Source organism: Spirillospora sp. NPDC048823 (assembly GCF_043198445.1).
Taxonomy (GTDB): domain Bacteria; phylum Actinomycetota; class Actinomycetes; order Streptosporangiales; family Streptosporangiaceae; genus Spirillospora.
The window spans coordinates 55,097-112,767 of record NZ_JBICUT010000014.1; the positions used below are offsets into that span (position 1 = coordinate 55,097).

47 protein-coding genes (2 of these 47 running past the window's edge) are annotated in these 57,671 nt (G+C 68.8%); 29 read left to right on the forward strand and 18 right to left on the reverse strand.

All coding sequences use genetic code 11. From position 1 onward, the window contains the following. Together ACGFK0_RS27800 and ACGFK0_RS27805 are read left to right on the forward strand one after the other, a co-directional pair. Nucleotides 1-489, forward strand: partial view of a class I SAM-dependent methyltransferase gene (locus ACGFK0_RS27800; RefSeq protein ID WP_392909917.1) — the 3' portion only. 294 nt of this gene lie to the left of the window's left edge; only the last 489 of its 783 coding nucleotides appear in the window; its start codon lies beyond the left edge, outside the window; its stop codon occupies nt 487-489. Between the two features lie 158 nt (nt 490-647). After that, nucleotides 648-1,952 (forward strand): alpha/beta fold hydrolase, encoded by a 1,305-nt coding sequence (locus ACGFK0_RS27805; protein ID WP_392909920.1) that lies wholly within the window; start codon nt 648-650, stop codon nt 1,950-1,952. 72 nt (nt 1,953-2,024) lie between these two features. Here ACGFK0_RS27805 and ACGFK0_RS27810 read toward each other — a convergent pair whose 3' ends face one another. From ACGFK0_RS27810 to ACGFK0_RS27820, 3 genes are all read right to left on the reverse strand, one after another. Further along, complete coding sequence (locus tag ACGFK0_RS27810; protein WP_392909922.1) at nt 2,025-2,852, reverse strand: hypothetical protein; 828 nt, start codon at nt 2,850-2,852, stop codon at nt 2,025-2,027. Next, complete coding sequence (locus ACGFK0_RS27815) at nt 2,849-3,775, reverse strand: ABC transporter ATP-binding protein (RefSeq protein ID WP_392909924.1); 927 nt, start codon at nt 3,773-3,775, stop codon at nt 2,849-2,851. Before ACGFK0_RS27815 ends, ACGFK0_RS27810 begins: the two co-directional genes overlap by 4 nt. Nucleotides 3,776-3,892: 117 nt before the next feature. Beyond that, entirely contained in the window at nt 3,893-4,249 is a 357-nt protein-coding gene (locus ACGFK0_RS27820; RefSeq protein ID WP_392910224.1) for a tetratricopeptide repeat protein, read from the reverse strand. A 219-nt stretch (nt 4,250-4,468) separates the two neighbouring features. On the opposite strand from ACGFK0_RS27820, the gene ACGFK0_RS27825 reads away from it, so the two are divergent. Both ACGFK0_RS27825 and ACGFK0_RS27830 read left to right on the forward strand, forming a co-directional pair. Then, nucleotides 4,469-7,060 carry an MFS transporter gene (locus ACGFK0_RS27825; RefSeq protein ID WP_392909926.1) on the forward strand — a complete coding sequence of 864 codons (2,592 nt, stop codon included), beginning with the start codon at nt 4,469-4,471 and terminating at the stop codon, nt 7,058-7,060. A gap of 3 nt (nt 7,061-7,063) precedes the next feature. Continuing rightward, nucleotides 7,064-7,309, forward strand: coding sequence for a hypothetical protein (locus ACGFK0_RS27830; protein WP_392909928.1), 246 nt, complete (start codon nt 7,064-7,066; stop codon nt 7,307-7,309). A gap of 30 nt (nt 7,310-7,339) precedes the next feature. Here ACGFK0_RS27830 and ACGFK0_RS27835 read toward each other — a convergent pair whose 3' ends face one another. Beyond that, entirely contained in the window at nt 7,340-8,017 is a 678-nt protein-coding gene (locus tag ACGFK0_RS27835; protein WP_392909930.1) for a TetR/AcrR family transcriptional regulator, read from the reverse strand. Between the two features lie 186 nt (nt 8,018-8,203). On the opposite strand from ACGFK0_RS27835, the gene ACGFK0_RS27840 reads away from it, so the two are divergent. The 4 genes from ACGFK0_RS27840 (at nt 8,204) to ACGFK0_RS27855 (ending at nt 14,282) form a co-directional block, all read left to right on the forward strand. Further along, complete coding sequence (locus ACGFK0_RS27840; protein WP_392909932.1) at nt 8,204-9,973, forward strand: ABC transporter ATP-binding protein; 1,770 nt, start codon at nt 8,204-8,206, stop codon at nt 9,971-9,973. Next, nucleotides 9,970-11,700 carry an ABC transporter ATP-binding protein gene (locus ACGFK0_RS27845; RefSeq protein ID WP_392909934.1) on the forward strand — a complete coding sequence of 577 codons (1,731 nt, stop codon included), beginning with the start codon at nt 9,970-9,972 and terminating at the stop codon, nt 11,698-11,700. The genes ACGFK0_RS27840 and ACGFK0_RS27845 overlap by 4 nt, the downstream gene beginning before the upstream one ends. Before the next feature lie 75 nt (nt 11,701-11,775). Then, entirely contained in the window at nt 11,776-13,092 is a 1,317-nt protein-coding gene (locus ACGFK0_RS27850; RefSeq protein WP_392909936.1) for a hypothetical protein, read from the forward strand. Further along, nucleotides 13,089-14,282 (forward strand): hypothetical protein, encoded by a 1,194-nt coding sequence (locus ACGFK0_RS27855; RefSeq protein ID WP_392909938.1) that lies wholly within the window; start codon nt 13,089-13,091, stop codon nt 14,280-14,282. Before ACGFK0_RS27850 ends, ACGFK0_RS27855 begins: the two co-directional genes overlap by 4 nt. Before the next feature lie 278 nt (nt 14,283-14,560). On the opposite strand, the gene ACGFK0_RS27860 is transcribed toward ACGFK0_RS27855, so the two are convergent. Next, nucleotides 14,561-15,406, reverse strand: coding sequence for an alpha/beta fold hydrolase (locus ACGFK0_RS27860; protein WP_392909940.1), 846 nt, complete (start codon nt 15,404-15,406; stop codon nt 14,561-14,563). Nucleotides 15,407-15,911: 505 nt separating this feature from the next. On the opposite strand from ACGFK0_RS27860, the gene ACGFK0_RS27865 reads away from it, so the two are divergent. The 4 genes from ACGFK0_RS27865 to ACGFK0_RS27880 all read left to right on the forward strand — a co-directional run bounded on the left by ACGFK0_RS27865 (nt 15,912) and on the right by ACGFK0_RS27880 (nt 21,455). Continuing rightward, complete coding sequence (locus ACGFK0_RS27865) at nt 15,912-17,990, forward strand: serine/threonine-protein kinase (RefSeq protein WP_392909942.1); 2,079 nt, start codon at nt 15,912-15,914, stop codon at nt 17,988-17,990. After that, nucleotides 17,987-20,131: a PQQ-binding-like beta-propeller repeat protein gene (locus ACGFK0_RS27870; protein ID WP_392909944.1), complete on the forward strand. Its 2,145-nt coding sequence runs from the start codon at nt 17,987-17,989 to the stop codon at nt 20,129-20,131. Before ACGFK0_RS27865 ends, ACGFK0_RS27870 begins: the two co-directional genes overlap by 4 nt. 52 nt (nt 20,132-20,183) lie before the next feature. After that, complete coding sequence (locus ACGFK0_RS27875; protein WP_392909946.1) at nt 20,184-20,831, forward strand: hypothetical protein; 648 nt, start codon at nt 20,184-20,186, stop codon at nt 20,829-20,831. 117 nt (nt 20,832-20,948) lie between these two features. Continuing rightward, nucleotides 20,949-21,455, forward strand: coding sequence for a pyridoxamine 5'-phosphate oxidase family protein (locus tag ACGFK0_RS27880; RefSeq protein ID WP_392909948.1), 507 nt, complete (start codon nt 20,949-20,951; stop codon nt 21,453-21,455). A gap of 137 nt (nt 21,456-21,592) precedes the next feature. Here the strand turns inward: ACGFK0_RS27880 and ACGFK0_RS27885 are convergent, their stop codons facing one another. Genes ACGFK0_RS27885 through ACGFK0_RS27900 form a run of 4 tightly spaced genes read right to left on the reverse strand, consistent with a single transcriptional unit; the run spans nt 21,593 to nt 27,123 of the window. Beyond that, entirely contained in the window at nt 21,593-23,476 is a 1,884-nt protein-coding gene (locus tag ACGFK0_RS27885) for an acyl-CoA synthetase (RefSeq protein ID WP_392909950.1), read from the reverse strand. Between the two features lie 31 nt (nt 23,477-23,507). Beyond that, nucleotides 23,508-25,073, reverse strand: coding sequence for a bifunctional 3-(3-hydroxy-phenyl)propionate/3-hydroxycinnamic acid hydroxylase (locus tag ACGFK0_RS27890; protein ID WP_392909952.1), 1,566 nt, complete (start codon nt 25,071-25,073; stop codon nt 23,508-23,510). Further along, nucleotides 25,070-26,002, reverse strand: a complete 933-nt coding sequence (locus ACGFK0_RS27895; protein ID WP_392909954.1) for a fumarylacetoacetate hydrolase family protein — start codon at nt 26,000-26,002, stop codon at nt 25,070-25,072. Before ACGFK0_RS27895 ends, ACGFK0_RS27890 begins: the two co-directional genes overlap by 4 nt. Then, entirely contained in the window at nt 25,999-27,123 is a 1,125-nt protein-coding gene (locus ACGFK0_RS27900; protein WP_392909956.1) for a VOC family protein, read from the reverse strand. The genes ACGFK0_RS27895 and ACGFK0_RS27900 overlap by 4 nt, the downstream gene beginning before the upstream one ends. A 128-nt stretch (nt 27,124-27,251) precedes the next feature. Here ACGFK0_RS27900 and ACGFK0_RS27905 point away from each other — a divergent pair, with 128 nt between their 5' ends. Continuing rightward, nucleotides 27,252-27,917, forward strand: a complete 666-nt coding sequence (locus ACGFK0_RS27905; RefSeq protein ID WP_392909958.1) for a TetR/AcrR family transcriptional regulator — start codon at nt 27,252-27,254, stop codon at nt 27,915-27,917. 94 nt (nt 27,918-28,011) lie between these two features. On the opposite strand, the gene ACGFK0_RS27910 is transcribed toward ACGFK0_RS27905, so the two are convergent. The 6 genes from ACGFK0_RS27910 to ACGFK0_RS27935 form a co-directional block, all read right to left on the reverse strand. Continuing rightward, the gene (locus ACGFK0_RS27910; RefSeq protein WP_392909960.1) at nt 28,012-28,992 is read right to left on the reverse strand and encodes an NAD(P)H-quinone oxidoreductase; all 981 of its coding nucleotides are present in this window, start codon (nt 28,990-28,992) and stop codon (nt 28,012-28,014) included. Between the two features lie 111 nt (nt 28,993-29,103). Then, a complete protein-coding gene (locus ACGFK0_RS27915) occupies nt 29,104-30,228 on the reverse strand; it encodes an acyl-CoA dehydrogenase family protein (RefSeq protein ID WP_392910226.1) in 1,125 nt (374 codons plus the stop codon). A 170-nt stretch (nt 30,229-30,398) separates the two neighbouring features. Beyond that, entirely contained in the window at nt 30,399-31,283 is an 885-nt protein-coding gene (locus ACGFK0_RS27920) for a VOC family protein (RefSeq protein WP_392909962.1), read from the reverse strand. A gap of 94 nt (nt 31,284-31,377) precedes the next feature. After that, nucleotides 31,378-31,767, reverse strand: a complete 390-nt coding sequence (locus ACGFK0_RS27925) for a cupin domain-containing protein (RefSeq protein ID WP_392909965.1) — start codon at nt 31,765-31,767, stop codon at nt 31,378-31,380. Then, complete coding sequence (locus ACGFK0_RS27930; protein WP_392909967.1) at nt 31,764-32,231, reverse strand: nuclear transport factor 2 family protein; 468 nt, start codon at nt 32,229-32,231, stop codon at nt 31,764-31,766. The genes ACGFK0_RS27925 and ACGFK0_RS27930 overlap by 4 nt, the downstream gene beginning before the upstream one ends. Nucleotides 32,232-32,237: 6 nt before the next feature. Then, nucleotides 32,238-33,863 carry a bifunctional 3-(3-hydroxy-phenyl)propionate/3-hydroxycinnamic acid hydroxylase gene (locus ACGFK0_RS27935; protein WP_392910228.1) on the reverse strand — a complete coding sequence of 542 codons (1,626 nt, stop codon included), beginning with the start codon at nt 33,861-33,863 and terminating at the stop codon, nt 32,238-32,240. A 180-nt stretch (nt 33,864-34,043) separates the two neighbouring features. Here ACGFK0_RS27935 and ACGFK0_RS27940 point away from each other — a divergent pair, with 180 nt between their 5' ends. The 6 genes from ACGFK0_RS27940 (at nt 34,044) to ACGFK0_RS27965 (ending at nt 39,963) form a co-directional block, all read left to right on the forward strand. Continuing rightward, on the forward strand, nt 34,044-34,892 hold the full coding sequence (locus tag ACGFK0_RS27940) for a fumarylacetoacetate hydrolase family protein (RefSeq protein ID WP_392909969.1): 849 nt from the start codon (nt 34,044-34,046) through the stop codon (nt 34,890-34,892). Between the two features lie 2 nt (nt 34,893-34,894). Beyond that, nucleotides 34,895-35,788, forward strand: coding sequence for a branched-chain amino acid ABC transporter permease (locus tag ACGFK0_RS27945; RefSeq protein WP_392909971.1), 894 nt, complete (start codon nt 34,895-34,897; stop codon nt 35,786-35,788). Next, entirely contained in the window at nt 35,785-36,963 is a 1,179-nt protein-coding gene (locus tag ACGFK0_RS27950) for a branched-chain amino acid ABC transporter permease (protein ID WP_392909973.1), read from the forward strand. Before ACGFK0_RS27945 ends, ACGFK0_RS27950 begins: the two co-directional genes overlap by 4 nt. Further along, on the forward strand, nt 36,960-38,240 hold the full coding sequence (locus ACGFK0_RS27955) for an ABC transporter substrate-binding protein (RefSeq protein WP_392909975.1): 1,281 nt from the start codon (nt 36,960-36,962) through the stop codon (nt 38,238-38,240). Before ACGFK0_RS27950 ends, ACGFK0_RS27955 begins: the two co-directional genes overlap by 4 nt. Before the next feature lie 101 nt (nt 38,241-38,341). Beyond that, nucleotides 38,342-39,163, forward strand: coding sequence for an ABC transporter ATP-binding protein (locus tag ACGFK0_RS27960; protein ID WP_392909977.1), 822 nt, complete (start codon nt 38,342-38,344; stop codon nt 39,161-39,163). Further along, complete coding sequence (locus ACGFK0_RS27965; RefSeq protein ID WP_392909979.1) at nt 39,151-39,963, forward strand: ABC transporter ATP-binding protein; 813 nt, start codon at nt 39,151-39,153, stop codon at nt 39,961-39,963. Before ACGFK0_RS27960 ends, ACGFK0_RS27965 begins: the two co-directional genes overlap by 13 nt. Nucleotides 39,964-40,040: 77 nt before the next feature. On the opposite strand, the gene ACGFK0_RS27970 is transcribed toward ACGFK0_RS27965, so the two are convergent. Beyond that, entirely contained in the window at nt 40,041-40,727 is a 687-nt protein-coding gene (locus ACGFK0_RS27970; protein ID WP_392909981.1) for a 3-oxoacid CoA-transferase subunit B, read from the reverse strand. Continuing rightward, nucleotides 40,714-41,472 carry a CoA transferase subunit A gene (locus ACGFK0_RS27975; RefSeq protein WP_392909983.1) on the reverse strand — a complete coding sequence of 253 codons (759 nt, stop codon included), beginning with the start codon at nt 41,470-41,472 and terminating at the stop codon, nt 40,714-40,716. Before ACGFK0_RS27975 ends, ACGFK0_RS27970 begins: the two co-directional genes overlap by 14 nt. 119 nt (nt 41,473-41,591) lie before the next feature. Between ACGFK0_RS27975 and ACGFK0_RS27980 the strand changes: the two genes are divergently transcribed. From ACGFK0_RS27980 to ACGFK0_RS27995, 4 genes are all read left to right on the forward strand, one after another. Then, on the forward strand, nt 41,592-42,269 hold the full coding sequence (locus tag ACGFK0_RS27980) for a GntR family transcriptional regulator (RefSeq protein ID WP_392909985.1): 678 nt from the start codon (nt 41,592-41,594) through the stop codon (nt 42,267-42,269). Nucleotides 42,270-43,943: 1,674 nt separating this feature from the next. Then, nucleotides 43,944-45,137: an RNA polymerase sigma factor RpoD/SigA gene (locus tag ACGFK0_RS27985; RefSeq protein ID WP_392909987.1), complete on the forward strand. Its 1,194-nt coding sequence runs from the start codon at nt 43,944-43,946 to the stop codon at nt 45,135-45,137. Beyond that, nucleotides 45,124-48,162, forward strand: coding sequence for a helicase C-terminal domain-containing protein (locus ACGFK0_RS27990; RefSeq protein ID WP_392909989.1), 3,039 nt, complete (start codon nt 45,124-45,126; stop codon nt 48,160-48,162). Before ACGFK0_RS27985 ends, ACGFK0_RS27990 begins: the two co-directional genes overlap by 14 nt. 14 nt (nt 48,163-48,176) lie before the next feature. After that, nucleotides 48,177-49,925 (forward strand): hypothetical protein, encoded by a 1,749-nt coding sequence (locus tag ACGFK0_RS27995; RefSeq protein ID WP_392909991.1) that lies wholly within the window; start codon nt 48,177-48,179, stop codon nt 49,923-49,925. 474 nt (nt 49,926-50,399) lie between these two features. Here ACGFK0_RS27995 and ACGFK0_RS28000 read toward each other — a convergent pair whose 3' ends face one another. Beyond that, entirely contained in the window at nt 50,400-51,275 is an 876-nt protein-coding gene (locus ACGFK0_RS28000) for a hypothetical protein (RefSeq protein WP_392909993.1), read from the reverse strand. Nucleotides 51,276-51,537: 262 nt separating this feature from the next. Here ACGFK0_RS28000 and ACGFK0_RS28005 point away from each other — a divergent pair, with 262 nt between their 5' ends. The 6 genes from ACGFK0_RS28005 to ACGFK0_RS28030 form a co-directional block, all read left to right on the forward strand. Next, on the forward strand, nt 51,538-52,818 hold the full coding sequence (locus ACGFK0_RS28005) for a DNA cytosine methyltransferase (protein ID WP_392909995.1): 1,281 nt from the start codon (nt 51,538-51,540) through the stop codon (nt 52,816-52,818). Between the two features lie 395 nt (nt 52,819-53,213). Further along, nucleotides 53,214-53,591 carry a very short patch repair endonuclease gene (locus ACGFK0_RS28010; RefSeq protein ID WP_392909998.1) on the forward strand — a complete coding sequence of 126 codons (378 nt, stop codon included), beginning with the start codon at nt 53,214-53,216 and terminating at the stop codon, nt 53,589-53,591. Between the two features lie 702 nt (nt 53,592-54,293). Then, nucleotides 54,294-54,674, forward strand: coding sequence for a hypothetical protein (locus ACGFK0_RS28015; RefSeq protein ID WP_392910000.1), 381 nt, complete (start codon nt 54,294-54,296; stop codon nt 54,672-54,674). A gap of 887 nt (nt 54,675-55,561) precedes the next feature. Continuing rightward, complete coding sequence (locus tag ACGFK0_RS28020) at nt 55,562-56,155, forward strand: SAF domain-containing protein (RefSeq protein WP_392910002.1); 594 nt, start codon at nt 55,562-55,564, stop codon at nt 56,153-56,155. After that, a complete protein-coding gene (locus tag ACGFK0_RS28025; RefSeq protein ID WP_392910005.1) occupies nt 56,152-56,961 on the forward strand; it encodes a hypothetical protein in 810 nt (269 codons plus the stop codon). The genes ACGFK0_RS28020 and ACGFK0_RS28025 overlap by 4 nt, the downstream gene beginning before the upstream one ends. Continuing rightward, on the forward strand, nt 56,958-57,671 hold the 5' portion of the coding sequence (locus ACGFK0_RS28030) for a CpaF family protein (RefSeq protein WP_392910007.1). 663 nt of this gene lie beyond the right edge of the window; the window shows 714 of its 1,377 coding nt (coding positions 1-714); the start codon lies at nt 56,958-56,960; its stop codon lies beyond the right edge, outside the window. Before ACGFK0_RS28025 ends, ACGFK0_RS28030 begins: the two co-directional genes overlap by 4 nt.

Sequence of the window (57,671 nt, forward strand, 5' to 3'; positions counted from 1 at the left end):
ATGCTGGAGATCGGCTGCGGCAACCTGCGGGCCGGGTGGCGCTTCATCGACTACCTCGACTCCGGCAACTACTACGGCATCGACATCTCGCCCGACATCCTGCTCGCCGCGCAGAACACGCTCGTCCGGCAGGATCTGCGCGACAAGCTTCCGCATCTGACACTCGTCAACGACCTGAAACTGCAGTTCCTGCCGTCCGAGCACTTCTCGGTCATCCACGCGCACAGCGTGTTCAGCCATTCGCCCCTCGACGTCATCGAGGAATGCCTCGCCAACGTCGGCCGCGTCATGGCACCGGGCGGCTTCTTCGACTTCACCTTCGACCGCACCGAAGGCAGCGAGCACCACGTCCTCCGCGAGGACTTCTACTACCGCACCGAAACGCTGACCGCGCTCGCCGAGAAGCACGGTTTCACCGCCCGCTTCATGGACGACTGGGAAGAGCTCCCGCACGGCCAATCCAAAATCCGCGTCACCCGCCCCGGCTGACGGCCGCCGAGCCGCCCGGCGGGTGAGGAGCGGGCGTGGAGTACTGCCTCGGGTGCCGCTGATTGGGTGCGGTCACAGTGTGCGGGCGGAAGCCTTGACCGTGGCCCCCCATGATCAGACCCTTTGGGCCCGGATGGTCACTAGAGGGGTCCGTTCCGATGCTCCGAAGACTTATCGCCCTGTTCTGCGTCCTGCTGATGTCCGTGTCGGTCATGTCGCCCGCCCACGCGGACAGACGCCTGGACGGCCCGCGTCCCGTCGTGTTCGTGCACGGGTTCAGCGGCTCCGCCGGCCAGTTCGAGACCCAGGCCCGGCGCCTGGCCTCGAACGGGTACCCGGCCCACTACATCGAAGGCCACGAATACGACTCGACGTTCAGTACGAACACCGTGGCGCAGGTCTTCGCGTCGCTGGACCAGCGCATCGGGCGGCTCCTCGACGAGACCGGCGCCGACAAGGTCGACCTGGTCGCCCACTCGCTCGGCACCGCCCTGATGCAGAGCTACCTGCGAAGCTCACCCGCGCGGGCGGCGACCGTCGCGCACTACGTCAACCTCGACGGCGCGACTGCGGAGAGCCCGCCGGGCGGCGTCCCCACCCTCGCCGTGTGGGGTGAGGGGCCCACCGAACGCAGCATCGGCGGCGCCGCCAACGTGTACTTCTCCGGGCAGTCCCACACCCAGGTCGTGACGTCGCCCGAGACGTTCGCGCGGTTCTACGAGTTCGTCAACGGCCGGGCGCCGCACACGACGTGGATCGTCCCGCAGGGGCGCATCTCCCTGTCGGGACGCGCCGTCCTGTTCCCGTCCAACGCGGGCGCGGACGGCGCGCGGCTGGAGATCTACCGGGTGAACCCGGGCACCGGCGAACGCCTGGGGCACACCCCGCTCGCCGCCTACCCGCTCACCGGCGACGGATCGTGGGGCCCGTTCGAGGGGTGGGGCGACGCGTCCTACGAGTTCGCGGTCGTGTGGAGCGAGACGTCCGTCCACCACCTGTACTTCCAGCCGTTCCTTCGCACCGACCGGCTCGTCCGGCTGCTGACCAGCCGCCCCGGTGAGGGCCTGTCGGGGCTCGTGGAGACCGGCGACCACCACTCCGCGCTCAGCATCAGCCGGCAGAAGGAGTGGTGGGGCGACCAGGGACAGGCGGGCGACTCCCTGTACATCAACGGACGCCAGGTGCTGAACGCGGCGAACGCCCCGCGCACCAAGCGCGTCATCGGGATGTTCGCCTACGACGCCGGGCGCGACCGCGTCACCGACCTGGCCGAACCCATCCCGGAGTTCTTCGCGACGCCGTTCATCACCGGCATGGACGTCTACCTCCCCGCCGGCGGGCATTCGACGTCGATCGTCTCCCGCCCCCGCGGCGGCCACGGCCGCATCGACGCCGTGGTCGTCCCGAGCTGGCCCTCCTCCGAGCACCGCATCTCCGTCCAGCTCAACGACCACCCGAACTAGAAGCCCGCTCCCCGCCGCACAAGCCGCCGGTCCAGGTAGGCGCACCTGGCCCGGCGGCCCGGCGGCGCGGCGTCAGGCGTCGCGGCGGTTCAGGGCGATGTGGGCGGCGGCGAGCGCCGCCGCGGCCCAGCCCGCGAGGATCAGCAGGCCGAACGCCGGCGCGTACACGTCGGACTCGCCGCGCATGAACGCGGCCCCGGCGACGGCGGGCATGAAGTCCGCGACGCGTTCCATCGCGGTGATGTCGCTCGCCTGCAGGCTGGCGGGCACCACCAGGACGACCAGGAAGATCACGATCAGCGTGCCGACCGCGCTGCGCAGCAGAGCGCCGACACCCAGGGAGAACACGCTGATCAAGGCCATGTAGGCGCCGACGGCGAGGACGTCGCCGAGCCAGGCGGTGAACGCGAACTCTCCCCACCGGCCGAGCAGCGGCAGGGCGGCCAGCGACCCGCCCGCCGCGAGGACGGTACCGGCCAGGCCGCCGATGACGGCCGCGACCAGGGTCTTGGCCGCCAGCATCTCGCCCCGCCGGGGGATCCACTGGAGCGTCGCGCGGATCGTCCCGGTGGAGTACTCGCTGGTGATCAGCAGCATGGCCAGCCCGATCAGCACGAACTGGACGAGGTCCACCGCGCCGATCGCGATCGTCCCGATCCCGACGACGCCCTTGTCGTCCGCGGGGTCGTCGTTGTCGTTGGCGTTGACGGTGAAGATGGCGAGCTGGAGGCAGGCCAGGCCCATCAGGACGGCCGCGCCGAACAGGTTCCACCACGTGCTGCGGACCGTCCACGCCTTCGTCCACTCGGCGGCCACGGCACCCGGCAGGCGCCCCCCGGCCGCGGCGTTCGGTTCTCCCGTGGCAGCGCCCGGCGGGCGGTCGCCGGTCGTCGCGGTCATCGGGCGCCCTCCTGGGACGCGGCGAACTCGACGCTTCCCGCGGTCAGTTCCATGTACGCCTGTTCGAGGGTGGCGTCCTGCGGGCTCAGCTCGTGCAGGAGGAGGCCGAGGCGGTGGGCGAGCTCACCGACGGGTTCGACGGTGGTACCCGAGAGCAGCAGCTCCCCGGGCGAGACCGTTTCGGCGGTGACACCCTCCCGGGCCAGGTGGGCGGCCAGCTGCCGCAGACCCTCCGGGTGCGGCCCGCGGACCCTGACGCGGTGCCGGGAGCTGCCCGCGAGGATCTCCGCGATCGGCGCGTCCGCGATGAGCCTGCCCTTCCCGATCACCACGAGGCGGTCGGCGGTCAGTTCCATCTCGCTCATCAGGTGGCTGGACACGAAGACCGTGCGTCCACCTGCGGCGAGGGAGCGCATCAGCTCGCGCACCCAGCGGACGCCGTCGGGGTCCAGCCCGTTCACCGGCTCGTCGAACATCAGGACCGGCGGGTCGCCGAGCAGCGCCCCGGCGATGCCGAGCCGCTGGCTCATTCCCAGCGAGTACGCGCCGGCGCGCTTGTCCGCGACGTCCGTCAGCCCCACCCTGGCCAGCACCTCGTCGACGCGCCGGCGGGGAATCCCGTTGCTGCGCGCCATCGCCAGGAGATGGTTGCGGGCGCCGCGGCCGGGATGCACGGACTTGGCCTCCAGCAGCGCCCCGACCTGGCGCAGCGGGTGCCGGAACTCCGCATACCGGCGGCCGGACACCAGCGCCGTTCCCGACGTCGGCTCGTCCAAGCCCACGATCATCCGCATCGTGGTGGATTTCCCGGCGCCGTTGGGGCCGAGGAAACCGGTCACCAGCCCCGGCTCGATCTTCAAGGACAGATCCGCCACGGCGGCCGTCCCGCCGTAGTGTTTGGTCAACCCGGAAAGGGTGATCATGCGCTCTCCCGCTCGTCGTCTACCGGAACGGTAGGAAGCGGCGGGCGGCGCCCGCAGTGCCCGATCGTCGCCGGGCGCACCCGACTTTCGTCAGGTACGCCCGGCACGCGGGAACGATCAGGCGAGGTCGGCGGCCGTGACCGAGACGTCCACCTTCGCCGCCGGGTCGACGCCCATGGCGGCGGCCAGCTTGCGGAAGCCGCGCGCCTCGTCCGGGCGGCTGCGCCGCTCCAGGGTGCGGGCCAGCGCCTCGTAGGCCCAGCCGTTGGACGGGTCCAGCTCGACGAGCCGGCGGAACGTCTCCTCGGCCCGCCCGAGCTGGGCGCTGTGGAAGTACGCCCGGCCCAGCAGCTCGACGGCCGCCCGGTTCTCCCCGTGCTCCGCCACGATCGGGGTCAGGATGCGGGCGGCCCCGGCGTAGTCCTTGGCGTCGAAGAACAGCGTCGCCCGCTGGAACTCCTCGTACACGGTCATCATGGCCCCCTCTCCACGGATCCACCCCCAGGAACCGGGACAGTGTCCCCGTTGTTCCCACGCGCAGGCGGCCGCGCCCGGCCGCGCCGGGATGGTCTGATCTTGTCCGCGCGGGGAGGTGTGAGTTCCGGGAGGGGGGTAGCCACATATCGGTGAACCACCGGGGCGCACGACCACTGCCTGCATTGGGGGCTGACCGGCATGACGGATGATGCGCGCTTGGGCACGCTGACCACGCGGATTCCCGCGCGCATGGACCGGCTGCCGTGGTCGCGGTTCCACTGGATGGTCGTGATCGGGCTCGGGACGGTCTGGATCCTCGACGGGCTCGAGGTCACGATCGTCGGGTCCGTCGCCGCGCGGCTCACCGAAGAGGGCAGCGGCATCGAGCTGTCCGCGGCCCACATCGGCTACGCGGCGGCGATCTACGTGGCGGGCGCGTGCACCGGCGCCCTGCTCTTCGGGCAGCTCACCGACCGGTTCGGCCGGAAGAAACTGTTCATCCTCACGCTGGTCGTGTACGTCATCGCGACGGTGGCCACCGCGTTCGCGTTCGCGCCCTGGTACTTCTTCGTGTGCCGGTTCGTCACCGGGATGGGCATCGGCGGAGAGTACGCGGCGATCAACTCCGCGATCGACGAGCTGATCCCCGCCCGCGCCCGCGGCAGGGTGGACATCATCATCAACGGCAGCTACTGGGTGGGGGCGGCGCTCGGTGCCCTGGCCGCGGTGGTCTTCCTGAACACGGCGATCTTCCCGATCGACCTCGGGTGGCGGGTGGCGTTCGGGATCGGCGGCGTCCTCGGCCTCGTGATCATGTTCGTCCGGCGGCATGTCCCGGAGAGTCCGCGCTGGCTGTTCATCCACGGACGCGAGGACGAGGCCGAGCGGATCGTCGACCGGATCGAACGCGGGGTCCGCGAGGAGACCCACCAGGACCTGGACGAGCCGGACCAGAGCATCACGGTGCGGCAGCGCAAGGCCATCCCGTTCCGGGAGATCGCCAAGGTGGCGTTCAAGGTCTACCCGCGGCGGGCGATACTCGGGTTCGCCTTGTTCGTGGGCCAGGCGTTCCTCTACAACGCGGTGACGTTCGACCTCGGCACCATCCTGAGCGGGTTCTTCGACGTGGCGTCCGGGACGGTGCCGTACTTCTTCGCCATCTTCGCGATCGGCAACTTCCTGGGACCGCTGCTGCTCGGGCGGTTGTTCGACACGGTGGGCCGAAAACCGATGATCTCCGGGACGTACTTCGTCTCGTCGGCCCTCACTGTCCTGCTCGCCGTTTTCCTGATCACCGGGGGGCTGACGAAGTGGACGTTCATCGCGCTGGTGGGCGTGACGTTCTTCTTCGCCTCGGCGGGCGCCAGCTCCGCCTACCTGACGGTCAGCGAGATCTTCCCCATGGAGACCCGGGCGCTGGCCATCGCGTTCTTCTACGCGATCGGCACGGCCGCCGGCGGCATCACCGGTCCGCTCATCTTCGGCCGGCTGATCGACACCGGGGACGTGAGCCTGGTCGCGATCGGGTTCCTCGTCGGCGCCGTGATCATGGCGCTGGGCGGCCTCGCCGAGCTGTTCTTCGGCGTCAAGGCCGAACGGGCTTCGCTGGAGAACATCGCCAAGCCGCTCACGGTCGAGGAGGCCGGCGAGGAGGAGGCGCCGGCGGCCAAGCCTTCGGCGGAGGAGGCGCCGGACGTGCGGCCGGAGCGCCGCGCCGCGCTGGAGGCCCGCCGGCACGCCGAGGAGCAGCGGGCGCGTGCGGCCGAGCACCGCGCCGCCATCCACGAGGTGAGATCGCGCGCGGACGAGGGCGACCGCGCTGCCGCCGACCGGCTGCGGGTGGAGGAGACCCTCGCGCAGACGGCCGAATGGGAGGCCGAGCGGCTGACGGAGCAGGCGACCGCCCATGACGAGCGGGTCGCCGCCGAGGACGCCGGCACCGCCACCGAACGCGACAGCGCACTGGAACGCGCCGCCGCCGCGGAGGAGCGTGCGCGTGCACTGCACCAGCGGGTCGAGGCGTTGGCGGCCGCGAACCGGCGGGACGCGGAGACCCACGCGGCGTTCGCGGAGGCCGCGGCGGAGCGGGCGCGGGCCCGTGAACAGCATGCGATGGCCGTGGAGGCCCACGCCAGGGCGGCGGATCTGGAGGGGATCGAGGCGGAGATCGCCCGCGGCCACGCCGAGACCTTCGACGAGTGGGAGCGGATGCACGCCGAGCTGGCGCTCGCGCACGTGGCCCGTGCCGAGCGGGACGAGGACGGGGCCGCCCGGCATGACCGGCAGGCCGACGTCCACCGGCTGCGCGCCGAGTCCGCCGCCGACCGGATGGAGGCGGCGCAGCACCGTTCCGCCGCCGCGTCGCTGGCGGCCGAGTCGGGCACGGCGGAGCAGGCGCGGCGGGAGCGCGAGGCGGCGGCGGAGCGGCAGCGCGCGGCCCGCGAACGCGACGAGCGGATCCGTCAGCGCGTCCTCCGCCGTGAGCGCCAGCGCCGCACGGGGCTGCGCCGGCTGCTCCCGGGGCCCGGCGAGACGTTCTACTCGCCGAGGATGCTCGGGACGTCGAGCTGGTCGTCCGACGCGGACATCGCCCTGGACCGCGAGGTCAGCGCCATCGCGCAGGCCCTCAGCGAACACGGGCCGACCAGCCGCCACCGGCTCGCCGAACTGGTCGGCGCACGCTACTGGGGTCCCGGCCGGTTCCGCGCCGCACTGCGCGAGGCCGTCCACGAGGGCCTGGCCCAGCCCCAGGCGCGCAACAGGTACGCGCCGCCGCCGAGGCCCGGCGACACGAACACGGACGGGTGACCCATGATGCGCTGCCGGCTCCTCGGACATGACTACCGCTTCTCCGCCGAGGGCGAGACGATGCGCTGGAGCTGCGTGCGGGAGTGCGGAGCCGGGGGTGCGAAGGAGTACCCCACCGCGTCCGAGGCGCGGCGTTACGCCCGCGCCTTCGACCGCAAGGACCGTGAGGACCTGGGAGAGCGCGCCCCGCTCATCGGCCTGTTCCCGTTGCGCCTGATCCGCGCCATGCGCAGGCAGCGGGATGTGTAGGCGCGGACCGGGCCGAGAGGCGACGCCGGACTAGGGGGCCGCCGGAGTGGCCTGTGCGAGCAGGCCGTCGACCAGTGCGCGGAGTCCCTGCGGGTAGGTGTCGCCCTGGGCCACCGCGGCCCATTGGCCGCTGATGGCGGCCAGGTGCGGCAGCCGGGACGCGTCCAGATCGCTCAACGTCACGTGGCGCAGGTCGCCGGCCCGGCGGCGGGCGGTGTTGGCGCGGACGAGGATCTCCCCGGCGGTGTAGTACCAGATGCTCCGGAAGACGACGATGGCGTGTGCGGGTGTGCATCCGTAGTCGCCGGCCGCGGCCACGATGTCCTCGACCATCCACAGGGCCGACTCGTCGAGGAGCCCGAGGAAACCGTCGGTGGTGACGATCTCCACGGCCCATGGCCAGGCCGCGGCCGCGTCGTGCATCGCGCCGGCGGCCGCGATGATGCGCTCCCGCGGGTCGTTGGGCAGCGCGGGACGTTCGACCTGGCCGAGGTAGTGATTGAGCACCAGGACCAGCAGGTCCTCTTTGCTCCGCACGTGGTGGTACAGGGTCGTGGCCCCGACGCCGATCTCGGCGGCAAGCCGGCGGACGGTCAGCTTCTCCCAGCCGTCCCGCTCGATGATCTGGCGGGCCGCCGCCACGATCTGCGCGCGTGAGGTCAGCGGCGGCCGGCCGGTGCGGCCGTGCGGTGCGGTCGGTGAAGCCATCGTTCCATCATGCCCCCGGCGTGGAGGCGGCGCGGGTCCTGCCCTTCGCGCTCGACAGCGCCCGGTCTCGATGTTACTTTCGGAACACGTTCGAAAAGTCGGCGAAGGGCAGGGGGCGGGGGCACGATGAAGCCGGAACAGGCAGAACCTTCGGATGCCGCATCGGATGCCATAGGTCTCGCGGAGTTGCTGCGGCCGGTCCGGCCGCGGCTCGGCGCGGCGGTGGGCCTGCAGGCCGTCGCGGCGGCGGCCGCCGTGGTGCCGTTCCTCGCGGTGGCCGAACTGGCCAGGGTGCTGCTGGTCGCCGGTCCGGTCGACCGGGACCGGGCCTGGACGGTCGCCGCGGTCGCGGCGGGCGCGCTCGTGGCGTGGCTGCTGCTGACCGGCGCGGCGGCGGCGCTGGCCCATCAGGCGGATCTGGCCTTCCAGTTGTCGGTGCGGCGGCGCCTGGTCGACCGGCTGGGCCGCGTCCCGCTCGGATGGTTCACCGACCGGGGCGCGGGCGGCATCGGGAAGGCGGTCCAGCACGATGTGGACGCGATGCACCACCTGGTGGCGCATTCACTGCTGAACTTCACCGCCGTCGCGGTCACGTCGCTGGTGTCCCTGGTCTACCTGTTCTGGGTGGACTGGCGGATGGCGCTGATCCTGCTGGTCCCGATCGTGATCGGGATCGCGCTGTTCGCCCGCCGGATCGTGAGCATGACCTCGGGGATGGCGGCCTACGAGGAGGCCCTGCAGCGCATCGTCGGCAGCGTCGTCGAGTTCGTCGAGGGCATCGCCGTCGTGAAGATGTTCGGGCAGGCCAGGCGTGCGCACCGGCAGTACGCGCGGGCCGCCGACGATTTCGCGGAGTTCCTCGACGCCTGGCTTTCGCAGAACAACCGGTCGGCCGCCGCCTCCGCGCTGGCGTTGAGCCCCGTCACCATTCTGCTGACGGCACTGGCCGCAGGCACGGCGCTGGTCTCCGCCGGGCACCTCGGCCCGGTCGATCTGCTGCCGTTCGTGATCGTCGGGCTGGGGCTCGCCGCGCCCCTGCAGGCCATGGATTTCCATGGCGAGGACATCGAGATGGCGAGTGCGGCGGCCAAGCGGGTGGGCGCCCTGCTCGCGGCGCCCGAGCTGGCGGTGCCCGCGGAACCGCGAACGCCGGAGGACGACGGGGGCCTCCGGGTGGAGCTGTCCGGGGTGGAGTTCGCCTACGACGCGGACCGGCCGGTGCTGAGCGGCATCGACCTGGCCTTCGAGCCGGGCACCGTGACCGCCCTGGTCGGGACGTCGGGTTCGGGCAAGACGACCCTGGCGAAGCTGCTGCCGCGGTTCTTCGACCCGACCGCCGGCACCGTCGCGATCGGCGGCGTCGACCTGCGCGACATCGCACCGGATCGGCTGTACCGGCTGGTGTCGTTCGTCCTCCAGGACGTCCAGCTCCTGGACGCCACCGTGCGCGACAACATCCGCCTCGCCCGTCCCGACGCGGACGACGAAACGGTACGGCGTGCGGCGCGGGCGGCTGCCATCGACGAGCGCCTGTGCGCGCTGCCGCGCGGATACGACTCGGTGGTCGGCCGGGACGTCCGCCTCTCCGGGGGTGAGGCGCAGCGGCTGTCCATCGCCCGGGCGATCCTCGCCGACACCCCGATCGTCGTGCTCGACGAGGCGACCGCACATGCCGATCCGGAATCGGAGGCGCTGATCCAGGACGCGCTGTCGGAGCTGGCGGCCGGGCGGACCGTCCTCGTCGTCGCGCACCGGCTGGCCTCGGTGGCCGGAGCCGACCGGATCGTGGTCCTCGAACAGGGGCGGATGGCCGAACAGGGCACGCACGAGGAACTGCTCGCCGCCGATGGCCGGTATGCGCGGATGTGGCGGCTGCAGGAGCAGGCCGGGCCCGGGGACGCCGACGATCGCGACGCCTACGCCGGGACCGGCGCGGCGAAGGGGGAATGGCGATGATCCGCCGACTGTTCACGGCGCTCGGCCCCGAGCACGCGGGCGCCCTGCGCAGGCTGCTGACCCTGCTGACCGGCGCGGCGCTGCTCCAAGGGGCCGCGTTCGTCCTGCTGGTCCCCGTCCTGCGCGAACTGCTCGGCAGTGAACCGGAACGGGCCTGGCCGTGGGTGATCGCGCTCGCCGTGCTGTGGATCGGGTACGCGACGGTGAACTACCCCGCGACGCTGGCCGGTCATCGCAGCGGTACGGCCCTGAGCCGCGACCTGCACCACCGGATCGGTGACAAGGTCGCGCAGCTGCCGCCGGCCTGGTTCACCACCGACCGCGTCGGCGAACTCGGGCGCCTGGCCGCGCAGCGCGTCGTCGACATCATGAGTGTGCCCGCGCATCTGCTGCGGCCACTGGTCGACACCGTCGTCACACCGCTGGTCGTGGTGCTGGCCATGTTCCTGTTCGACTGGCGGCTGGCCGTCTCGATGGCCGTCGCCGCGGTCGCGGTGGCGGTGGCGTACCGGCTGGCGGGCCGCGGCATGCAGGTCGCCGACCGCCACGCGGACCGCATCCACGCCGAAGCCGCCGGGCGGATCGTGGAGTTCGCCCGCGCACAGCCGGTCCTGCGGGCCTTCGGCCGCACGGTGGAAGGGCACGCCGCCCTCGATGACGCGCTCGCCGCCCAGCACGCGGCCGGCCGCCGGATGCTGCGCGCCGGTACCCCCGGCATCGTCGGGCTCGGCTTCGTCGCGCAGGCGTCGTTCATCGCGCTGCTGGCCCTGGGCATCTACCTGGCGCTCGACGGCTCGCTGGGGACGGCGGAGCTGATCGCGCTGCTGGTGCTGGCGGCCCGGTTCGTCGAACCGGTCATGTTCATCGCGGAGATCGGCGGCGCGATCCGCGTCGCCGAGAACGCGATCACCGAGATCAACGCGCTGCTCGCCACCGAGACGCTGCCCGAACCGGAGGTGACGCGCCGGGCGGACGGCGCCGGCGTCGAACTCGACGGCGTGCGCTTCGGCTACGACGGCACCCCGGTGCTGGACGGACTGTCGATGCGCGTGCCGCAGGGCCGGATGACCGCACTGGTCGGCCCGTCCGGCGCGGGCAAGACGACCGTGATCAAGCTGATCGCGCGGTTCTTCGACCCCGGCGCCGGAACGGTGCGCGTGGGCGGCGTGGACGTTCGCGAGATGCGGACCGAGGACCTGACGTCGCTCATCTCGGTCGTCTTCCAGGACGTCTACCTCTTCGACGGAACCATTCTCGACAATGTCCGCATCGGCAGGCCCGACGCGACCGACGCGGAGGTCTACGCCGCCGCCCGCACCGCGCGGGTCGACGACATCGCCGAACGCCTCCCGGGCGGCTGGGACGCGCCGGTCGGGGAAGGCGGCGGCCGCCTGTCCGGCGGCGAGCGGCAACGCATCTCGATCGCGCGCGCCCTGCTGAAGAACACCCCGATCGTGCTGTTCGACGAGGCGACCGCCGCGCTGGACGCCGAGAACGAGCACGCCCTGCACGAGGCGATGGCGGCTCTGTCGCACGACCGCACCGTCCTGGTGATCGCGCACCGGCTGCACACGTTGCGGGGCGCCGACCGGATCGTCGTCCTCGACGGGGGACGTGCCGTGGAAGAGGGCGGCCATGACGAACTGCTCGCCCGCGACGGCCGGTACGCCCACTTCTGGCGCGAACGCCGCCGCGCCCACGGCTGGAGCCTGACCGGCGCGCGCTGAGGACGCGCGGAACCCTCGTCCGGCCGGCGGAGTCCAAGGGGATCAATGGCGCCCCCCCGACCCGCTGGAGTCCGAGTGTCCGATCCCGAACCCGCCGGTTTGGCGCACCGCCTCCGGACCGACCGCAGATGGCGGATCGCGGCCGTGGCAGGGGCGCTCGCCCTCGCCCTGGGCGTCACGGTCGCGGTGGCCGTCGCCCGCGGGGCGGCGCCCAGCGGCGGGATCGCCGACGGGCCCCTGCTGCCGGCGCCCGCGGGCGCCGACCGCGTTCCCGCCGGCCGGATCATCGAGAAGCTTCCCCGCAACTGCGGAGTGTCGGACGCCACCGCCGCCAGGCTCGCGCCCGGGTCCGACCCCGACGCCGAGAAGGGCGGCGTCTTCCGGCGCGGCGGCCCCGGAAGCTGCATGTGGTACTCGCTGGACGACGGGAAGGCCAAGTGCGACTGGTGCGTCGGCGACTTCGCGAACGAGCGCGTCCTCGACGTCACCATCACCCTCGCGTCCGGCCGCAGTCAGTCACCGATCAGCGAGGCGATGGAGATGGTGGGCGGGGCCGGGCCGGGCCGCGTGGGGGCCGACCCGGCCAAGATCGTGGAGGGCCTCGGCGCGGAGGCCGCCGCTCGCTATTCGGCGGACACCGAGACCGAAGGCGCCATCGTGACCTTCCGCGAGGGCAACGCCGTCGCGACGATCCGCTACCGCGGATGGGACGCCGACGGAGACCGGCGCAGGACGATCCCGGAGAAGACCGCGATGGACGGGGCCCTGGCCGCCGCGGCGGAAACGGCGAAGGCCCTGGGAACGGCGGCGAGTCCCGTGCTCAGCACCGTGAAGCGCCCGGTCACGCCGCCGCTGAACAGGGTCCCCAAACCCTGTGACGCGGTCCCCGGCCGCACGGTCGACATGGTCGCCCGCGACGCGTACCGGCGGCGGGGAAGAGCGAACCTGCTCCCCGCGATCCACGAGACCGGAATGTCCGTCGAATCCTGCACGTGGAAGGCCCGCACGTCCGAGTTCACGGACGAGGGCCGGTCGCGCACGCTCACGGTGTCGCTCGCGGTCGGGGAAGACCGGGTACCGGGCATGGCGGTCCACACCGCCACGCGCCACTACCTGGGCCTCCACCGGAACCTGCGCAGCGGCAGGCTCCCCGGCATCACGGCGTTCACCGGCTTCACGCCGCTGGCCGGGCCCGGCGACCGGGCGTTCGCGGTCACCAAGACCGGGATCGGGTCTATGGGCGACGTGGGCGTGGTGGTCTTCCAGAAACGCAACGTCCTGATCGAGGTGGCCTATGAGGGCGCCGACCAGGAGACGGAACTGCGCGGACGCATGTTGATCGACAGCGCCTACACGGTCGCCGTCGCGGTGGAAAGGTCGTTGCGATCATGACCGAGGCGGCATCGCGACCGCGTTCCGGCGCCGGCGAGACGGGCGCCATCGTGTTCGCGTTCATCATCGTGTCCGTGCTCGCCGTCGTCCTGGTGGCGACGTCGCCGGCGCCCGGAAGCCTCGACCGGCTGCCCGATCCGCCCGCCGGGCCCGACCGGATCCCGGCGGGGCCGGTCATCACGGCGATCCCGGTGGGCTGCGGGATCTCGCCCGCCACCGTCGGCCGCCTGGTGACCGAACCGCGGATGATGAAGGACGGCCACCGGGACGGGGAATGCATGTGGTCGTCGGGGAGCGACGACGGATCGCGCCACCACCTGTCCATCGCCCTCACCTTGACCCACGGCACCGCCGCCCTCTCGCCGTCCGGTCCGGCGACCGGGCGGTCACCCCTCGCCGCCGCCATGAAGTCGTTCGGTCCGAGATGGTCCGACGCGACCACCCGGGCGGTGACGGGACTCGGCGATGAGGCACTCGTGCAGTTCGCACCGTCCGCCGGCGTGTCGGTCGTGGCACGCGTCGGGAACGCGACGGTCTCCGTCCAGTACCGCGACGCCCGCGGGTCGATCCCGGAGCGGACCGCACGGGACGGCGCGTTCGCCGCCGCGGCCGAGGTCGTGGACCGCCTGGGCGCACGCACCCCGTCCCGTCCCGCGATCGCCCCCGCCCCGGACCCGTCGCCGGCACGCAAGATCCCCGACCTGTGCGGCTCGATATCCGAACGGACCTTGAACCGCCTGCTAGGAGGCGAGCAGACTCCCGGCCCGTCGGGAACGAGCGGCAGCGGCGGCCTCGCCATCAAGGACGCCGACCACCGCGGCTGCTCACGGACGTCGGCGGACCGCGAACTCACCGTCACGGCGGCGGTCGTGCCGGGCACCGACCTGTTCGACGGGCCCCGGCTCGCCACCCGCGAGTACACGATGCGGCACGACGACGCCCGCGCCGAGGAAACGCTCAGCGTCCACGACCGGAAGTACTTCCACGCCGTCACCGGTCTCGGTGACCAGGCGTTCGCCGCGCACGTCCCGGGAGTCGTGCCCGGCGTGGTCGTCTTCCGGGACGGCGCCCTGCTGGTCCAGGTGAACTACGAGGAGGCGGACGAACGCCGTCCCCTCAGCGGCGAGCACGCGGTCCGCGGCGCGTACGCGGCGGCACAGGAGGTCGCGCAGGCCCTGGCCGTGCACTGACACGTCAACGGAGCCTGCCGCTCGCCGTCCAGGAGCGGAGCTTCTCGGGGTTCCGCATCGCCCAGATGTGCCGGATCCGGTCGCCGACCACGTCGAACGCCAGCACCACGACGAGCTCACCGTCCTGCTCGCCCGCCAGGCCGGGCTGTCACGACCTGATCACGCCGCGCATGGACGCCGCGCGCTGTGCCCGGTTTATCCGGGCGACGACCTGCGGGTCGAGTTCGCGCCCGGGTGGGCTTCGATACTCGGCCGCGTGGGTGAGGTCCGGCGTCGTGTCAGCCGAGGGAGGTGATGATGCCGGCCACCTCGTCGGGCATCGAGAGGAATGGCGAGTGGGAGGCGTCGAGTGCGACGACGGACGTCGGGTTGTCCGGGAAGGCCGCGTCCGCCTCGGCGATGAACCTCGCTTGCAGGGCCGGACGGATCGCCATGTCCCTTGCGCAGGTGAGGTACGTGCGCGGCACCGACCCCCAGCCGTCTCGGGTCAGGGCAGTGGTGCCGAGCATGATGCCGATCGGGCCATCGGGCGTCAGCAGGCCGGTGGCGGCGTCGGCGAGGACCGGATCTACGTCGCCGTAGAACGCCTCGTGAAGCCGCCGCCGGTAGGCCGCGTCGTCCGTGCGGAAGTCCAGCCGCAGCGCGCCGATCTGGGCCGGGTCCCCCCGCAGCAGTGGCGCGACCTGGTCATCGGCGGCCTCGGGCATCCGCGTGTATGCCGCAGCCGGCACATTGGATGCCGGCATGTACGCGGAAAGGTACACCGCGTGCGCGACCAGGCCGGGTGTCTGCTGGGCCACTCGCGTCAGCACGGGGCCGGCCGCGCTATGGGCGGCCACCGTGACCGGCTCGCCACCGCCGATCCGCTTGATCTGCGAGGTCAGCAGATCGGCCGCATCGTCGAGGCTCACGTCCGCGACCGGTGAAACCTCCGTGCGGACTGCCTCAGGGTTGTACGGCTTTTCGGTGAACCACCGAGGGCGGCGCGCGTACAGCCCGTGCCCCGCCATGTCCACCGCGACGGCTCGGCGACCGGCGGCGACCACGTGGGGAATGACTTCGCTCCAACACCAGGAGCCGTGCCAAAAGCCGTGAACGTGAACCAGCGTGGAAGTGGTGGACATCGATTTCCCTCCGCCATCTACGTCAAGGCCCGGAGGGCGGAACCCCTCCGGCGCGGACATGGCCGAGTCGACCGGGGCATCGCCACGCCCGCGTCGCCAGTGTCGGTCTGCCGCACCGGCTCAGCCAGGGAAAGGTAGTGCCTGGCTGAGCCCGGCACTTTGACGTATGCGCCCGGTCGGCGTCCGTGCCAGGCCCCCGCAAAGTTGGCGCCTGCGTGTGGCACGACGTACCAGGAGACGACCGACCGCGCTCTCCCGGTCATCCGGCTGACCTCGCGGTCATGAGGAGGCACCGCCGGTTCCAGATCGGCATTCGGCCGAGGTCGGAATCGGCGAGCCGGGTCTGAGGGAACTGCGTAGCGGCGGGTGCACCGTCGATGGCTTGGGCGTCCCCCGGCTCCACCAGGGCCGGGAAACCGAGTGAGGCGGGCGAGTGAGCTGCGGCGGGTTGTGTGCGTCCTCATGAACGTATAGATACATATGTTCATTTGAATTGGGGGTGGGCGTGCGGTCGCTGCAACCGGGGGACCCTGTGTGGGTCGGGCCGTACCGGATCCTCGCCCGGCTCGGCGCCGGCGGGATGGGGATCGTCTTTCTCGCCCGATCGCCGGGCGCTCGGCTGGCTGCGCTGAAGCTCATCCGGCGGGAGTTCGCCGACGAGGCGGCCTTCCGGGAGCGATTTCGTCGCGAGGTCGCCGCCGCGAGCAAGGTGAGCGGGCTTTACACGGCCCCGGTGCTGGACTCCGACGCCGACGCGCCACAGCCCTGGTTCGCCGCCGGCTACGTCCCTGCGCCCACGCTGAGCGAGGCCCTCGCGAGCGTCGGAACGTTGCCCGAGTCCGCCGTCCGGGCTCTGGGCGCGGGACTGGCGGAAGCGCTTCGAGCGATCCACGGGGCCGGCCTGGTGCACCGCGATGTGAAGCCCGGCAACATCCTGCTGGCCGAGGACGGCCCCAAGATCATCGACTTCGGGATCGCCAAGGTCACCGACGCCACGCGGCTCACCCGCACCGACGCCATGATCGGCACGCTGGCCTACATGGCTCCCGAGCAGATCGCCGGAAGCAGGGACGCCGGGCCCGCGGCGGACGTGTTCTCGATGGCGGGTGTGCTGGTCTACGCGGCCTCGGGGGTCAAGCCGTTCGGCGAGCGGGACCCGGCCAGAGTGCTCTATGAGGTCATGTACGAAGAGCCGTGCCTCGACGGCGTTCCCGCGTCACTGCGTGAACTGCTGGCAGCCTGCCTGGCCAAGGAGCCGGCCGAACGTCCCGCCCTGGAGTCGGTGCTCGCCGCACTGACCCCCGCCGATCCTCAGGCACTGAACTCACCCGCGCTGCGCCAGGAGGTGGCGGCCAGGGAGGCCGAGGCGACCAGGGCGGCGTCGGAGCCGGTCACGCCCCCGCCGGCGCCGCGGGTCGATGACACGGAGGCGGGCAGGGTCGGGCGACGCCGGATCCTGGGACTGGCCGGTGCGGTCGCCGTGGCCGGCATCGGCGCGGGGACGACGGGCTGGGTGATGACCCGCGGGGGATCCAAGCCCGCCAGGCCCGTGCCCCGCGCCACCGCCCTCGCCGCGGCGGCCCCGCCTGCGTGGACGTTCACCCCGCCTCAGCCTGTCACCGGGGCGTCGATGGTGCTGGTGGCGGACGGCGTCGTGCTCTGGGGCGGCGGACAGGAGATGTACGGGGTGGATGCCGGCTCCGGGCGGCAACTGTGGGCGAAGGACAAAGCCAACGCCGCGTATTCGGGCAACCCCGCCCGCGGATCGACGTTCGTCGTCCTCGGCGGCGTGGTCGGCGACTTCGAGGACCAGAAGATCACGTTGGTCGACGCCCCGACCGGACGGACCACGGAATTTCCCACGCCGCGCGACGTCAACCCCTCGTCCGTCCTCGGTGTGGTCGGCGACACGGTCATCGTGCGTTCGAGTGAGGACGTCTGGGCGCTGGATCTGACCAGCGGCGAGATTCGGTGGCACCTCCCCGGCCGGGGGTTCGCCTCCGGAGCGGTCGACCAGTCCAGCCTCTACCTCAGCACCGAGCCTTCCCTCGCCGCACTCGACCCCGTCACGGGCCGCAAGCGCTGGGTCCGCACCTGGTCCGAGAGCGGCGGCGACCGGGACAGCGCGAGCCTGGACATCTCGGTCGCCGGCGGGCGGGTCTTCGGCAACTTCGGCGACACCCTCCAGGCGGTCGACACCGCCTCCGGGAGGCCCGTGTGGTCGCGAGACACCGACAAGCACTTCGACACCGTCATTCCCGCAGGCGGCAACGTGATCTTCAAGGAAGAGGTTCTCCAGGCCTACGACCAGGCGACCGGCGCCGCCCGGTGGACGCTGGCCGGTCCAGAACCGTTCGCCGGCGACCGGGGACACATCGCGGCGGCCGGCGGCCTCGTCGCGGCCGCCTTCAACGACCCGACAGGCCCGTCCCAGGGCATTCTCGTCGCCGGGACCGATGGCCGGGCACTGTGGGCGCACCGGGGGCCGGCGGACTCGCAGCGCGGTTGGGAAGTCGCGGTGTCCGGTTCGTCGGTCTTCGCGACCGACCACAAGCGGCTCTACCGTTTCCAGGCGGGGCGATGACGGCGGCGGCGCTGGAGCCCGGCGATCCCGATCGCATCGGGCGGTACCGTCTGCTGCGGCGCCTGGGCGAGGGCGGCATGGGCGTGGTCTACTTGGGCGCGTCCCCGGCGGGACGAGCGGTGGCCATCAAGGTCCTGCGGCCCGAGCTCGCCGGAGACCCCGATTTCCGCGCCAGGTTCAGGGGCGAGGTCGAGGCCGCCCAGAAGGTCAGCGGCGCGTTCACCAGCCCGGTCGTCGAGGCCGAACCCGACGGCACCGTCCCGTGGCTGGCGATCGCGTACGTCAACGGCCTCAGCCTGAAGGAGACGATCGAGCGGTACGGGCCCATGCCCGAGCCGCTGCTGCGCACCCTCGGCGCCGGACTGGGCGAGGCCCTGATCGCCATCCACGAGGCGGGCCTGCTGCACCGCGACCTCAAACCGGCCAACATCCTGCTCGCCAAGGACGGCCCCAAGGTCATCGACTTCGGCATCAGCAAGGCCGCCGACACCGCCACACTCACGGGGGAGGGCCAGTTCATCGGCTCTCCCGGCTACATGTCCCCCGAGCAGATCCACGGGACACGGCTCACACCGGCCGCCGACGTGTTCGCCTTCGGCGCCGTGCTGGCCTTCGCCGCCACCGGCCGTCCGCCGTTCGGCAAGGACGCGGTCCCCACGATCATCCATCGGACCCTGCACGAAGAACCCGACCTGCGCGGCGTCCCGGCTTTCCTGGCACAGCTGGTGAGCGCCTGCCTCAGCCGGGATTCCGACCGGCGTCCGCCCGCGAACCTGCTGCCGGCCCTGCTGGCCGCCCAGCCGGTCACGCCCGGCTGGCTCCCCGGCGACATGGGTGAGGAGCTGCGGCAGCGGGAGGACACCCTCGTCCTGGATCTGCGGACGCTCGCCAGGGCCCACAACCGGCGGCGGCTGCTCATCGGCGGGGCCGCCGCCGGACTCGCCGCCGTCGGCGGCGGAACCGCCGCCGCACTGGTCGCGACCCAGGGCGAGAAGGGAGTCCGGCTCTCCCCTCCGAAGCTGCTGTGGCGAACCACGATCGAAGACGTGGACGACATCGGCCTCGTGGTCCGCCCTCGATCGATCATCTCGGTCGCCCGCAAGGTCTTCGAGGACGACTTCCGCTGCTACTCGCTGGCCACCGGACGGCAGACCTGGTTGGAAACCGGCCAGATGGTCGTCGGGCCGACCCTCATCTATACGACGGCCAACTCCGAAGGCGTGGTCGTCGCCAGGGACGAGTCCCAGGCGGTCAAGTGGACCTACAACGCGCCGGCGAAATACCGGTTCCCCGAGCTCATCGCCCCGACCAACGACCTGCTGGTCCTCACCGGGGATCGAACGATCACCGGCCTGAACCCGGCCACCGGCCGCCGCCTCTGGATACGCCAGTGGCCGCAGGCGTCGTACACGTCCATCATTTGCCACGGCGTCCAAGGCCGCACGATTCTTGTCGGCGCGACCAAGGAGGGTGGCCAGAGCAGACACCTCGGGCTCGACAGCACGACGGGCGCGGTCCGGTGGTCAAGGCCGTTCGAGACGATGCTCGTGATGCCGCGCGACGGTGATCTGATGTTCGCCAGTTCCTCTCGCGCCGCTCTCGACGCGCTGTCGTCCGATACCGGCCGGAAGGTCTGGAGCGCAGACCTCCCCAACGCCGAAAGGGACCCTGACGACAAGGACGAGCTCTTGCTCAACGTGACCGTGGCCAATGGGCTGGTCTACATGAACGGGCCGACCATCTACGCCCTGGACGCGTCCACCGGACGGCAGCGATGGACCTACACGCCGACCTCGCCCGGCGGCCAGACAAGAAGCTTTCGGGTCGACGGGAGATACGCCTTCGTCCTGGACAGCCCACAACTCGTCGCCCTCGATGCCCGCACCGGCAGGCGTCTCTGGTCCGCTCACACTCCGGTGTCCGACACCGCCCCAATGGTCGTCGCCGGCGGGCTGATCTGCATCGGCGTGGCAGGCACCACGGGCTCGGGACTCTACGCCTGGGACGCCAAGACAGGCCAAATCGTCTGGAATTACCCCGTAACAACCCCTGTCTCCAACAGGCAATGGGAACTCAGCACCAAAGGCCCCACCCTCGCCGCCGCACACGGCACCACCCTGCACGCCTTCCACCTCGGCTGAACTCAAGCTCTTTCGGCCGAGGCCGGCAGTCCGGATATGCCAGGCTTCCCGGATGATTGTGGAACGCGCCCTCGATCTCCTCGCCCAGTGCGCCTACCGCTTCTGGGACGACCACGGCACCGACGAGATCGGTGCGCTCCTCGCCGAGGCGCGCACCTGCTACAACGCCGCCGAGCACGCCGATCCCGCGACGGTGGCGATAGGCCGCTCTCTGGCTGCGGCGTTCGAGCTGCGCCTCTGTACCGACGTGGAGAACGAGGTGAACTCCGGCTGGGACTACGACCTGGAAGGTCCGCCGCTCAACGGCGTGGAGGAAGACGACTGGGACGACGTGAGCCGCCCCGTCGCCGAACTCGCCGCTGAGGCCGCGCGGGCGGCGCTGGACGCAGACCCCGAAGATCCGCTCGTGCCGATCCACCTCGGGCACGCGCTCGCCTGGCTCGGCGCTCGACGGCTTCATCAAGTTGAAATTGGATGTCCACCGCCCCGGGCAGCCGGTCGCCACATTCGAACTGATGGGCCGGATCCCATCCGAGCCGAAGGAAGGCCCGTTCCGGTTCGACTGGTCGGACGTCCCCATGGACGAGCCCTTGGAGCCTCCGCTGCCACCGGGGAGGCCAGTACGGATAGAGAACCGGTTGTACTTCTGAACGTGGGCGACGGCCAACAGATCTACGGCATCTCACCACGGGCGCAGTGACTCAGTGCTCAGCACGGATGTCCAGATGCGCGCCGCCCGGCAGACTGGCTGTGCACCGTCGAACAAGGAGGTCACGATGCTCAACCCGACCGCGTCCCCGGAAGCGGGACCGGCGTCATGACCGGCGTCGACCTGGACGCCCACGCCCGTGGCCTGATGGATGACAACCTGTACGTGATCCTGGGCACCGCCGACGCCGACGGCACCCCGTGGACGTCGCCCGTCTACTTCGCGGCCGCCGACTACGCCGAGATCTTCTGGGTGTCCAGCCCCGACGCGCAGCACTCCCGCAACCTCGCCGTGCGTCCCCGGCTGAGCATGGTGATCTTCGACTCGACGGTGCCGGCCTACCACGGCCGCGCGGTGTACCTGTCCGGCACCGCCGCCGAGCTGACCGGCCGCGACTTGGACCGCGGTATCGAGATCTACCCCGGAGACCCCAGCCGGGGCGGGGGCGTCCTGTCGATCGAGGACGTCACCGCACCGGCGGCGTGGCGCCTGTATCGCGCGACGGTCAGCGAGGCGTTCGTGCTGTGCCCCCGCGAGCCGCGCCAGCCGTGCGCCCTGCACGGCATCGCCTCCGACCATCGCGCACCCGTGATGCCCTGGCGGCATCCGGCCTAGTGCTCGAACGGCGACAGGCGTCGTTCCCAGTGTGCTTCCCTGTGCCGGTGGATTCCGTGACCGCGTGTCGATGGAGTGACTAAGTCCGATCGCACAAGGTGCCACCGGTGCTGTCGCCGAACCGTGCTGCCCCCTCCTCATGGGGCGGTGATCTCGTGGGTGAAGGAGTAGCGGTCGAGTTCCGCCGACAGCGGGCCGTACCCGTCTGCGTCGCCGTCGGTGGGGTGGATGCGGGCGTGGGGGCGGCCGTCGCGCATGCCGACCTCCACGCGTCCGGTCAGTCCCGTCCGGGTGAGTTCGTCGGCGACGAGGCGGCCGACAGCGTCTTGAAGGAGGGCGGGTTTGTAGATCTTGCCGACGGCGGTGGTGGGCAGGGCGTCGACGATGTCCACCGTTTTGGGGGCCGCGGCTGGTTCGGGGGCGTGGGCGCGGGCCCAGGCCAGGAGGTCTTCCTCCGTTGCCTGGGAGCTTCGCGTGAGGACGAGGTAGCCGGCGGGTACCTCGCCCGAGTGCGGATCGGGGGCGCCGATGACGGCGGCGGCGGTGACGTCGGGGTGGGCGAGCAGGGACTCCTCGACCGGGCCGGGGTCGATGTTGTGCCCGCCGCGAATGATGAGGTCTTTGGCCCGGCCGGTGAGGTAGAGGTAGCCGTCGGCGTCGACGCGGCCCAGGTCGCCGGTGAGGAGCCAGCCGTCGAAGATCTTGCCGATGGGGTCGGAGGCGGGTCCGGTGGGGCCGGGGCGCAGGTAACCGGGGAAGACACTGGGGCCCTTGATGGCCAGGACGCCGGTCTGGCCGGGTTCGCAGTCGGCGATGGGGTGGTCGTCGGCATCGACGGTGACGGCCTTGACGTGCTGGTAGGGCAGGCGCAGCCCGACGGTGCCCTCGCGGGGTGCGAAGGCGGGGGTGGCCGCGGTCGCGCAGGTCGCCTCGGTCAGCCCGTATCCCTCGAGCATGGGGACGCCTGTGGCGGCCTCGAAGGTGGTGCGGACCTTCTTGGGCAGGGGGGCGGCACCGACGGCTCCGGCGCGCAGGCTGGACAGGTCGACGCCTTCGGGTACGGCGGAGAGGTTGGCGTAGACGGTGGGCACGCCGGAGAAGCTGCTGATCTTGTAGTGGGCGATGATGTGCCAGAAATCGGCCATGAGGGCCTTGTCGCGGTAACCGAGCGGGCCGAGGGAGACCACCGGCCGTCCGTGCATGAAGGGGCCGAGCCCGGTCACGTGCACGGCGTTGACGTGGAACAGCGGCAGGCCGGCGAGCACGACGGCGTCGTCGAGGTAGGCGCCGGAGCAGCCCAGGGCCCAGGCCATGTAAACCTCCATGGCGTGGGTGTGGGGGGCGATCTTGGGGATGCCGGTCGTGCCGCCGGTGTGGAAGTAGGCGGCCAGGTCGCCCGGGGAGGGACGGTGCGGGCTGTCGAGCCGGTCGCCGCTCTGGGTACGGGTGAGCGCGCCGAAGTCGGTGGCGATGTCGCCGGGGCCGGGAGGGGATCCGACGGCGGCGAGCGCCCGCAAACGGGGCAGCCGGGCTGCGATCCGCTGGGCCTTGGCCCACAGGTCCGGGGCGAGGTCTGGCCCGGGGGCCAGGAGCAGGTGGGCGCCGGTCAGCGTGAGGATCTCCACCAGGTGGTCTTCAGCGAGCATGGGGTTGACCGGGTTGGCGATGCCGACGGCTTGGGCGCCGAGCAGTGCGGCGTAGGTGGCGCCGAGGTTGGGGAGCATCAGGGCGACGACGCCGCCTTCGGGCAGGCCGAGCGACAGGTAGGCGTTGGCCGCCCGGTGCACCTCCTCCAGCAGTCGTCCGAAGGTCCAGGCGGGTGCGTCCCGCCACGCGGCGCCGTTCTCGCCCAGCAGGTGCAGGGCAGGCCGGTCGGCGCGGGTATGGGCGGTGCGGGCGAGTAGCTCGTAGGTGCTGGCGGGCAGGCCGCGGTCGGTGAGCGGCACGGTCTCGATGGCAGGGACGTCCTCGGGGAAGAGGACGAGGGGACGGTCGCCTTGGGTGTGCGGGGCGGGCGTCATGGTGTCTCCTCGAGAGGCGGAAGGGCGGTGATCAAAGAGACGGACTGGGCTGGACGGGGAAGGCGGTGCGGCTGAGGTCGGGCAGCGCGGCGCACAGCTCGCCCAGGTCGCGGCCGGTCCTGGCGACGGTGCCGTCGGGCCGGACCAGGACGGCCGCCGTCCGGCCGCGCCGCAGCCAGCCGTGCAGGTCGGTGCCCGGCTCGGCGGTCACGCAGCAGCCGCCGCGCCGGTCGATGAGGTGCTCCTGCTCCGGGGTCGGCGGCGTGGTGGCGACGATCGTGTACCGGCCTGCGGCGATGTCGTCGAGCCGCAGGGAGTCGGTGAGCGCGGCGTTGGGGCACAGGGTGCCCGCCGGCCCCCTGCGCCATAAGGGGCGTGCCACCAGGGCGGTGCGGCTGAGCGCCGGGGTGCGGCCGTCCAGGACGAAGCGGCTGAAGCCGGGGACGCGGTTCAGGTGCGGTGCGATGACGCGGCGCAGCAGCGTCCCGATCTCACCGCCGCTGGTCATGGCGATGCCCATGGCCTTGGCCATCTGGATCATGATCCGGGCGTGCGGTCTGCGTTCGGCCTCGTAGGTGTCCAGGATGCTTTCGGATAGGGCGCCGTGCAGGACGGCGGCCAGCTTCCACGACAGGTTCACCGCGTCTCGCAGGCCGGCGCCCATGCCCTGGCCGATGAACGGCGGGGTGAGGTGGGCGGCGTCGCCGAGCAGGAAGACGCGGCGGTCCCGCCACCGGTCGGCGATCTGGGCGCGGAAGGTGTACTCGGCGATTCGCACCGGCTCCAGTTCGTCGGCTGCGACGGCGCCGATCCAGGGCGCCAGCAGCGGCAGGAGCTTGTCCGGGTCCTGGTAGTCGGCGGAGGTCTCGCCGGGCAGGAGCTGGAACTCCCACCGGTAGCGGGTTGCGCCGATGCGCATGTAAGTGGCGGCCCTGCGCCGGTCGCACACCTGGTGGACTCCGTCCCACTGGCGTAGGTCGGCGTCGGTGGCAGCGTCGATGACCAGCCACCGCTGCTCGAACCTCAGGTCCCGCATCCTGGCGCCGACCCCGGTGCGGACGAAGCTGTTGGCTCCGTCGCAGCCCAGCACGTACCGGGTGCGGCATGAGGTGTGATCACCGGCGGCCAGGTCGGTGTAGGTGACGGTGACGCCGTCGGCGTCCTGGGAGATGCCGGTGACCTCCCTGTCGCCGCGCAGGGTGATCTGAGGGTAGGCCGCCAGCCGGTCGCGCAGGATGCCTTCCAGCTCGGGCTGGTCGAACATATTGGCCTGGGGGAGGCCATGCCGTCCGGCCGCCGTGCCGCGCCGGAACTCCGCGAGCACGTTCAGGCCGCCGTCCAGGAGCCGCAGCCCCATGGCCGGGCGGGACACCCGGGCGAAGCCGTCGGCCACGCCGAGCCACCCCAGGATCCGGTAGACCTCGTCGTCGAGGTGGACGGCCCGCGGCTGCGGGTAGACGGTCGGCCAGCGTTCCAGGACCAGTACCGGAATTCCGTTCTGCGCGAGGAGGATCGCCGCGGTCAGCCCGGTCGGCCCGGCGCCGATGACCACCACCGGGACCTGGTCGTGCCCACTCGGTCCGTTGTGGCCGGTCATGGCGCGTGCCTGACCACGGTGCGCTGCACACCGAGGTCGATCGCACCATCGTCGGTGGCGATGCTCGCCTCGATGACGTCGCCGTCGCGCAGATAGCGGGGGTTCTTGGCCTGCCGTTCGAAGAAGATCCGCCATTTGACGGCCGCCGGCAGGAGCGATCCGATGACTTCGACCGGCTTGGGCGGGGCGCTGAGCGCGGTGCCGACGGGCGTCCCGGTCAGCAGCAGGTCTCCCGGATCCAGCCGCTGGAATCCCGCCAGCGTCCGCAGCGCCTGTACCGGCTGGTAGATCATGTCGGCGGCGGTCGTGTCCTGGCGGACCTCGTCGTTGACGGTGAGCTTCAGCCTCAGGTCCGCGAGCCGCTTGAGCTCGCCCGCGTCCAGCAGCACCAGCCGGGGCCCGACAGGGGTGAAGGACGGGTAGGACTTGGCCTCGTAGAACTGGGTCTTGGGCAGTTGGAGGTCGCGCGCGGACACGTCGTTGGTGACCACCAGCCCGGCCACCCAGTCGGCGAGGTCGTCGACCTGGCAGCCGACGTGCAGGGTCCGCCCGGCGACCAGGCCGATCTCCACCTCGTAGTCCAGCAGCCGCACATGGGCGGGCTTGACCACGTCGTCGAACGGCCCGCTGATCGAGCCGGAGGACTTGCGGAAGAACGTCAGCGGGACCGACGCCGGGTCCATGCCGGAGTCCTTGGCGTGCGAGGCGAAATTCGTCATCTGCGCCACGACCCGGCACGGGGCCGTCACCGGTGACAGCAGCGCCAGGCTCTCCACCGGGACGGCCGGCCCGCCGGACGCCGCGGCGTCGATCGCGTCGCGGTCGGCCAGCAGCTGCCCGGTCGTGGCCGCCGAGGTGGTGATGCGCACGGCGCCGTCACCGGTCTGGACCCACCAGGCCTCCGCGGTACGCAGCACGGTGACGGTCATGACGACGCCACCTTCAGCAGGCCCCGCAGCCGGTGCAGGCCGAACTCGTTGTCCTCGCCCAGGGTGCGGGTGATCGCCCGCAGTTCGGCCAGGGACGCGCGGCCCGGTTTGATCCCCAGGAAGTCCTTGGTCGCGGGCGGACCCCATTGGGCCAGCCCCGAGGCGGTCATCGCCGCCCAGCCGGGTTCGAGGGTGCAGTCGAACATGTCCCCGTCGGTGTAGTGCTCGACCAGGAACCCGTCGGGATCGCGCCAGTAGTCGAAGATCTGGCTGCCCTGGATGTGCCGGCCGATTCCCCACGAGCGGTCGTAGCCCTGCTCCAGCAGGTATTGGCCGCCCGCCGCCAGGACGTCCAGGTCGCTGACCTCGTAGGCGGAGTGCACGTACCGGTTGGACGGCCCTAGCGTCACGGCCAGCGTGTGGTGGTCGCTGGGCGTGCTGCCCCGGTCGCAGCGGATGAACGCCATGGTCGGGCCCCGATCGCGCTGCCCGGCGTAATAGAGGAAGTCGCTGACGATCAGCCCGAGGTGTTCCAGGTACCAGTCCAGGGTCCGGCGGAACCGGGTGGTCTGGAGCACCACGTGCCCGACCCGCCGCACGGTGGCGGGCACCCGCGGCGGACGCTGGGGGGTGTTGATCCGCGGCGCGTCGTCACCGAAGTTGTGGACCAGCGGCGCCGGGGACGGCAGTGCCACCAGGTCGCGGGTATCGGACACCACCCGGACCCGCAGCCCGCTCGGGTCGGTCAGGTTGACGGCGGACCCGCCCAGGCTCTCGGGCAGCTCGGCCACCGTGGCGTCGGCCGCGTCGGCCAGGCGCGCCAGGTCGGCCTGGTCGGCGGCGCGGAACGCCGGCCCCAGGAAGCGCGACTTCTCCCCTTTGCGGATCAGGACGCACGGGGCGCCCGGTTCGGATCCGCGCAGGTGCACCTCGGTTGCGGTTTTCAACGCCACATTGAACCCGAACGCGCGGGCGAACACCTCCGCCCGGTCCAGATCGGGCTTCTGGAACTCCAGCCACGCCAGCCCGGCGACCTTCACCACCGGCGAGGCGGCCCGTCCCGGATGCTCGCCCGGCAGCGCCTCGAACTCGCTGTGCAACCCAGTGTGCGGATCACTCACTGCGGCTCTCCCCTAATTCTGATGAAAACGTCACTAACGACGTTAGCATCACTTACCGGCCAAGTGACGATTCGATCAGGAGTGAACCGACGCGTAGACTGGCCGGGTCACCAGGGGGAGGGGATGCGATGCCAGAGCGGAACGGCGGTACGGGCAACCGCACCGACAGGCGCAAGGCCCGCACCCGGGCCGCGCTCATCCGCGCCGCCCGGACGCTCATCGCCCAGGAGAACCTGAACGTCCCGATCCTGGAGATCACCCAGGCGGCCGACGTCGGGCTCGGGTCCTTCTACAACCACTTCGACAGCCGCGAGCAGCTGTTCGACGCCGCGATCGAAGAGGCCCTCGACCGCCACGGAGCCCTCCTCGACGCGGTCACCGCCGACCTGGCGGACCCGGCCGAGGTCTTCGCCCAAGCCTTCCGGCTCACCGGCCGTCTGCATCGCCTGCACCCCGAGCTCAGCAAAGTCCTGCTGAACAGTGGCCTCGGCCTGATCTCCTCGGACAAGGGGCTGGCCCCCCGGGCCCACCGCGACATCATCGCCGGAATGCGGACCGGACGCTTCAACGCGATCCGCGACCCCGACCTCGCCCTCACCATCGTCGGCGGCGCCGTCCTGGCCCTCGGCCGCCTCCTGCACGACCATCCCGAACGCGACGCAGCGCAGGCCACCGACCACATCACCGAAGACCTGCTGCGCATGTTCGGCCTGACCGCCGCCGAGGCCACCGAGATCTGCGCCCGCCCCCTCCCGGACTTGTCCCCGCTCCTTCAAGGCGAACAGGCCGCCTGACTACGTGCCGGCTCCTCGAACCGGGCCGTGGCACGATCACGGCGCCCGGTGCCGTCGACGTGAGCACGCTCGCCCCCACTCCTCACCTGGTCAGTCACCTGACGTTGAGCAGGACCTTCCCGAAATTGCGTCCCGCGCCGACGTAGGTGTGCGCGTCGGCTACCCGGTCGATCCGGTGACGCTGATCGATGATGGGGCGAATCTCTCCGCGCTCGACCAAGGGGAGGAGGTCCCGGACCGTTCCGGCAACGATGTCTCGCTTCTGGTCCGCTGGCCGGGCGCGGAGGGTGGAGCCTCGCAAGCTGAGCCGGCGGCGCATCAGGCCGGACAGGTCGATTTGCGCCTGAGAACCTCCCTGAAGGCCGATGACCAGCGCGGTTCCGTCGTTCGCCAATGCGTCCATATTGCGTTGCAGGTAGTTGGCGCCCACGCAGTCCAAGAGCACGTCGACGCCGCGCCCGCCAGTGGCCTGCCGTACTTCGGCTACGAAGTCTTGGCGTCGGTAGTCGATCGCGAGCTCCGCGCCCAGTTCGATGCAGCGGGCGGCCTTCTCCGGGGAGCCGACGGTGACCAGCGGTACGGCGCCGAAGGCCCGGATGACCTGGATGGCGGTGGTGCCGATCCCGGAGCCGCCACCGTGGACGAGTACCGTCTGCCCCGCGCGCAGGCCGGCGTCGCGGATGAGGTTCGAGTAGACCGTGCACAAGGTCTCCGGCAGCGCCCCGGCGTCCGCCAGCGGGATGCTCTTGGGCGCGGGCATGATCTGCTCTGCCGGCACCGCGACGAGTTCGGCGTATGCTCCGCCGGTCACCAGCGCCATCACCGGGTCGCCGACGCCTACGGTCGAGACCCCTGCGCTGACCTCGGCTACGATCCCAGAGCATTCGAGGCCCAGAATGGGGGAAGCGCCGGGCGGTACCGGATATCGGCCTTCCCGCTGCGCCAGATCCGCTCGATTGACCGCGGTGGCGGTGACGCGGACCAGTACCTCGCCGGCGGCCGGCCGCGGGGTCGCGGTCTCACCCCAGCTCATGGTCTCGGGGCCGCCGGTCCCGTCACAGATCACTGCTCTCACTTCATCACCTTTCCCCCACCGCGTTGCCAGCGCGCCCGCGTAGCGGCCGATCGGCGTGCGCGCCGTCGATGACGAACACCTCGTTCATGGTCGTCTCCCGTCCCGTCCGGTTCAGGTGAAGGCGTTGATGCCCGTCAGGGCACGGCCAACGGTGAGCGTGTGGACTTCGACGGTGCCTTCGTAGGTCAGCACCGATTCGAGGTTGCCGGCATGGCGGAGCGGCGAGTACTCGGTGGTGATGCCGGAACCGCCGAGGATGGTGCGGCACGTTCGTGCGATCTTGAGGGCTTCTCGCACGTTGTTGAGCTTGCCGACGCTCACCAGCACGGGCGTCAGCGTCCCGGCGTCCTTGGCGCGGCCCAGGTGCAGAGCGAGCAACTGAGCCTTGATCAGCTCGACGGTCATGTCGGCGAGCTTCTTCTGGGTGAGCTGGTAGCCGGCGATCGGCCTGGTGAACTGCACCCGGCTCAGCGCGTACTCCTGGGCGGTCTCGATACAGTCGCGGGCGGCACCGACGACTCCGTTGACGATCCCGAACCGGGCCTCGTTGAGGGCGCGGAGCGGTCCGGAGAGCCCAAGCGCACCGGGCAGGACCGCATCCGCTGGTAGCCGGACGTCGTCGAAGGACAGTCCCGAGGTGACCGAGGCCCGCATGGAGAGCTTGTTCTTGATCGCGGTGGCGGTGAACCCGCGGGTGCCCTTGGGGACCAGGAAGCCGCGGATCCCCTCGCTGGTCTGCGCCCACACCACGGCGACATCGGCGATCTCTCCGTTGGTGATCCACATTTTCGATCCGTTGAGGATCCAGTCGGTGCCGTTTCGCTTGGCGTGAGTGCGCATGCCGGCGGGGTCGCTGCCGAAGTCGGGCTCGGTGAGCCCGAAGCAGCCGATCGCGCGCCCCGCGGCCATCGCCGGGAGCCACTGCTGCTTCTGCTCCTGTGAGCCGTGTCGGTGGATGCTGTACATGGCCAGGGAGCCCTGGACGGACACGAAGCTGCGGATGCCGCTGTCGGCGGCTTCGAGCTCCATGCAGGCCAGCCCGTAGCTCGTGGCGTTGAGGCCCGGGCAGTCGTAACCGTCCAGGTGCATGCCGAGGAGGCCGAGGTTGCCGAACTCGACGGCGAGGTCACGGGGCAGGACGCCTTCGTCGAACCAGCGTCCGATGTTGGGTTTGAGGTGCTCGTCGGCGAACCGGCGCGTGGTGTCGCGGATCGCGCGTTCCTCGTCACTCAACAGAGCGTCCAGGTCGGCGAGGCTCCCGGCCGGCACAGGGCTGTGGCCGTTGGATGCGTGCAAAGTGATATCTCTTTCTGAAAATGCCACGTGGTGCCGCTGGGCGCGGGACACGTGGATGAAATCGAAGTGCAAGGGCCGACCCACGCTGGTTCCGGCATGGGTCATGGGGCTCAGGTGAGCCTGCGGTGGCCCCAGGCGCTGATGTGGTCGTACTGGGCGACCTCCCAGTCGTCATCGACCTCGACGGCGCCCCACCCGAACTCGTAGTCGAATCCGCCGGGGGTGGTGGCGTAGAAGGAGAACATGCGGTCGTTGGGGTGGCGGCCCAGGCTGCGCGGAATCCGCAGCTTCGCATCCAGCGCCCGGTCGAACGCCAAGCCGACCGCGTCCATCTCATTGGCCTGGATCATGAAGTGCAGGAGGTTCTTGGCGTAAGTGGACCGTTCCGGTCGCCGCACCAAGGCGATGCTGTGGTGGCGGCGGTTACAGTGCAGGAACACCGCCCGTGATTCGCCGTTGGGCGTCTCCTCCGACGAGCCGTCGCTGAGTTCGAACCCCAGGACGTCCAGCCAGAACGTCTGCGCCTCGGTCAGGTCGTCGACCATCAGGACCGCGTGGCCGAGTCCCTGCAGGCCGGTCAGGAAGCCGTTGGGAACGGCCGGGGAGTGGAACGGCACCCGGGACTGGACGGGGGAGGCGGCGACCTCGACCTGGACGCCGCCCGGGGCTGTGAAGCAGATCAGCTCACCGACGTGGCGCCGCTTTCGCAGCGCGGCGCCGGCGTCGGTGACCGTGATCCCGGCGTCCTCGATGCGCTCGCGCAGGTCGGCGAGAACCGCCGGTGTTCTGGCGACCAGCCCGATGACGGCGACGTCGTCGCGCTCGCCGGGCTGGACCTGGAACCGGCTGTACCACTTGTCCATGCGGTAGCACCGTGTGCCGTCGTGCAGCACCGGGCCCGGCATGAAACCGATCGTGTTCCGCATGAACCGGTCCCAATGATCGAGGTCGGTGGCGTCGATCACGAGGTATCCGAGCTGGAGGTCTTCCTTCACCGCTGCTTCCCTTGCTAGGCGGGGTGGTGGCCAGGTTGCGGCGGATGGCGCCGCGCCGGTGGTCGTGGGTGCGACCGCGAGATGCTCGCGCTTGTCAGCCGTCGTTCTCCTCGACGTCCTGATAGCTCGTCAGGTAGCGGAAGTCCTCCCGTATCGGGGCGAAGACGTCGACGTTGAGCACGACCTCATCGCCGATGGGCTGTGCCGAGTGGGGGACGTCGGCGGGAATCCGCAGGACGCTGCCGGCTTGGAGCACGAACGTCTCGTCCCCGGCGGTCATCTCCAGCGTCCCGGTGAAGACGAAGCTGAGCTGGTCGAACGGGTGCGAGTGCGGCCCGCGGGTCCGGAAGCCCGGCTCGAACCAGTTGACGGTGACGATGCTGTCGTCGCCCCGCACACCCACCCGGGTCAGTCCTTCGCGGACGACGTCGCGCTCCATCTCGGTGAGCCGGTACATCCCCGGCCGTGGGTCGATCGTGCTCATCGGGAAGTGCCTCCGATCCGGCTGCCGTCGATGAAGACCCGCCGCATCACCCGCTCGGCGATGAGCCAGGTTCCGTCCGGCTCCTGCCGGTAGGTGTCCTGGTAGTCGTTCACGATGAAGGGCGTGGTGGGCCCGGGACCCTCGCCGTCGTGGCGGAACAGCAGCGTGGTCATCAAACCGTGGTGCACACCGTCGTCGTCGACGGTGATGCGCACGTTGGTGTGCACGTGGCGTGAGGTCCGGTCGGTGATCTCGGCGCGTTCGAGCGCCCACCGGTCGATCGCCGCGCGTCCCACGAGCGGCTCCCCAAGCCCGATCAGGGAGCCGTCCTCGGTGTAGAGGCTGCCGAGGTCGCGAGGGTCGCCGTGATCGAGCACCCAGGCGTGTCGCGTGATCAGTTCGTTCAGAGCGATCCACGTGGCGGGAGCAACGGGCGTGGCCGGTGGTTTCGGAGCGTGTTCCATGAGACCTCAGTGCCAGCGAGCGAGTAGGGCGTCGGCTACGGCGCGCGCCTGGGAGGCGTCGAACTCGGCCGCGATGACGCGGTCGGGACGCACGAGAAGGAACGTGGTGCGATCAGAGGTGGCGATGGTGCCCTCCAGGTCGCAGTACTCGGCCATCTCGCCGTCCCGGGGAACGCGGTCGGGAGGCAGGACCCGGATCAGAACCGGGTTCAACGCCGTGAACGGCGTCGCCGCCGCAGGGATTCGGTCGTGCCGGTGAGCGCCGACGACCAGCAGGGCCCATCCGCGGCCGATCACGTCGTCGAGTCGGCGACGGCGACCGCGGCCGTCCAGCACGGTCGGCTGGGGAAGGGATCCGCCGACCCGGGCGGAGCCGTTGGGATCGGCGACGAAGCCGCCTTCCAATTTCGCCTGCTTGACCCATTTCATCGAGCCGAGCCACCGCTTGACCGGCGGTGCCACGCCGGCGATGCGGAACAGGACGTCCCTGAGCCATGCGCGGCGCGGATTCGTCGTCATGATCAGCTGCCCCATGCGGTGGGAGAGCCGGACCATCTCGGTGGCGTGCGGGCGGCGCTCTTCGTCGTAGGTGTCGAGCAGCGATTCAGCCGCTTCCCCTCGGACGACGGCGGCGAGCTTCCAAGCCAGGTTCCGCGCGTCGCGCAGGCCGTTGTTGAGGCCTTGCCCGGCGAACGGCGGCATCAGGTGAGCGGCATCCCCGGCCAGGAGGACCCTCCGGTCGCGCCAGCGCTCGGCGACCAGTTGGTGCGCCACGTAGACGGCGCTGCGGCGCACGTCCCGCGGCTCCAGGCACTCGCGGTAGGGCGCGACCAACTGCTGGAGGAACTCGTGCTCGAGCACCTTTTCCTTGTCCTCGCCGGGCAGCAGCATGAACTCATAGCGGCAACGGCCGGCCATGCCCGGAACGATCACCGCTGGACGTGCGGGCACGCAGTGGAACAGCGCCATCCGCTGGTCATGGGAGTCATTGGCCAAGTCGAGAACGATCCAGGGCTCCTGCTGAGAGGAGCCTCGCATCTCGATGCCCAGTTCGGCGCGGATCCTGCTACGGCCGCCGTCGCACCCGACGACATAGGCGGCACGGACGACTCGGGTCCCGCTCGGGCCGCTGACGGTGAGTTCGACGTGGTCGGCGCTCTGGGCGAGACGCTCCACGCGGCTCTCGAACGCGACGGTCACCTTGCTCCGGGCCTCGGCACCCTTCAGCAGCGCCTGCTGGAGCCCGGGCTGGTCGAAGAAGTTCTTCTGCGGGTACCCCAGCGGTGCCAGGCCGGGAGCCGCGACGACCAGCGGCTGCCCATGGACACCGAAGTAGCTGGAGCCGGCGTTCCACACCAGGTCCGGCTCGATCTCCGAGACAAGATCCATGGCCTGGAGCGTGCGCAGGGACTCATCGACGAGGCTGATCGCACGCGGCTCGTCGGCACAGCTCCGCTCCGCCTCCAAGACCAGGACACCGACGTCTTGGTCGGCCAGCAGATTGGCCAACGCCAGGCCGACCGGTCCGGCCCCGACGATGACGACCTCCGGTGGCGAGGCGGGCTCGGTTCCGGGCTGGCCGCCGCTGCCCGATCGTTCGCCAATCGGTCGGCCGCGGGTGTCCCCGGACACGTTCTCCCAGCTCAACGCAACCCCTTCCGTCCGATGGCCGCAAGCGTGTGACGATGATTACAGCAGCCGAGAGTTAATGCAAGAGTCGATTCTTACTTGACTAGTCGTTTCTCTGTGGCGCAGTCTGTGACCGCCGACACGTTCGTGCGGCCTGCGCACCCACATCCGAAGGACCGTCAAGTGAAGCTGCTGACCTACCGTGTGGACGGAGCCGTCCGATTCGGCGCCCTGCACGAGGACGCGATCATCGACGTCTCCACGCGCCTGCCGGAGACTCCGAGCATCCGGGCGGTGCTGGAGGCCGGCGCCCTCGAGCGGGTCGCCGAGGTGGTCGCGGGCGTCGCCGGACCCGACCGGCGGCTGTCCGACGTCGACCTGCTCCCGGTCGTCCCGGACCCCGGGAAGATCATCTGCGCGGGGGTGAACTACCGCGCACATCGTGATGAGACCGGGCGCAGCGAGGCACAGCACCCGACACTGTTCACCCGGTTCGCCGACACGCAGATCGCCTCCGGGGCCCACGCACTGCGCCCCACCGAGAGCGACCGCTTCGACTACGAGGGCGAGCTGGCGGTGGTGATCGGCAAGCGCGGCTCACACATCCCGGAGGCCGAGGCGATGTCGTTCGTCGCCGGCTATTCCTGCTACAACGATTTCACCGTGCGCGACTGGCAGCGGCACAGCTCCCAGTGGATCCCCGGCAAGAACTTCCCCGGAACCGGGGCGTTCGGCCCCTGCCTGATCACCGCGGACGAGATCGATGACGTCGCCTCGCTCAAGCTCGAAACCCGGGTCAACGGTGAGATCCGGCAGTCCGCCTCCGTCGCGGACCTCATCTTCTCGATCCCGTCCCTGATCTCCTATGTCTCCCGCTTTACGCCGCTGTCACCAGGTGACGTGCTGGTGACCGGCACGCCGGGCGGCGTCGGCATGTTCCGCGAGCCCCCGACGTTCCTGGAGCCCGGTGACGTCGTGGAGGTCGAGATCCACGGTGTGGGGCTGCTCCGCAACGTTGTGGCAAGTGCCTGATCATGGACAGGTTCGTCACCATCCTGGTCGCCGGCGCCGCCGTCGGCAGCCTGTACGCCCTGATGGCATTCGGTTACGCACTGGTGTTCAAGGCGTCGCACGGCATCAATCTGGCGGCGGGAGCCCTGGTCGTGCTGGGCGGCTACTGCGCCTACGAGCTCGGCGCCAACGGCCTCGGGTGGTCCTTCGGCCTCGCATCGCTTGCGACCGTCGCGATCACCTGCGCCGGTGGCTGGCTCGCCTACCGTGCGATCGCGCGCCCCCTGCTCGGTGCGTCGCCCGATGCCATCGTGGTCGCCACCATCGGCTTCGACCTGGCGCTGCGCGCTCTGCTGAGCAGCCACGAGAAGTGGACCCTGAACAGCCTTGAAGTCGGCTCCCCCTGGACTGAATCGGTCAAGGTCGCCGGGAACTCGGTCGCGCGTTCGGATCTGTGGATCATCGGCATCGCCGCCGTGATCCTCGCCGTTCTCGGTGCCGCGGTCGCGCGGACCCGCTTCGGGCTGAACATGCGCGCGTGCGCCGAAGATCCGGAGGCGGCTCAGGCCCAGGGCGTCTCCCTGCGCCGCAATCTGGCCGCCGTGTGGATCATCGCCGCCGGACTGGCCGCTGTCGTCGGTGTTCTTGTGGGGACGCACCCGCGCACCCTGGACCAGTCCAATTTCACCTGGGCCCTGCGCGCCCTGCCCGCCGTCGTGCTCGGCGGGATGGACTCATTGACAGGAGCGGTACTGGGAGGGCTGCTCGTCGGTTACGCCGAGGCCATCTCCAGCGCCTGGCAGCCCGAGGTGCTCGGGCAGGGCTACCAACTGGTCGTCCCCTACGTCCTGATGTTCTTGGTACTGCTCGTCCGCCCGCAGGGGCTGCTCGGCCGACGGGAGGTGTCGAGGGTATGAGCACCGATTCGCCCGGCACCGGACATCTCGCCGCTTCGCCATCCAGCGGGCGCACACCGGCCACAACACCGGCCACAACACCGGCCACAGCACCGCGCGCCGGCCTATGGGCGAAGGCGCCGTCCAGCCTGCCGGGCCGCCTGCCGGAAAAGCCCGGGGTGCTGGCCGTCATCCTCGTTGCGATCGCGGTCCACGGGCCCGGCGACCTGATGTCGGTCGCGACGACGGCCGTCGTTTTCGGGATCGCGGCGATCGGACTGACGGTGCTCGCCGGTCCCGCCCGCATCGTGAACCTCGGTGCGTCGTGCTTCATCGGCACGGGGGCGTTCATGACCGCTTACCTCAACAACGTCGCCGAAACGAACCTTCTGATCTCGTTGTCGGCCGCCTGCGCGGTCTGCTTCGTCCTCGGCTGGGCGGTGGCGCCGATCGCCGCCCGGCTCGGCGGGGTCTACATCGCGATCATCACCGTCGGGCTGGCCTTCCTCGGCCAGCACGTGTTCCGCATCGCCACTCCGTGGACCGGAGGCACCTCGGGCGTCCTGCTCACCGACGTGCCCTTCTTCGGCATCAACCTGGCCGGACCGGCGCGAATCGGCGGGCTGGTCGTGGACCGGGCCCTGACCTACTTCGTGCTGTGCTCGATCGTCCTCATGATCACGGTGGTCGCGGCCACGCGACTACTGCGATCCCGTACCGGCAGGGCCCTGCACGTCGTCGGTTCCTCCAGCCTGACCGCTCGCAGTTTCGGTATCGACCCCGCCCGGTACCGGGGCACTGCGCTGGTCTTCTCCGCCGTCCTGTGCGGCTTGGCGGGCGGGCTTTGGGCCGGTCAGCAGTCGTTCGTCTCGTGGGAGCAGTTCGACCTGATGATGTGCGTCGACATGATCGCGGTCGTCGTCCTGGGCGGCCTCGGCTCGGTCTACGGCGCACTCGTCGGCGCAGCGATCCTCTTCACGCTGCCTGAACTGGTGGAAAAGCTCGCGCCTTACCTCCCGCTGGTGACCGACGGCGCCACCGGCGCCGGTCTGTCACCCGAGCAGTTCACCTCAGTCCTGTACGGCGCCGCCCTGATCGTCGTCATGGTCATCGAGCCGCGGGGGCTGGCGGCGCTCGTGACTCGCATCTCCGACCGCTCCCACCACGCGACAACCCGAAAGGAAACGGTCCGATGACACCGAACTCACGCTGGATGAGGCTGCTGGTTGCCTCCACGGGTCTGGTCACCCTCGCGGCCTGCGGCGGGGTCAACTCCGCCGGCAGCTCCTCCTCGAGCACGGACTCCGCGGCTTGCGGCCAGACCACGGGAATCACCGACAAGTCGATCGACCTCGGCATCCTCACCGACCTGTCCGGGCCGGTGGCCGCGGGCGGCGTGCCCTTCTCCCAGGGCGTCCAGGCGTTCTTCGACTACGCCAACCAGAAACTCGGCGGCGTGGACGGCAGGCAGGTGAAACTGGCGGTCAAGGACCACGCCTACGATCCGCAGAAGGCGGTTCAGGCCTACCGCGAGCTGTCCTCCAAGGTCGCCGGCATCCCGCTGAGCTTCGGTTCGGCGGCCACCAACGCGGTCGCCGCGCAGATCGCGACCGACTGCATGCCCCTGGTGGCCAACAACGCCAGCGAACTCGACCGCAAGGACGGAGTCTTCTACTCCGGCTCCACCTACGAGGACAACACGATCAACGGGATCGACTGGTACATCAACGACGCCGGCCACAAGAACCCGAAGGTCGCGCTCTTCTACCAGGCGGACTCCTATGGCCAGGGCGCCAAGTCCGCGCTGGAGTTCGCCGCGGGCAGGCTCGGCTTCAAGATCGTGACCGCGCAGTCCTACGCCGCTACCGACAAGTCCTTCTCCGGGCAGCTGTCCAGCATCAAGGCCGCCAAGCCCGACGTGGTCATCATGGCGAGCACCGTCGGCGCCACGTTCGGCTTCTTCGGCGAAGCCCAGTCGGCCGGCGCCGACTGGGATTGGCTCGGTCTCCAGCCGACGTTCGCGCCGGCCGTGTTCGGTCTGCCGATCTCGGACGCCTTCCAGAAGAAGGTCACCATCGCCTACGGTGGGCCGGTCACCGCGATCGGAGGCGAGCAGATCGACCTCGCTCGCGAGCAGCTCAAGAAGGACTTCCCCGACTCCGTCGACAACCCGCCGGCGCTGATCGGGTGGACGGCCGCCTACATCTTCTACAACGCGTTGACCAAGGCCGCCAAGGGGGGCCGCCTTAACCGCGGCGGTATCCGTGACGCGCTGGCCTCGCTGGAGGTCCCGTCCAAGGGCCTCGGACCGGACCTGTTGAAGTTCGACCCCGCTTCCAAGACCGCCGGCGTCCCCCACCACGCGGACACGATCGTGACCGTTGACAGGTCGACCAGGGGATTCCTCAAGGTGGTCAAGCCGTGGTTCACCTCCGGGCTCATCGACGACTACTACTCCAGCACCAAGCACTAGCGACCGAGCACGACCAGCACGCCGTCCCGGCCCGGTGCGTCCGCGGCAGGGACGTGCCGAGCAGATCCGTGACACAGATCCACCAGGACAGGAACCGAGCCGTGACAGCCGTGACCACGAACGTCTTGTCGGTGCAAGGCCTCACCGTGCGCTATGGCGCATCGATCCGAGCATTGGAGAATGTCTCGATCAAGGTCGAGGACGGTCAGGCCGTGGCCCTGCTGGGCGCCAACGGCGCCGGCAAGACCACACTGCTGCGTGGTGTGTCCGGCCTACTTCCCCACCACCGCGGCTCCGTCACGAGCGGAACCGTGGAGGTCTTCGGCGAGCCGCTGCCGCAGGGCAACCCCACCGCCGCGGTGGCCGTCGGCCTCACGCAGGTCATGGAAGGACGACGGCTGTTCCAGCGCATGACCGTCGAGGAGAACATCCTGCTCGGGGCGGCCAGCCTGCCGAGGCGGCGTGCGCGAGCCCGAGCAGAGGAGATGTTCGATCAGTTCCGTCTGCTGGCGGAGCGCCGCAACGAGGCCGCCGGCCTGCTGTCCGGCGGACAACAGCAGATCGTGGCGATCGCGCGGGCGCTCGTCAGCTCCCCGAAACTCCTCATCCTCGACGAACCCAGCCTCGGGCTGTCCCCGGTAGCGATCCTCGAAGTGCGCGAGGTCCTCGCCAAACTGGCGGCCGATGGACTGGCGATCATGATCGTCGAGCAGAACATCGAACTCGCACTCCAGCTCGCCGACTACGCCTACATCCTGCAGCGGGGACGCGTCATCTCCGAAGGCACACCCGCGGACCTGGGCGGCTCGGCGAGCATCCGCGATCTCTACCTCGGCAGCTCGCACGACGACATCACCACGTCCCGCGACCTGGCCGCCACCGGCACGTCGCCCGACCGGAAGGCCCTGCCATGGCTGCAATGACCGACACCCCCACTCAGCCGATCCTGCGCATCCGCGGCATCAGCCTGGCCTTCGGTGGCAACCAGGTGCTCAAGGACGTCACGTTCGACGCACCGACCGGCGAGATCCTGGCCTTGATCGGGCCGAACGGCGCGGGCAAGTCCTCCCTGCTCAACGTGCTCACCGGGGTCTACACCCCCGACGAGGGCAAGGTCGAGGTCCACACCGTCTCGGGGGAGTACCGGTCCCTGCTGGAGGTTCCGCAGCATCGGCTCGTCGAGTTCGGCGTCGCACGGACGTTCCAGAATCTCCAACTCGTCCCAGAGCTCACCGCACTCGACAACGTTCTCCTCGGATGCCATCAGCAGATGAAGTCCGGCGTGCTGTCCACGCTCGTCGCCACGCCCCGGTCGCGGCGGGAGGAACGGCATCATCGCCGAGTCTGCATGGAGACGCTCGACTACCTGGGGCTGGGGCCGATGGCCGGTCGTGAGGTGGGGAAACTCCCCTACGGAGTCAATAAGCGCGTGGAGCTCGCCCGGGCGCTCGTCGCCCGGCCGCGTCTGCTCCTGCTGGACGAACCAGCGGCCGGTCTCAACGATGAGGAGACCGAGGAAATGGCTACGGTCATGCGGCTGATCCGTGCCGAGGGCTCGTGCACCCAGGTGCTCGTCGAGCACGACATGAACATGGTCATGTCCACCGCTGACCGGCTGGTGGTCCTCAACTTCGGCCGGCTGCTCACCAACGGCTCACCGGACGAGGTCCGCAACCATCCCGAGGTCATGTCGGCTTATCTGGGAACCGCACTTGACCACTGACACTCGACGACGAACTGCGGGGCGGTCGCGGACGACACATCCGCGACCGCCCCGCAGACGATCGCACACCGTTGCGATCAGGTCCTGGACGCCTCCGCGACCTCGTGGCCGACCTCGAACGCCGCCGCGGTGCACGCCCTCACCTCATCGAGGGACCAGCCGTCGAGGAGCTCGACCAGGCGGAGCGTCTCGCCGACATCGAACACGGCGCGCTCGGTGATGACCCGGTCGACGACGCCCACACCGGTCAGCGGCAGAGTGCATGCGTCGACGATCTTGGAGTGGCCGTTGCGGTCGGTGTGCTCCATCGTGACCACGACGCGGCGGGCTCCGCTGACCAGGTCCATCGCGCCGCCCATGCCCTTGACCAGGCTGCCAGGCACCCACCAGTTCGCGAGGTCGCCCCGGGCGGAGACCTGCATGGCGCCGAGCACGGCGATGTCGATATGGCCGCCGCGGATGAGACTGAACGACAGGGCCGAGTCGAAGAAGCTCGCGCCGGGGACGACCGTGACGGTCTCCTTGCCGGCGTTGATCAGGTCCGGGTCGACCTCGCCACGGGTGGGGTATCTGCCAGTCCCCAGGATGCCGTTCTCGGAGTGGAGCATGACGTTGACGTCGGCCGGCAAGAGCCCGGGAATGAGGGTGGGGATGCCGATGCCGAGATTGACGCACTGTCCATCGCTCAGTTCGCGCACGGCGCGTCGGGCGATGACATCGCGGGGCCGGTCCGCGCGGTAGGGATGCTGCTCAGTGACGCTCATCGAGGACCTCCGTCGTCATCAGCTTGTCGATCCGATCGTTGGCCGGGACCCCGCCGAGCACCCGGGTGACGAACGCGCCGGGAAGGTGCACATCGTCCGGTGCCAGACGTCCCAACGCCACAACGGACTCCGCCTCCGCCACGGTCGTCGTCGCGGCCGTCGCCATCACCGGATTGAAGTTGCGTGCGGTGCCGCGAAAGCGAAGGTTCCCGGCCGCGTCGGCGGAGAAGCAGTGCACAAGAGCCAGATCGCAGTGCAGGGCGTGTTCGAGGACGTATCTTCGCCCGGAGAATTCGCGTTGCTCCCTGGCCTGGGTACGGGAGATCGGCTCGCCGTCACGAAAGCGCAGCGGCAGCCCTCCATCAGCGATCAGTGTCCCCGCACCGGTCGCGGTGTAGAACGCGGGAATTCCCGCACCCGCCGCGCGCAACCGCTCCACCAGTGTCCCCTGCGGGGTGAACTCGATCTCGAGCTCGCCGGCGAGCCACCGGTCGGCCAGGTCCTTGTTCTCTCCCGTGTAGGACATGGTCAGCCGCGCGATGCGGCCCTCCCGGAGCAGTTCGCCCAGCCCCCATCCGTCGCCCACGTTGTTCGTCACGACATGAAGCTCCCGGGCACCTGTGGCCAGAAGCGCATTGATGAGCGTGAGCGGTACGCCGGCGGGCCCGAACCCGCCGACGGCGACGACCGCGCCATCCCTGACCTCGCCGAGAGCCTCCAGCGGCTCGGAAACGATCTTCGACATCCAGGCCTCCGCCAGAATCGACTCTGATAATGATAGACGACTATAGTTGGCAAGGCCAGGAAGAATCGACTCTCGACGTGATTAGTGGACATCGGTGCGAGATTCGATAAGGTCGTGGCATGGCCCGCACGCATACTGCCGAGACCCTGGCGAGTCACGTCTACGACGAGCTCCGCCGCGCCATACTCAACGGCGTGTACGCGCCGGGCGAACGGCTGAAGCCCAGCGAATTGCGATTGACCTACGGGGTCAGCGTGAGCGTCATCCGCGAAGCGCTTTCACGTTTGGCGGAGCAGCGTCTCGTCCGGAGCCGACACAACCAGGGCTTCCACGTCGCCGAGCTCACCGAAGCCGGGTTGCGTGAGCTGACGAACCTTCGCGTGCTCAACGAGGGATACGCGCTGCGCGAGTCCATCGCCCGCGGGGACTTCGCCTGGGAATCACGTGTGCTGGCCGCCCACCATCTGCTGGTCAAGACACCGGCCAGGGCGCCCGACGACCCCGACCACACGACCGAGGAATGGGCGGTGGCCCATCGTGACTTCCACCGCGCCCTGATCTCCGCTTGCGAGATGCCGATGCTGCTGGAGATCTGCGATTCGCTGTTCGATGCGAGCGAGCTGTACCGGCGGCTGTCCGCTCCGCTGACCGAAGGCAGCAAGCGCGACGTGGCCTGCGAGCATCGCGAACTGTGCGAGGCCGCACTCGCGCGGGACGCCGACCTTGCCGTTCAGCGTTTGAGCGAGCACTTCAACCGGACGACCGAACTGCTCATCGGCAGGCTCGTCGTCTCCTGAAACCTGTACCGTCCGTAATTCTGTTGACGCTCTGAGCTGGGGATTTGACGCGGTGGTCGCGGCAGTAAACGCGACCACCGCGGGTGTTGTCCTCTCCGCTGTACCGGTTGGTTTCGGGGGCTTGTTCGTACTACTGGTGATGCTGGTCCGGCCTGATCTGCTCAGGACGTCGAGTTGCTGGGGCTCCGTCACGAGAACCGGGTGCTACACCGTCAGGTCGTAGGTCGCCCGTTCTGGGAGCTTGGCGACCGGCTCTGATTCGCGGCGTCGTCCCCAAGTGGTTCCGCGCCTGAGGCGATGCCGGGGCCGGTCCCGCGCCCGTGATCGGACTCGACCTTCCCGACGGCCGCCAAGACGTGCCACCCGATCCCGTACTCCCTGCCGGCCTTGAGATAGAGGCTCAAAGAGGCGGGTGGGATGTCGCTGACGGACCCGCCGGGAGCGGGCTGGCATGCCCCGGCCCCAGTCCCGCTCCCGAGCCCGGGAAGGACGGCGCCGAGCACGGCGGCCAGGCCGAGCAGCGCGGCCGCTGCCCCGATCACTAGCGGCATCGGTCGGTATCGGACTCGCACCGCCGCGCGGTGCCCCAGAAGGTGACCAGGTCGACGAGGCGATGCCTGCGGCCGGTGGCTCCGGCGAGTTGCCACACCTGGCCTGCTGGGCCGTCGGGTGAGGTGGCGGGCGTGTGGACGGCGGTGGCGACTGGGATCTCGGGTGTGCCGAGGAGGCGGCGGAGGTTGGCTTCGCGCCCCGTCTTCCGGGACGGCACGGACGGGCAGCCGCAAGGGTTCGGTAAGACGTCCGCGCATCCGGCACCAGGCCGGTGGCGGCTGCGCTGGCCCTGCGGAGGTGACGCGTTCCTGCGTAATCACGATTGCGTCCGAGATCGTCGGCACCCAGCACGACGCGGCGGCTGCGGCGATCGGGTCCGCCGAAACGGGATCGTGCGCCGGTCTACGGCGTACCCCCTACCGGAAACCGCGCGCATGGCTGCACCCACAACCCCGCCGCCCACCGCTGCCAACTAACAATCCCGTCCCGGTTCACGACCGGATGATCGCGCCGGGTGCGCGTCGGTGGCGACACGCACCCGACCACACATGGCTTACCTACCCGCCTCGTCGCAAGCGAACCAGTGTGACCTGTGTGGACGGTCATGGGAGCCTCACATCCACAGGAGTTCACGTCGGCTCCCCCCGCCCGTACGTGCGGCAGATGCGTACGGGCCCTCGGTCGCAGGCCCCGATGAAACGTCCGCGCGTTATCCGCTCTGAGTGGCAACGATCTCCCCAGACGGCGGTGCTCATTCTGGCCACTACTGATCCCAGCAGGTGAGCGGGACGCACCGCTCAACCCGCGCACAGTGACCTCCTTCGGCCACAACGCGACTAACCGGACATCGGACGCGTGTCGTGGACGTAGAGTGAAATTCGATATCTTCTTGCTCGCGCCTGAGCCTAGCAAGTCCTAAATGGCTCGTCAACGAATCGCACACAAGCACCTTTCATGACTTTTTCAGGGAGCCCGGGACACACTCTTCGCATTCTCGCCCTATAGTCCCTTGACCTGTCGTTCTTTCCGGGAATATGGTGCGTTTTCTGTTCAGGGGATTTCGCGGTGTGGACTGCGGCGAGCCGGAGAAGCCGGCCTTGTGGGTTGCGGGAGGAACTCACGATGAAAGTCAATGAGTTGGTCGAGCGCGCCTACTCGGCGTTGCTGGAGGATGCCGAGCGCGTCGGGCCTTTAACGCGCACTCATGTCGTCACGGTCGCCAGCCGACGCGGGCTTAGCGCCGAGGAGGCGGCGCACCTCCTTGGTCTGCTACTCGAAGCAAGGGCTTTGGAGGAGTCAGCGCAGCTGACGATCGGCTCGGGAGGAGCGCCTTCCGAGCTTTCACCTTCCCAGTCGGGCGCGGGAAGTGTCGGCGGAGAGTCGGCTTTTGAGATGCGGTACGCGATGCCAGGGAAGCTCGGCAAGCACCGGATCATGAATGCTGATCAAGAGGTCGCGCTCGGGCGCCGCATTCAGATCGGACTCCAGGCCAAAGAGGCCCTCGCTCGCGGCGAGGATTCCGCCGAGCTCAGGTCGCTGGCCAACGACGGTGATCTCGCGAGACACACCATGGTAGTCAATAACTGCAGGCTCGTTTTTGATATAGCCAAGGGCTTCATACCCCAGAGCGGTGAATTGGAGCTTGACGATCTCACGCAGGAAGGGATGCGGGGGCTGAATCGGGCCGCAGAGAAGTTCGACCCCAACCTGGGCTATAAGTTCTCCACCTACGCCACCTGGTGGATCAGGCAGTCAATCTCACGAGCCATAGCGGACACGAGCACGTCGGTAAGGCTGCCCGTGCATGTCTGGGAGCAGTGGCGACAGGTTGTCCGCTACCGCGGAGACTTCGAAACCCGTAACGGTCGACTGCCGAGCTTGGAGGAGATCGCCCAGGCCCTGGGAAAGGATCCGGGGACCCTCAAGGCGATCATCGAGTTCGCCTCACCTCTTGTGCATCTCGACACCGTGGTCTCCGACGATCCAGATGGCTCCACTCTGGGCTCGCTGGTCCTGCACAAGGTGGGCCCATCAGTGGAGGACGAGGTTCTCGACACTGCGGTGTTCCATGCGATCGAGAAGCGCATCGAGGAGATCGCCAAGAACTACGACCCGAGGTTCACGCGGATCCTTGAAGGGCGCGCTGGGCTCCACGGCCATGAGCAGATGACCCTGGAGGATCTCGGTCGCGAATTCAAGATCACCCGCGAACGCGTTCGGCAGCTTGAGAAGCGCATCTTGACGATCATCCGGGAGGACGCCATCGTCGCCGCCCTAGTTCACGACTACTTGGAGGGCCGCAATGAAGTGGCATGAGGCGGCCGAACGTTTCGTCGCTTGGCTGAACGACCGGGTAACGGCCGAAGGTCGCGGCGATGGGCGGACCGTGCTCGACGCCAACCCGGCCGGCGTCTTCTGGCTGGGTCGACTTGCCCCGGAGAGTGACGCAGCCAAGTCGGTGAAGCGTGAGCGCCGCATGGATCCGTGCGCGATCGGAATGCGTGCGCGGCCGGTGGCCGACAGCGCCTGGTCATTCACCGCTACGATCAAGGCCGTCGCCTGGAATCAGCTCGGCGGTGACAAATGGCAGAAGACCGACGGGATCCAGATCAGCGTTCCCATCGACGTGCGACCCGGCGATGAGAACCGAGCCTTCGGCGGAACGGCCGTCGCGGATGCCTTCGAGGCGGTCGGGGCTCCTGGTGTGGTCGCCGAACTGCGAGTGACCGATGAGTCATGGCGCGGAACGCCCGAACTGGTCATCGAGCTGGTTAACGTCACGCCCGACGACGTGCGCAAGCGAGGCGAGCGCCACCTGTTCGAGGTGGAGCTGGAGATCACCGGACTACGGACCGTGCCGTTCGAGCTGGAGTCCCTGCCCGACAGTTTCCGATACGACCGGCGTCTGCCAGCCATCGGGATCAACTGTGGCGTTGCCCTGCGCCCCGGCGGCAAGCTCGTGACCACCGACACCGTGGTAGTCGATCGGAAGCGGCCGGAGTACAACTTTGGCGGTACCGATCCGGCGGTCCTCGATCTGACCTTCGAGGGGCTTGCCTCCGATCCAGTGGCTCGTCTCACCGGCCTACTCCGGGCGTACCAGGCCTGGGGCGAGGCTCACTGGTCGGACGCCCAGCTGGCTCGTCGTGCCCGTGACGAGGGATGGCAGCCAGGGATGGTCGCGCAAGCGAGTCAGGCTGCGGGCGACTACCGTGACGAGCTTGACCGACTCAACCGAGGTCTGGCTGCCCTTAAGCGGGACAAACGACTTCGGTACGCCTTCTCACTGATGAATCTCGCCATGGCACGAGCCTCACATGGCAAGTACGACCAGTGGCGACCGTTCCAGATCGGCTTCGTCCTTTCGGTCCTGCCCAGCTTCGTCAAGGCGGACACCGACTGGAATCATGTCGAGACTGTCTGGTTCACCACCGGTGGCGGCAAGACTGAAACCTACTTGGCGCTCCTTGTTCTCGCCGCTTTCTACGATCGGTTGCGGGGAAAAAGATCGGGTATCACCGCGTGGAGCCGGTTCCCCCTGCGGATGCTGTCGCTCCAGCAGACCCAACGCTTCGCCGACGCCCTGGGGGCGGCCGAACTCGTCCGCCGAGATCACAATGTCGCTGGGGCGCCGCTCTCTCTTGGCTACTTCGTGGGGGCGAACGCCACCCCGAACGCCATCCCCATCGAGCCGACGGACTTCAACCCGATCGACGTCGAGGACGATGCCATGCCGGCGCGATATCTCATCCTGACGTCGTGTCCGTTCTGTGGCGCCAAGGACGTCTACACCAAGTTCAACCGCAGGATCTGGACGCTTCAGCATCTCTGCCGTGCCGGCGACTGCCCCAGCGGCGGCGAGCCCTTGCCGTTCTACATTGTCGACCAGGAGATCTACCGCTTCCTACCCACAGTGGTGATCGGCACTTTGGACAAGGCGTCGCTCATTGCGATGCAGGCCAACATGCGGGGCTTCCTCGAAGGCCCCGCTGGCAGATGCACACGGCCGATGCACGGCTACACCTACGCTCTGCGGAGTACTCGGCCCAATGGCTGCCTGGTGCCGGGCTGCAAAGCCGACGTCGAGCGGATCAAGGACGGCGAGCGCCCTGATTTCGCACCGTCCTTCCGGCTCCAGGACGAACTCCACCTGCTTCGTGATTCGTTGGGCGCTGTCGACTCCCATTACGAGTCGCTCATGGACTCGCTTCAAGAGCAGCTCACCGGGACTCGACCAAAGATCATCGCATCGTCGGCGACACTGACCGGCTACAACCGGCAGGTCGAGGTCCTCTACCAGAGGCCAGGACGTGTGTTCCCTGTGCCCGGCCCATCGGCGCGTGAGTCGTTCTGGAGCCGGGAGACTGACCAGCTACTGCGCAGGTTCGTCGCCGTATGGCCTCGCGGGGTGACGCTTGAGTGGGTCAACGATCGCACGCTGACGATCCTTCAGCAGTCCGTCCGGCGTCTGCGCGAGCAACCAGAAGACGTGTGCGCCGAAGTTGGAGTAGATTCAAGGTTCTCGGACTTCCTGCTGGACTTGTATGGCACCAACGTCATCTATGGGAACACCGTCCGCGACGTCGAGGCCGCCCTGCGTTCCACCGGTACCCAAGTACCAGTCGCTCCGCTGAATGTCGTGTCATTGACCGGACAGACTCAGTTCGAGCAGGTTCGGGAGGCGCTCGAACGACTTGAGCAACCCGAGGCCGAGTTCGACGAGCGCGTCCATGTGGTAACGGCGTCCTCCATGATGTCTCACGGCGTCGACGTCAACCGCCTGAACATCATGACCGTGCTGGGTGTGCCGCTGACGACGGCCGAGTTCATCCAGGCCACTGCACGTGTCGGTCGTGCTCACCCTGGCCTGATCTATGTCATTCATAAGATCGGGCGGGAGCGGGACGCCACGGTGTTCTCCCACTTTGAGCCCTTCGTCCAGCAAGGCGACCGATTCGTCGAACCGATACCCGTGACCCGATCGAGCCGACGCGTCCTGGAGTTGACGACACCCGCGGCGATCGAATCACGCCGTCTGTTCATTCATGAACCGAAGTCTTCCGGTAAGCGCCTGACAACCGTCGATCTGCTCCGCAGGTACTTCGCCACCATCGGAGTAGGAGCCGAGGAGGAGGCACGGGCTTGCGCGGCCGCCCTTGGCATCGATGAAACCAAGCATCTGGCCTTCAACGACGTCATGGAACAACTGGAGGCCTATTTCGCGCGGCTTGAGGACACCGGCTTCGGAGCGAGATTCCCGAACGAGCTCTTCGACCGCGACCGTCGGCCCATGCTCTCACTTCGCGATGTCGAAACCCAGGTCCCCGTCAGCGACGACTAATACCGGAGACTCCCATGAAAGACCAGCGCAGCGGAACGCAGATTCTCTATGGGTTCCTCCCTGAACAAACGGGTGACCTCCGGCGTGGTGTCTGGAAGTCGGTTGAGTGGAAGGATCCGATCGCCCTCGACGTCGAGGACAGCCTCATCCGACGGCGACTGATCGAGGAGATGGAGGGCTGGGCGGCCGGGGCTGGCGGTCTCGACCCGAGCGTGGTCAAATCGCTCTATTCACGGGCGTCCATCGAAGTTGTGAGCGTCAACCGGCATCAGGGGGTCCGGGTCGAACGATTCCCCGAAGTCTGGGTCTGCAGAATCTGCCGCCGCGTAGAGACCGGCAGCCCGAAGAAATGTGGCGGCGGTCACGACAACTGGCAGCAATTGCACTTCGTGGGCTACCACGAATGCGGTCGCCTTGAAGCGCCGCACATTCCACGTTGCTCAGTACATCACGAGACACGAATGCGCCATCAGTCAAGCATCGAAGCGGCGCGAATCGTCTTCGACTGCCCCCAATGCGACCGGGTCCTGCAGCGCGGGCTCGGTAGTCGCGTGTGTCCGTGCGGTCGTCAATACTCCGATCGACGTGGCGCCAAACTCCTCACCTACAACGTGCACCGCGCGACCAGCGTCTACTCTCCCCAGACTTTCGTCCTCATCAACCCGGCGAGCATGGAGCAGATGCGGAGACTGACCGCTGGCGGTGGCCAACGACGAGCACTAGCCTGGGCTCTCGGCGGTTTCGAGGGGACACCAGACATCCAGCGCACAACGGGCTCGTCCTTCGTCGAGGAGTTGCTGGCCAAGAACTTTTCTCGCGAACTCGCGGAGCAACTGGCGGCGCACGCGAAGGCGGCTGGAGAACTCGCCGATGAGGATGACCTCGGGCACTTGACGCACGCGGCTGGTCCCGTGATCGAGGCCGCCGAGCGAGACGCCGTCGACATCGCGCTCGCGACAAGCGAGTCCCGGATCAGAGTCCCCGACCTTGTCACTGGCAATATCACCGACGAGGCACGGAGCCTCTTCGAGCGAGACTATCCCGCGTCCGTGCGGCGGGCCGGGTTCTCCAACGTCGACCTAGTCGACCGGTTTCCCGTCCTCAAAGCGGTCTACGGTTTCACCCGTGGCGGACTGAACCCAGGCGAAGCCCGCCTGAGCCGCTTCCACGGCAAGGGCAACAGCTACCGGGTCTACGCTGACCTGCAAAAGGCCGAAGCCTTGATGTTCCAACTCGACCCGGTCCGCGTCTACGACTGGCTAGTCCACAGGGGACACCATCTCCCTGCGGCCGACGACGAGCGAGCCACCCGCACGGCTATCGCTCGGGCCAACATCCCGAATCGTTTCACCGAATCCGGCCCAGGCCCTCGGTCACTCGGGGAGGATCTCCTGACGCTGACCCACTCATACGCCCACCGCGCCATCAGGCAGCTCGCCGTCTTCGCCGGCGTCGACCGCGAGGGTCTAGGCGAGTATCTCGTTCCTCGGCACTGCACCTTCTTCATCTTCGCGGCCACCCGCGGCGATTTCGTACTAGGTGGACTTCAAGCCGTCTTCGAAAACGACCTAGACAAGTTCCTCAATACGCTCGTCTCCGCCGAATCTCGTTGCGCGCTGGACCCCGCATGCGGCCGGAACGGAGGAGCCTGTCACGCCTGCTTGCACCTCGGTGAACCTACCTGCAACCACTTCAATCGCTTCCTCGACAGGAGGCACCTGTTCGGCAACCAAGGTTATCTAGCCGCGACTCGACCAGCCTGACACGAGCAGCCCCTCCAGCAGGCCCCGCGCCGTCGTGTCTCTACCCGCTTGAACCTGCAGGCCATGCGGCCCAGCAGATCCTCCAGCACCGTCTGCCGCCGTCCAGGATCTACGCTGGGCCCGCTGACCACCACGCGATCTTCGGTCGTCCTCACACACACCCATGATCACGCGGTGGCAGTCTGCATGCTCCGACACTCCCACCCTACGGCGTCGACCTCCGCGACATACAGATCGCCGCACACCACGCCGACCCAGGCACCACGATGCGCTACGAGCGGGCCCGCAACAACTTTGATCGACACCTCGACTTCATCCTCGCCGCCTACGTGGCCTCCGGCACCCGAACAACCCCAATATGCCAGATCGGCCGTTAACTTGACGTGCCTGAACGCGGAGCCATGGAGTAACAAAAGACGACGACCGATGCGCGCTGTACGATCTACCTGCTATCGCGGTCGGTTGGGTGAACTCTTAGAGGGGGTGCTCATCGCCACCATCAACCTCATCCTCCAGTTCGCCCTTATTTGGCTTACGTGTTTCCGGCTCTTGTTCGACAACGCCGTCGGTGCGGTAGTAGCGAAAGGCGCTGGGATACGTCCTTTGATTATCCTTGTACATAATCGCCCAGCCTACCAGTGCGCTGATCTGCCACCCCTCGGGCATGTGCTGCGAGACGAACCGGAACGCCTGGTCTGCGGTCATCTCCTCTTCAGGGACGGTGACGATCATGGTGCGAAACGGCGGAAAGCGCTGTTGGAACCGGAAGTTGAACGGAAGTCCGTCCTTGATGGCTTGGAGTACCGCCTGAAGTGATTGGGGGCCCGGGGTGAGGCCTGTGACTTCGCTAGAGAGATCGATTGGATATTCCAGGTCAAAGTGATTCTCTCTATTTTTGGTCGAGTCTCGCTCTCGACCGGGGTCGTTGATGCCGAACCCCCGGTTGTTCCACACGATCCTTCCGGTCTTGAGGTGGCGCTTGATCAGCATCTTTTCAGGGGAGACGGCGGATAGATCCTCTTCGACGAACAGGCAACGAAATGACATTTCGTCGAGAGAGATTCCGACCCTGCCTGAGAGCTTGAATAGATGGTCTCCAAGGCGCTTGTGTAGCGGCTGATCGGCCTTCCCGACATAGGTGAGTTCGCGTTCCTTGCCGGGCTCCTGGCGAAAGAGCTGATAGACGCCGGACATGCTCGGCAACCCGAGTTTCTGGGCATGCGCGGGGAGTGCGTCGAGGTTCTCTTGCGTGAGTGGCGCTGGTTCCAGGCGGTCCAGCGCGGCGTAGAGTTGCGTGCTCAGCGCCTCGGTGATGCTGAGCCTGAACTGGTTGCTGAACTGGTTGCTCACGCGAGGTCCCGTCCTGGCTCGGGGCGGATCGCCGTCGCCACGCGGTCAGCGAGACCAGTGATCATGATCTGCAGTTTCTCTCACCGCTTCCGGCGTCGGCTCCGGCGTGGTCTCGGCCCGATTATTGCAGGTTTGGGAGGTCCAGGCCCGTCGGAGTGGTGGGCGATCAAGAGGTGGCAGGGCTGACCCGAGTCACTCAAGGGTTCGAAGGAATCTTTGGGCGCTGCCCAACGAGACGATCGCTCCGCGGTACGCTTTCCACATGGCTGATCAGTCAAGTTCCACTTCGTCTTCCAGGACCAGCGTCGAACTCTTCGCGGGCGGTGGCGGGCTGGCCATGGGGGTTGAGCACGCCGGCTTCCGGCCGCTGCTGTTCAACGAGTACGCCAAGCGCGCCTGTGAGACTCTCGTGGAGAACAGGGCGGACCGTTACGACGCTGAGGGTGACGTCCCGCCGATCCCCGGGCCGGGCGATCGCCCCCCACTGGTCGAGGGCGACGTCAGCAAGGTGGACTTCGACTACCTCAAGGGGAGGGTTGACCTCCTCGCCGGTGGACCGCCGTGCCAGCCCTTCAGTCTCGGGGGGGTGGCCAGGGGTGACGAGGACGACCGTAACGGGTTCCCTCACATGTTCCGGGCCATCCGGGAGATGGAGCCCAAGGCCGTCGTCTGCGAGAACGTCCGAGGGCTCCTGCGGCCCTCGTTCGCGCCGTACTTCGAGTACATCAAGCGCGAGCTCTCACTTCCGTTCGAGGAGCGGAGGGACGGCGCCGCCTGGCGTGAGCATGACGAGGTACTTCGGCACATGCTGGAGACCGCGACCGTTGAGCCCCACGCGCGTTATGACGTGCGGCACTTCCCCGTCAACGCGGCTGACTATGGCGTCCCGCAGATCAGGAACCGAGTTATCCTCATCGCCTTTCGGCGCGACCTCGGGATCGACTGGGACCGCTTCCAAGACCTCGTACGGCCCCGTCACTCCGAGGCGAGCCTGCACGAGGACATGGCCAGCGGTGCCTACTGGGACCGGCACCCCGAAGTCCCCAGGGAGGTCCGAGAGAGAGTTATGGCACGGGTCCCGCGACAGACACCCGAACCGCTTGACGGAGAACGGCTCCTGCCGTGGCGTACGTTCCGAGACGCTCTCAAGGGAATCGATGGACAGAAGCCCTTGCCGCCGGTAGAGCGTCTCGACCGCAAGGAGTACTTCCTGGGGGGCTTCACCGATCACATCGGCTGGCCGGACGCCCGAATATATCCCGGGCACACGCCCAACGAACTCGACCGGCCCGCGAAGACGGTCAAGGCGGGGGTCCACGGTGTACCCGGCGGGGAGTCGGTGATGATGCTGGATGACGGCAGCCACCGTTACATGACGGTACGCGAGACCGCTCGTGTCATGACCTTCCCCGACGACTGGAAACTGTGCGGTCCCCGCGGGGAGAAGATGCGACAACTCGGCAATGCGGTGCCGGTGCTGCTCGGCAAGGTGTTCGCTGAGGCGGTCGCCACAGTCCTACAGGAAGCCGAACAGCACACATGACCGAATCGACCGACGATGGGCGTGGCCGGTGGAAGGACAGGCCACCACCGGCGCGTGCGTGGAAGGGCCGTCCAGGACTTAGCCGAGCATCGCGGACGGCTGAGCAGGATCGTGCCGCCGGCGGGCGTGGTCGCCGTCTCGTCGCACTGGGCGGCGGCCGTACTGCCCGCGCCTCAGTTGAGCTCAAGGTCCTTCCCAACACCCGACGGATCCGCGCCTATTTGCGCTGGTCTGATGGCGGTAAGACGACCGAGAAATACCTTGGTGAGGTATCGGAGACGACGAGAGCACGTAACCTCGCGACGGCCTGGCGAATGGCGTTTGAGCAAGAACTTCTCGTTGCTGCCGAGAAGGCTGATGGCTCATGGGCGAGCTCACCCAGTGTCCGTACGGTCATGCGAGCCAACCGCAGCCGAGACACCAAGCCGGAACTCGCGCTGCGGTCGGCCGCTCACAGACTCGGGCTCCGGTATCGGGTGGATACGGCTCCGGTCAAGGGCCTAAGGCGACGAGCCGACCTGGTCTTCACCAGGGCTAGGGTCGCTGTCTTCTCTGATGGCTGCTACTGGCACGGGTGTCCGGAGCACTACCGACCAGCGCGCAAGAACGGCCAGTTCTGGGACGACAAGATCTCGACTAACCGTGCGAGGGATCAGGACACGGACGTAAGGCTCGCCGACGCCGGCTGGCTCGTCATTCGCGTGTGGGAGCACGAGGATCCAGCGGAGGCTGCCGACCGTGTTGCTCAAGCAGTCCGAGGTCGTCTCGCGTAGCGGCCGCGTCTGGGGGCGTTGAGCAAGTTCGGCCAGAGCGAGGATCGCGCCGTTTGGACCTGGTGTGTCTCGACCAATCGGATGGGTTCGGTTCACCCAGTCGACGCCACCACCGCGAAACACGGCATCGGCCTCCGGGACGCCCTCCCCGCCTCATCAACCGGCAGCCATGGCTGCCCTCCGCCGCCTGAGACCGACTCACCCCACCTCAACCTGCTGACCAGTCACACGTCGGCTTCTACTGAATTTTATGCGTGCACTCCTTTCTGCGGATCACCCTCCTTGAGGAAACCGCTTCCCGGCGCCTCTCCATGCAGCTCCTCGGTCTACGGCCTGATGTCCAAATCGTGCCTATTGTTCACTCGCGAGTAAATCGTCTGGCCTCATTGTGGAGAGATTTACCTTCGGGGTGCCGTGACTGGCAGTCGAGGTGCCCAGTCTCCATCTACGATCGCTCGACGTCGTTATAGCTTCGCGGTCATGGAGGTCCACCGTGACCGGCCGTGTGATCAAGTCCATGAAGGTGGAGACTTGTCTGGTACTTGTCAGCGAGTAGTGAATCGGCTCTGCTGCCTTGGTATCGCGGGTGCTGTCTTGGTGACCCCAGGCTGTGGTGGAGAGTCCAGGGCGGTTGCTTTGCCCTCGTTGACGGATTCAGGTACGCCACGGCCCTCACTGTCAAACGCGAATGAAGAGCACGCCGTGGCGTCGGCGTACACAAAATTTGTCGCGATGCTCGACCGCGCGGACTCTCTTCCCGCCGAGTTTCGTAAGCGGGACCTCGCTACGGTCATGGTCGACCCCCAGCTTTCGCGTGTGCTGCGACGTGTTGAAGAGATGAAGAAGCAGCACATCGCGACCTACGGCCAGGTTGCCGTTCGCATAAAGAGTGTTCAGTTGACTGCGAGTGGCGCCACGGTGTTTGACTGCCAGGACTCCAGTAACGCTGGAATTCTACACTCGATCACAGGTAAGAAGATTAACCGTGGGGTCCGGGAGGGAAGCACCAAGGCGCTGCTGGTGAAGGGAGCTGATGGCCAGTGGCGGGTCAGAAAATCTATCACGATCGGGGAAGGGTGCTGACGGGTGGAAGTCGTTGCGCCCATGCTCGGGGTTGGTCTTCTTGTTTGCTCGTCCGTTGCGGCGCCGCCTCCGCGAGATCCGCTGCCGCCGGACGCGAACTTGTACAGCTATAACTTCGGTGCCCAGGATGGCGGGCGGCCGGCAGGCGGTGGGCGAACGTCTGCCGCTGCACCGAGAGGGAACCACGCGGATGTTCCGCAGGAGCCGGGGCCGCGTGATTGCCAGACACTGAGCGAATACGTGCAGGTGGTCTGCCCGAAAGCAGGCGAGGGCGGCAACGCGTCCAAGGTCTCTCCGGCCGAGCTGGCGTTGATCAAGTGGGCGCGTATGCCGATTCCGGCTCCGGTGGTGCGGACGGCGCCGCCGCGCCGGAGGGGTGGCCTGGTTGGGCTGCCGGAGTGGTTCTGGGTGACCAACTGGCATTCCCTGAGCGGTCGCGTGTCGGCTCGGAACGCGTGGGTTGAGGTGACTGCTCGTCCGCAGAGCATGACGATCGCCCCGGGACCCGGCGAGCCGGTCGTCCGCTGCTCGGGACCCGGTACGGCCTATGACAAGACGCGGTCGGCCGCGTCGCAGCGCACCGATTGCTCCTACACCTTCGCGCGGTCTTCGTTGCATGAGCCCGGTCGGGCGTATCGGGTGCGAGTGACTGTGCTGTGGGGCGGCACGTGGCGTGGTTCGGATGGGTCCGGTGGTGCCCTTCCGCCGTTGAGCCGGTCCACGACTTTCCGGTTGCGGGTGGCCGAGGCGCAGGCGCTTTACGGATAAGGGTAGGTATGAAATCGAGTGGCCGACTGTTGCCGGGGCCTATCGCTGCCAAGACCGTGGGCGGTGCGGGTGCGCCGTCGTCCAAGCGACTGGCGCGGCAGCGCCGTCCAGGGGTGATCGTGGCAGCGGTGCTGCTGTTGGTGCTGGCTGTGGCGACCAACGTGTATCTGTTCCGCTCCTCGGGCAACCGAGTCTCGGTCGTCAGGGTGGCGCGTGATGTCGCGGTCGGGCACAAGATCACGCAAGCCGATCTCGACAAGGCTCGGGTCCCGGTGGTGCCGGGCGTGACGGTGATCCCAGGCCGTCAACTCGAGCAGGTCGTCGGGCAGCGGGCCGCCGTGGGGCTGCGGAAAGGGACGCTCCTCGCGGCCTCGCAGCTGACCGCGGAACAGAGCCCTCCGGAGGGACGGGCACTGGTCACCGTGCCGTTGAAGGCGAGCGCGATGCCGCCCGGGCTGGCTCCCGGCTGGAGTGTCCGAGTGGTGTTCACCTTCGGCAATCAGGGACAGGAGCCCGTGGCCGGCGCTTCGCAGAGCCGCGCCCACACCACCGCCCTGCGGGACGTCGCTGCGGTGGTCGATGAGGTGGACGGGCCGGACGCCGAGGGCGCGATGACGGTGTCCTTGATCGTGCCCGATGCCGACAGCAGCGCCGTGGCGCGGCAGGCGGCCGCCGGGATGGTCGTCCTCGTGGTGACGGAAAGGCGGGGTTGACCGTGGCGCTGCATTGCGTGGTCTCGCCGGGCGGATCGCCGGGTGTCACGACCACCGCGTTGGGGCTGGCCATTACATGGCCGGGGGAAGCGCTGCTGGCCGAATGCGACCCGATGGGGCGCCGTGTGCTGCCGGGCTTCATGGCGGACCGGCTCCGCGAGTCGGCCGGCCCGGGGCTGCTCGGCTTGGCAATGGCCGCAGAGTCCGGTCCGAACGTCCCGCTTCCGCTGGACGACTATCTGGTTCCCATCCCGGGCGCGGACTCCGCGACGGTGCTGCATGGTGTCCGCGATCCTCGGCACGGCGTGCGCCTAGAGCCGTTGTGGGGCCGACTGGCAGAGGTGTTGGCCTCGCGGCCAGGCGATGTGATCGCGGATCTCGGGCGCATCGGCGGCCGGGACACACCGGGCGCCTTGCTGCGGGCGGCGCAGACCGTGGTCATGGTGTTGAAGCCGACGTTGACGCAGGTCGATGTCGCCGGTCCACGACTCGACGCCCTGAAGGATCTACTGGGCGATCGCGCGACGATCGGACTGTGTCTGCTCGTGGATGGGCCCTACAGAGCAGCGGAAGTCGAACGCGTCCTTGGGACGCCGGTGCTGGCTGAACTGCCGTGCTCACCTACCGATGCCCAAGTCCTCTCGGATGGTGCTCGGCCCCGCAGGACCTTCAGGACGTCGCTGCTTCTGCGGTCGTTCAAGTGTCTCGGTCGGCGCCTCCGCGCGACCACCGAGTCATCGTCGACGGACATCGCAGGCGAGAGCGGTCCGGTCCTATCCGGTGCCGGTGCTCGGGGCGACCGGTGAGCGCGTCCGGCTGGACGTTCGCCAGGCCGCAGGGAGTCCGCTACGCCGGCCCCGCGTCCGCTGGAACAGCCTCGCCGGATGAGGCGGACGACGCGAACGTGTGGACGGCGGTCCGTGAGGTGTCCGCGCAGCTCGTGGACGTCCTGACCGATGGCATCGACCGGATACGGGCACGGCAGCTGATCGACGCGCAGGTCCAGGCGTGGGCGCATGGGCTGCTGACGTCCGGAAAGGTGATGTCGGCGGAGGCGCTGCGCGAGATCGCTCGGCTGGTCTTCGACCGCAGGTTCGGGCTCGGCCCATTGCAGCCCTACCTGGACCGTTCCGACGTCGAGAACATCGTCGTCAACGGGTGCCGACAGACCTGGATCAGCTACACCGACGGCACCAAGCGACCAGGGCCACCGGTCGCCGAAACCGATGACGACCTCATCGAGTGGGTTCAACTGCTGGCGCGCCGCGGGAACACCGGTCGCGAGTTCTCCCACGCCTCGCCGCTGCTGGACGCCGCGCTGTCTGACGGTGTCCGGCTGGCCGTGGTGGGTTGGGTGTCCAGGCGCCCGCATCTGGCGATCCGGGTGCACCGGCTGGTCGATGTCACGCTGCGGCAGCTCACCGACATCGGCACCCTGACTGAGCCCCTGGAAGCGTTCCTGAAAGCGGCGATCCGGGCCCGGCGCAACGTCATCGTGTGCGGAGAGGTCAACACC

Coding starts and splice junctions, on each gene's coding strand:
- ACGFK0_RS27805 (WP_392909920.1), top strand. CDS start 648: ATGCTCCGAAGACTTATCGCCCTGTTCTGCGTCCTGCTGATGTCCGTG.
- ACGFK0_RS27810 (WP_392909922.1), bottom strand. CDS start 2,852: ATGACCGCGACGACCGGCGACCGCCCGCCGGGCGCTGCCACGGGAGAA.
- ACGFK0_RS27815 (WP_392909924.1), bottom strand. CDS start 3,775: ATGATCACCCTTTCCGGGTTGACCAAACACTACGGCGGGACGGCCGCC.
- ACGFK0_RS27820 (WP_392910224.1), bottom strand. CDS start 4,249: ATGACCGTGTACGAGGAGTTCCAGCGGGCGACGCTGTTCTTCGACGCC.
- ACGFK0_RS27830 (WP_392909928.1), top strand. CDS start 7,064: ATGATGCGCTGCCGGCTCCTCGGACATGACTACCGCTTCTCCGCCGAG.
- ACGFK0_RS27835 (WP_392909930.1), bottom strand. CDS start 8,017: ATGGCTTCACCGACCGCACCGCACGGCCGCACCGGCCGGCCGCCGCTG.
- ACGFK0_RS27845 (WP_392909934.1), top strand. CDS start 9,970: ATGATCCGCCGACTGTTCACGGCGCTCGGCCCCGAGCACGCGGGCGCC.
- ACGFK0_RS27855 (WP_392909938.1), top strand. CDS start 13,089: ATGACCGAGGCGGCATCGCGACCGCGTTCCGGCGCCGGCGAGACGGGC.
- ACGFK0_RS27860 (WP_392909940.1), bottom strand. CDS start 15,406: ATGTCCACCACTTCCACGCTGGTTCACGTTCACGGCTTTTGGCACGGC.
- ACGFK0_RS27870 (WP_392909944.1), top strand. CDS start 17,987: ATGACGGCGGCGGCGCTGGAGCCCGGCGATCCCGATCGCATCGGGCGG.
- ACGFK0_RS27875 (WP_392909946.1), top strand. CDS start 20,184: ATGATTGTGGAACGCGCCCTCGATCTCCTCGCCCAGTGCGCCTACCGC.
- ACGFK0_RS27880 (WP_392909948.1), top strand. CDS start 20,949: ATGACCGGCGTCGACCTGGACGCCCACGCCCGTGGCCTGATGGATGAC.
- ACGFK0_RS27885 (WP_392909950.1), bottom strand. CDS start 23,476: ATGACGCCCGCCCCGCACACCCAAGGCGACCGTCCCCTCGTCCTCTTC.
- ACGFK0_RS27890 (WP_392909952.1), bottom strand. CDS start 25,073: ATGACCGGCCACAACGGACCGAGTGGGCACGACCAGGTCCCGGTGGTG.
- ACGFK0_RS27895 (WP_392909954.1), bottom strand. CDS start 26,002: ATGACCGTCACCGTGCTGCGTACCGCGGAGGCCTGGTGGGTCCAGACC.
- ACGFK0_RS27905 (WP_392909958.1), top strand. CDS start 27,252: ATGCCAGAGCGGAACGGCGGTACGGGCAACCGCACCGACAGGCGCAAG.
- ACGFK0_RS27925 (WP_392909965.1), bottom strand. CDS start 31,767: ATGAGCACGATCGACCCACGGCCGGGGATGTACCGGCTCACCGAGATG.
- ACGFK0_RS27930 (WP_392909967.1), bottom strand. CDS start 32,231: ATGGAACACGCTCCGAAACCACCGGCCACGCCCGTTGCTCCCGCCACG.
- ACGFK0_RS27945 (WP_392909971.1), top strand. CDS start 34,895: ATGGACAGGTTCGTCACCATCCTGGTCGCCGGCGCCGCCGTCGGCAGC.
- ACGFK0_RS27950 (WP_392909973.1), top strand. CDS start 35,785: ATGAGCACCGATTCGCCCGGCACCGGACATCTCGCCGCTTCGCCATCC.
- ACGFK0_RS27955 (WP_392909975.1), top strand. CDS start 36,960: ATGACACCGAACTCACGCTGGATGAGGCTGCTGGTTGCCTCCACGGGT.
- ACGFK0_RS27965 (WP_392909979.1), top strand. CDS start 39,151: ATGGCTGCAATGACCGACACCCCCACTCAGCCGATCCTGCGCATCCGC.
- ACGFK0_RS27970 (WP_392909981.1), bottom strand. CDS start 40,727: ATGAGCGTCACTGAGCAGCATCCCTACCGCGCGGACCGGCCCCGCGAT.
- ACGFK0_RS27975 (WP_392909983.1), bottom strand. CDS start 41,472: ATGTCGAAGATCGTTTCCGAGCCGCTGGAGGCTCTCGGCGAGGTCAGG.
- ACGFK0_RS27980 (WP_392909985.1), top strand. CDS start 41,592: ATGGCCCGCACGCATACTGCCGAGACCCTGGCGAGTCACGTCTACGAC.
- ACGFK0_RS27985 (WP_392909987.1), top strand. CDS start 43,944: ATGAAAGTCAATGAGTTGGTCGAGCGCGCCTACTCGGCGTTGCTGGAG.
- ACGFK0_RS27990 (WP_392909989.1), top strand. CDS start 45,124: ATGAAGTGGCATGAGGCGGCCGAACGTTTCGTCGCTTGGCTGAACGAC.
- ACGFK0_RS27995 (WP_392909991.1), top strand. CDS start 48,177: ATGAAAGACCAGCGCAGCGGAACGCAGATTCTCTATGGGTTCCTCCCT.
- ACGFK0_RS28005 (WP_392909995.1), top strand. CDS start 51,538: ATGGCTGATCAGTCAAGTTCCACTTCGTCTTCCAGGACCAGCGTCGAA.
- ACGFK0_RS28010 (WP_392909998.1), top strand. CDS start 53,214: ATGCGAGCCAACCGCAGCCGAGACACCAAGCCGGAACTCGCGCTGCGG.